This window comes from Natrialba hulunbeirensis JCM 10989, assembly GCF_000337575.1.
Lineage (GTDB): Archaea > Halobacteriota > Halobacteria > Halobacteriales > Natrialbaceae > Natrialba > Natrialba hulunbeirensis.
The window spans coordinates 1-56,591 of record NZ_AOIM01000043.1; the positions used below are offsets into that span (position 1 = coordinate 1).

55 protein-coding genes and 1 pseudogene are annotated in these 56,591 nt (G+C 63.9%); 21 read left to right on the forward strand and 35 right to left on the reverse strand.

Features of this window, described 5'->3' with window-relative positions; all coding sequences use genetic code 11:
* The 4 genes and pseudogenes from C483_RS18530 to C483_RS18545 form a co-directional block, all read right to left on the reverse strand.
* Window positions 1-333: pseudogene (locus C483_RS18530) on the reverse strand (oxidoreductase); the annotation flags it as partial.
* Window positions 334-422: 89 nt separating this feature from the next.
* On the reverse strand, window positions 423-1,244 hold the full coding sequence (locus C483_RS18535) for a CDP-alcohol phosphatidyltransferase family protein (RefSeq protein WP_049912934.1): 822 nt from the start codon (window positions 1,242-1,244) through the stop codon (window positions 423-425).
* Window positions 1,237-1,593, reverse strand: a complete 357-nt coding sequence (locus C483_RS18540; RefSeq protein ID WP_006654899.1) for a DUF7475 family protein — start codon at window positions 1,591-1,593, stop codon at window positions 1,237-1,239. Before C483_RS18540 ends, C483_RS18535 begins: the two co-directional genes overlap by 8 nt.
* Window positions 1,594-1,720: 127 nt before the next feature.
* Window positions 1,721-2,326 (reverse strand): hypothetical protein, encoded by a 606-nt coding sequence (locus tag C483_RS18545; RefSeq protein ID WP_006654900.1) that lies wholly within the window; start codon window positions 2,324-2,326, stop codon window positions 1,721-1,723.
* A gap of 233 nt (window positions 2,327-2,559) precedes the next feature.
* Here C483_RS18545 and C483_RS18550 point away from each other — a divergent pair, with 233 nt between their 5' ends.
* From C483_RS18550 to C483_RS18570, 5 genes are all read left to right on the forward strand, one after another.
* Window positions 2,560-3,192 (forward strand): 50S ribosomal protein L1, encoded by a 633-nt coding sequence (locus C483_RS18550; RefSeq protein WP_006167578.1) that lies wholly within the window; start codon window positions 2,560-2,562, stop codon window positions 3,190-3,192.
* A 1-nt stretch (window position 3,193) separates the two neighbouring features.
* Window positions 3,194-4,237: a 50S ribosomal protein L10 gene (locus C483_RS18555; protein WP_006654901.1), complete on the forward strand. Its 1,044-nt coding sequence runs from the start codon at window positions 3,194-3,196 to the stop codon at window positions 4,235-4,237.
* A gap of 24 nt (window positions 4,238-4,261) precedes the next feature.
* Window positions 4,262-4,603 carry a 50S ribosomal protein P1 gene (gene rpl12p, locus C483_RS18560; RefSeq protein ID WP_006654902.1) on the forward strand — a complete coding sequence of 114 codons (342 nt, stop codon included), beginning with the start codon at window positions 4,262-4,264 and terminating at the stop codon, window positions 4,601-4,603.
* A gap of 130 nt (window positions 4,604-4,733) precedes the next feature.
* Complete coding sequence (locus C483_RS18565; RefSeq protein WP_049912936.1) at window positions 4,734-5,438, forward strand: HAD family hydrolase; 705 nt, start codon at window positions 4,734-4,736, stop codon at window positions 5,436-5,438.
* A gap of 131 nt (window positions 5,439-5,569) precedes the next feature.
* Window positions 5,570-6,811 (forward strand): tripartite tricarboxylate transporter permease, encoded by a 1,242-nt coding sequence (locus C483_RS18570; protein ID WP_006654904.1) that lies wholly within the window; start codon window positions 5,570-5,572, stop codon window positions 6,809-6,811.
* A gap of 341 nt (window positions 6,812-7,152) precedes the next feature.
* Here the strand turns inward: C483_RS18570 and C483_RS18580 are convergent, their stop codons facing one another.
* Window positions 7,153-7,998, reverse strand: coding sequence for a BtpA/SgcQ family protein (locus C483_RS18580; RefSeq protein WP_049912939.1), 846 nt, complete (start codon window positions 7,996-7,998; stop codon window positions 7,153-7,155).
* A gap of 178 nt (window positions 7,999-8,176) precedes the next feature.
* On the opposite strand from C483_RS18580, the gene C483_RS18585 reads away from it, so the two are divergent.
* Window positions 8,177-9,277 carry an NADH:flavin oxidoreductase/NADH oxidase gene (locus tag C483_RS18585; RefSeq protein WP_006654907.1) on the forward strand — a complete coding sequence of 367 codons (1,101 nt, stop codon included), beginning with the start codon at window positions 8,177-8,179 and terminating at the stop codon, window positions 9,275-9,277.
* A 135-nt stretch (window positions 9,278-9,412) separates the two neighbouring features.
* Complete coding sequence (locus tag C483_RS18590; protein ID WP_049912963.1) at window positions 9,413-9,901, forward strand: twin-arginine translocation signal domain-containing protein; 489 nt, start codon at window positions 9,413-9,415, stop codon at window positions 9,899-9,901.
* A 482-nt stretch (window positions 9,902-10,383) separates the two neighbouring features.
* On the opposite strand, the gene C483_RS18595 is transcribed toward C483_RS18590, so the two are convergent.
* The gene (locus C483_RS18595) at window positions 10,384-10,974 is read right to left on the reverse strand and encodes a thioredoxin family protein (protein ID WP_049912942.1); all 591 of its coding nucleotides are present in this window, start codon (window positions 10,972-10,974) and stop codon (window positions 10,384-10,386) included.
* 173 nt (window positions 10,975-11,147) lie between these two features.
* Here C483_RS18595 and C483_RS18600 point away from each other — a divergent pair, with 173 nt between their 5' ends.
* From C483_RS18600 to C483_RS18610, 3 genes are all read left to right on the forward strand, one after another.
* Complete coding sequence (locus tag C483_RS18600; RefSeq protein ID WP_006654910.1) at window positions 11,148-11,777, forward strand: hypothetical protein; 630 nt, start codon at window positions 11,148-11,150, stop codon at window positions 11,775-11,777.
* 82 nt (window positions 11,778-11,859) lie between these two features.
* Entirely contained in the window at window positions 11,860-12,345 is a 486-nt protein-coding gene (locus C483_RS18605; RefSeq protein WP_006654911.1) for an Lrp/AsnC family transcriptional regulator, read from the forward strand.
* A 12-nt stretch (window positions 12,346-12,357) separates the two neighbouring features.
* Window positions 12,358-13,515, forward strand: coding sequence for a pyridoxal phosphate-dependent aminotransferase (locus tag C483_RS18610; protein ID WP_006654912.1), 1,158 nt, complete (start codon window positions 12,358-12,360; stop codon window positions 13,513-13,515).
* Between the two features lie 63 nt (window positions 13,516-13,578).
* Here the strand turns inward: C483_RS18610 and C483_RS18615 are convergent, their stop codons facing one another.
* Window positions 13,579-14,262, reverse strand: coding sequence for an HAD family hydrolase (locus tag C483_RS18615; protein WP_006654913.1), 684 nt, complete (start codon window positions 14,260-14,262; stop codon window positions 13,579-13,581).
* Between the two features lie 97 nt (window positions 14,263-14,359).
* Here C483_RS18615 and C483_RS18620 point away from each other — a divergent pair, with 97 nt between their 5' ends.
* Window positions 14,360-15,649 (forward strand): GNAT family N-acetyltransferase, encoded by a 1,290-nt coding sequence (locus C483_RS18620; protein ID WP_006654914.1) that lies wholly within the window; start codon window positions 14,360-14,362, stop codon window positions 15,647-15,649.
* Window positions 15,650-15,691: 42 nt separating this feature from the next.
* On the opposite strand, the gene C483_RS18625 is transcribed toward C483_RS18620, so the two are convergent.
* The 3 genes from C483_RS18625 to C483_RS18635 all read right to left on the reverse strand — a co-directional run bounded on the left by C483_RS18625 (window position 15,692) and on the right by C483_RS18635 (window position 18,794).
* On the reverse strand, window positions 15,692-16,282 hold the full coding sequence (locus tag C483_RS18625; RefSeq protein ID WP_006654915.1) for a dihydrofolate reductase family protein: 591 nt from the start codon (window positions 16,280-16,282) through the stop codon (window positions 15,692-15,694).
* A 55-nt stretch (window positions 16,283-16,337) separates the two neighbouring features.
* A complete protein-coding gene (locus tag C483_RS18630) occupies window positions 16,338-17,519 on the reverse strand; it encodes an NAD(P)/FAD-dependent oxidoreductase (protein ID WP_006654916.1) in 1,182 nt (393 codons plus the stop codon).
* 81 nt (window positions 17,520-17,600) lie between these two features.
* Window positions 17,601-18,794 carry an NAD(P)/FAD-dependent oxidoreductase gene (locus tag C483_RS18635; RefSeq protein WP_006654917.1) on the reverse strand — a complete coding sequence of 398 codons (1,194 nt, stop codon included), beginning with the start codon at window positions 18,792-18,794 and terminating at the stop codon, window positions 17,601-17,603.
* A 127-nt stretch (window positions 18,795-18,921) separates the two neighbouring features.
* Here C483_RS18635 and C483_RS18640 point away from each other — a divergent pair, with 127 nt between their 5' ends.
* The gene (locus C483_RS18640) at window positions 18,922-19,923 is read left to right on the forward strand and encodes an ornithine cyclodeaminase family protein (RefSeq protein WP_006654918.1); all 1,002 of its coding nucleotides are present in this window, start codon (window positions 18,922-18,924) and stop codon (window positions 19,921-19,923) included.
* Between the two features lie 174 nt (window positions 19,924-20,097).
* A complete protein-coding gene (locus tag C483_RS18645) occupies window positions 20,098-22,152 on the forward strand; it encodes a sensor histidine kinase (RefSeq protein WP_006654919.1) in 2,055 nt (684 codons plus the stop codon).
* Window positions 22,153-22,179: 27 nt separating this feature from the next.
* On the opposite strand, the gene C483_RS18650 is transcribed toward C483_RS18645, so the two are convergent.
* Complete coding sequence (locus C483_RS18650; RefSeq protein WP_006654920.1) at window positions 22,180-22,758, reverse strand: response regulator; 579 nt, start codon at window positions 22,756-22,758, stop codon at window positions 22,180-22,182.
* 152 nt (window positions 22,759-22,910) lie between these two features.
* Window positions 22,911-25,187 carry a phosphoribosylformylglycinamidine synthase subunit PurL gene (gene purL, locus C483_RS18655; protein WP_006654921.1) on the reverse strand — a complete coding sequence of 759 codons (2,277 nt, stop codon included), beginning with the start codon at window positions 25,185-25,187 and terminating at the stop codon, window positions 22,911-22,913.
* A 135-nt stretch (window positions 25,188-25,322) separates the two neighbouring features.
* Between purL and C483_RS18660 the strand changes: the two genes are divergently transcribed.
* Both C483_RS18660 and C483_RS18665 read left to right on the forward strand, forming a co-directional pair.
* Window positions 25,323-26,009 carry a PHP domain-containing protein gene (locus C483_RS18660; protein ID WP_006654922.1) on the forward strand — a complete coding sequence of 229 codons (687 nt, stop codon included), beginning with the start codon at window positions 25,323-25,325 and terminating at the stop codon, window positions 26,007-26,009.
* Window positions 26,006-27,163: an asparagine synthase C-terminal domain-containing protein gene (locus C483_RS18665; protein WP_006654923.1), complete on the forward strand. Its 1,158-nt coding sequence runs from the start codon at window positions 26,006-26,008 to the stop codon at window positions 27,161-27,163. The genes C483_RS18660 and C483_RS18665 overlap by 4 nt, the downstream gene beginning before the upstream one ends.
* An 11-nt stretch (window positions 27,164-27,174) precedes the next feature.
* Here the strand turns inward: C483_RS18665 and C483_RS18670 are convergent, their stop codons facing one another.
* The 9 genes from C483_RS18670 to C483_RS18705 all read right to left on the reverse strand — a co-directional run bounded on the left by C483_RS18670 (window position 27,175) and on the right by C483_RS18705 (window position 36,081).
* Window positions 27,175-27,513: a cupin domain-containing protein gene (locus C483_RS18670; RefSeq protein ID WP_006654924.1), complete on the reverse strand. Its 339-nt coding sequence runs from the start codon at window positions 27,511-27,513 to the stop codon at window positions 27,175-27,177.
* A 117-nt stretch (window positions 27,514-27,630) separates the two neighbouring features.
* The gene (locus tag C483_RS18675) at window positions 27,631-28,722 is read right to left on the reverse strand and encodes an Mrp/NBP35 family ATP-binding protein (protein ID WP_006654925.1); all 1,092 of its coding nucleotides are present in this window, start codon (window positions 28,720-28,722) and stop codon (window positions 27,631-27,633) included.
* Between the two features lie 286 nt (window positions 28,723-29,008).
* Window positions 29,009-29,317, reverse strand: coding sequence for a hypothetical protein (locus C483_RS18680; protein ID WP_006654926.1), 309 nt, complete (start codon window positions 29,315-29,317; stop codon window positions 29,009-29,011).
* Window positions 29,314-30,729 (reverse strand): NrfD/PsrC family molybdoenzyme membrane anchor subunit, encoded by a 1,416-nt coding sequence (gene nrfD, locus C483_RS18685; RefSeq protein ID WP_006654927.1) that lies wholly within the window; start codon window positions 30,727-30,729, stop codon window positions 29,314-29,316. The genes C483_RS18680 and nrfD overlap by 4 nt, the downstream gene beginning before the upstream one ends.
* A complete protein-coding gene (locus C483_RS18690; RefSeq protein ID WP_006654928.1) occupies window positions 30,726-32,381 on the reverse strand; it encodes a 4Fe-4S ferredoxin N-terminal domain-containing protein in 1,656 nt (551 codons plus the stop codon). The genes nrfD and C483_RS18690 overlap by 4 nt, the downstream gene beginning before the upstream one ends.
* A gap of 188 nt (window positions 32,382-32,569) precedes the next feature.
* On the reverse strand, window positions 32,570-33,244 hold the full coding sequence (locus C483_RS18695) for a helix-turn-helix domain-containing protein (RefSeq protein ID WP_006654929.1): 675 nt from the start codon (window positions 33,242-33,244) through the stop codon (window positions 32,570-32,572).
* A gap of 184 nt (window positions 33,245-33,428) precedes the next feature.
* Window positions 33,429-34,358: an alpha/beta fold hydrolase gene (locus tag C483_RS18700; RefSeq protein ID WP_006654930.1), complete on the reverse strand. Its 930-nt coding sequence runs from the start codon at window positions 34,356-34,358 to the stop codon at window positions 33,429-33,431.
* A gap of 360 nt (window positions 34,359-34,718) precedes the next feature.
* Window positions 34,719-34,856 carry a hypothetical protein gene (locus C483_RS20565; protein ID WP_006654931.1) on the reverse strand — a complete coding sequence of 46 codons (138 nt, stop codon included), beginning with the start codon at window positions 34,854-34,856 and terminating at the stop codon, window positions 34,719-34,721.
* A gap of 130 nt (window positions 34,857-34,986) precedes the next feature.
* Window positions 34,987-36,081 (reverse strand): transcription initiation factor IIB, encoded by a 1,095-nt coding sequence (locus C483_RS18705; protein WP_006654932.1) that lies wholly within the window; start codon window positions 36,079-36,081, stop codon window positions 34,987-34,989.
* Between the two features lie 315 nt (window positions 36,082-36,396).
* Here C483_RS18705 and gatC point away from each other — a divergent pair, with 315 nt between their 5' ends.
* The 3 genes from gatC to C483_RS18720 all read left to right on the forward strand — a co-directional run bounded on the left by gatC (window position 36,397) and on the right by C483_RS18720 (window position 38,520).
* Window positions 36,397-36,675 (forward strand): Asp-tRNA(Asn)/Glu-tRNA(Gln) amidotransferase subunit GatC, encoded by a 279-nt coding sequence (gene gatC, locus C483_RS18710; protein ID WP_006167629.1) that lies wholly within the window; start codon window positions 36,397-36,399, stop codon window positions 36,673-36,675.
* A 12-nt stretch (window positions 36,676-36,687) separates the two neighbouring features.
* Window positions 36,688-38,001, forward strand: coding sequence for an Asp-tRNA(Asn)/Glu-tRNA(Gln) amidotransferase subunit GatA (gatA, locus tag C483_RS18715; RefSeq protein WP_006654933.1), 1,314 nt, complete (start codon window positions 36,688-36,690; stop codon window positions 37,999-38,001).
* 168 nt (window positions 38,002-38,169) lie between these two features.
* A complete protein-coding gene (locus C483_RS18720; protein ID WP_006654934.1) occupies window positions 38,170-38,520 on the forward strand; it encodes a hypothetical protein in 351 nt (116 codons plus the stop codon).
* Window positions 38,521-38,577: 57 nt separating this feature from the next.
* Here C483_RS18720 and C483_RS18725 read toward each other — a convergent pair whose 3' ends face one another.
* The 11 genes from C483_RS18725 to C483_RS18770 all read right to left on the reverse strand — a co-directional run bounded on the left by C483_RS18725 (window position 38,578) and on the right by C483_RS18770 (window position 50,218).
* On the reverse strand, window positions 38,578-38,928 hold the full coding sequence (locus C483_RS18725; protein WP_004267708.1) for a helix-turn-helix transcriptional regulator: 351 nt from the start codon (window positions 38,926-38,928) through the stop codon (window positions 38,578-38,580).
* 103 nt (window positions 38,929-39,031) lie between these two features.
* Complete coding sequence (locus tag C483_RS18730) at window positions 39,032-39,970, reverse strand: NRDE family protein (RefSeq protein WP_006654935.1); 939 nt, start codon at window positions 39,968-39,970, stop codon at window positions 39,032-39,034.
* 93 nt (window positions 39,971-40,063) lie between these two features.
* Window positions 40,064-40,219 carry a rubrerythrin-like domain-containing protein gene (locus C483_RS20150; RefSeq protein ID WP_006654936.1) on the reverse strand — a complete coding sequence of 52 codons (156 nt, stop codon included), beginning with the start codon at window positions 40,217-40,219 and terminating at the stop codon, window positions 40,064-40,066.
* A 70-nt stretch (window positions 40,220-40,289) separates the two neighbouring features.
* Window positions 40,290-41,507, reverse strand: a complete 1,218-nt coding sequence (locus C483_RS18735) for an RNA-guided endonuclease InsQ/TnpB family protein (RefSeq protein WP_006654937.1) — start codon at window positions 41,505-41,507, stop codon at window positions 40,290-40,292.
* A gap of 201 nt (window positions 41,508-41,708) precedes the next feature.
* Window positions 41,709-43,400: a class I adenylate-forming enzyme family protein gene (locus tag C483_RS18740; protein ID WP_006654938.1), complete on the reverse strand. Its 1,692-nt coding sequence runs from the start codon at window positions 43,398-43,400 to the stop codon at window positions 41,709-41,711.
* Window positions 43,397-44,488, reverse strand: coding sequence for a mandelate racemase/muconate lactonizing enzyme family protein (locus C483_RS18745; RefSeq protein WP_006654939.1), 1,092 nt, complete (start codon window positions 44,486-44,488; stop codon window positions 43,397-43,399). Before C483_RS18745 ends, C483_RS18740 begins: the two co-directional genes overlap by 4 nt.
* Window positions 44,489-45,427, reverse strand: coding sequence for a 1,4-dihydroxy-2-naphthoate polyprenyltransferase (locus C483_RS18750; RefSeq protein WP_006654940.1), 939 nt, complete (start codon window positions 45,425-45,427; stop codon window positions 44,489-44,491).
* 112 nt (window positions 45,428-45,539) lie between these two features.
* Complete coding sequence (locus C483_RS18755) at window positions 45,540-46,286, reverse strand: cohesin domain-containing protein (protein ID WP_006654941.1); 747 nt, start codon at window positions 46,284-46,286, stop codon at window positions 45,540-45,542.
* Window positions 46,283-47,698, reverse strand: a complete 1,416-nt coding sequence (locus C483_RS18760; protein ID WP_006654942.1) for a DUF7350 domain-containing protein — start codon at window positions 47,696-47,698, stop codon at window positions 46,283-46,285. Before C483_RS18760 ends, C483_RS18755 begins: the two co-directional genes overlap by 4 nt.
* Before the next feature lie 97 nt (window positions 47,699-47,795).
* Window positions 47,796-49,100, reverse strand: coding sequence for a DUF7405 family protein (locus tag C483_RS18765; RefSeq protein WP_006654943.1), 1,305 nt, complete (start codon window positions 49,098-49,100; stop codon window positions 47,796-47,798).
* Between the two features lie 215 nt (window positions 49,101-49,315).
* A complete protein-coding gene (locus C483_RS18770) occupies window positions 49,316-50,218 on the reverse strand; it encodes a 1,4-dihydroxy-2-naphthoyl-CoA synthase (RefSeq protein ID WP_006654944.1) in 903 nt (300 codons plus the stop codon).
* Between the two features lie 182 nt (window positions 50,219-50,400).
* Between C483_RS18770 and C483_RS18775 the strand changes: the two genes are divergently transcribed.
* Window positions 50,401-51,357, forward strand: coding sequence for a DnaJ domain-containing protein (locus C483_RS18775; protein ID WP_006654945.1), 957 nt, complete (start codon window positions 50,401-50,403; stop codon window positions 51,355-51,357).
* 31 nt (window positions 51,358-51,388) lie between these two features.
* Here C483_RS18775 and menD read toward each other — a convergent pair whose 3' ends face one another.
* From menD to C483_RS18790, 3 genes are read right to left on the reverse strand one after another with little or no spacing between them, the layout of a single operon-like run.
* Window positions 51,389-53,257, reverse strand: coding sequence for a 2-succinyl-5-enolpyruvyl-6-hydroxy-3-cyclohexene-1-carboxylic-acid synthase (gene menD / locus C483_RS18780; protein ID WP_006654946.1), 1,869 nt, complete (start codon window positions 53,255-53,257; stop codon window positions 51,389-51,391).
* Complete coding sequence (locus tag C483_RS18785) at window positions 53,254-54,819, reverse strand: isochorismate synthase (RefSeq protein WP_006654947.1); 1,566 nt, start codon at window positions 54,817-54,819, stop codon at window positions 53,254-53,256. Before C483_RS18785 ends, menD begins: the two co-directional genes overlap by 4 nt.
* A 32-nt stretch (window positions 54,820-54,851) precedes the next feature.
* The gene (locus tag C483_RS18790; protein WP_006654948.1) at window positions 54,852-55,490 is read right to left on the reverse strand and encodes a sulfite oxidase-like oxidoreductase; all 639 of its coding nucleotides are present in this window, start codon (window positions 55,488-55,490) and stop codon (window positions 54,852-54,854) included.
* Window positions 55,491-55,772: 282 nt separating this feature from the next.
* Between C483_RS18790 and C483_RS18795 the strand changes: the two genes are divergently transcribed.
* A complete protein-coding gene (locus C483_RS18795) occupies window positions 55,773-56,072 on the forward strand; it encodes a hypothetical protein (protein ID WP_006654949.1) in 300 nt (99 codons plus the stop codon).
* Window positions 56,073-56,300: 228 nt separating this feature from the next.
* The gene (locus C483_RS18800) at window positions 56,301-56,525 is read left to right on the forward strand and encodes a ribbon-helix-helix domain-containing protein (protein ID WP_006654950.1); all 225 of its coding nucleotides are present in this window, start codon (window positions 56,301-56,303) and stop codon (window positions 56,523-56,525) included.
* Window positions 56,526-56,591 lie beyond the last annotated feature (66 nt).

Sequence of the window (56,591 nt, forward strand, 5' to 3'; positions counted from 1 at the left end):
GTTCGCGAGGAAGTGGCTCTCGTGGGCGTTGTACGCGAAGACCTGTCGGCCGAGCCAGTCGTCGTCGACCTCGCTGCCGACCGCGTCCACCTCGCCGACCGCCGCGTAGCCATAGGTGAGCGGGAAAGAGAGGTCACCCTCGAGTGCATCGAGTTTGCTATCGGCGGGGAGGTCGGCGGGTGCCTCGCCGCGGTAAATCAGGCCTTCGGTGCCGGCGCTGACGGCCGAGACACGCGTTCGGACGAGCACGTCTGTCGGACCGGGGTCTGGGATGGGCCGCGAACGGACCTCCACGGTTCGCGGACCGGTGAAGGAGAGGGTGCGAGCGGTCACACTGTGCGGGCGTTCGACGGGGTCCCACTTGGGCGTTTGTACGGAAAGGGGTGCCTACCTGCCGGGGTGGATCGAACTCGAGTACGCCGCTACTCATTACCCTGCAGGTGGCCAGCGGCAACGAGCCAGTCCCGACCGAAGTTCGCGAGGAAGGGGACTGCGACGACCGCCGCGAACGCGCGAGAGGTGGCGGTGTCGACGGTCGGTACGAGCGCGACGAAAATCGCGAGCATCGCCAGGGCACCCAGCACGCGCCGGACGTGACTCGGAGGTAACTCGGTAGTCGGCTGCCCGCACCGGGCACGCCACCAGAGGCCGGCAACGAAGACGTATCGCGCGCCCGCGACCGCGAGAAAGACGAGTGGGAGGACGCCCGCGAGTACACCCACCGTCGCGCCGACGAGGACGACGAGACCGTCCATCTCGAGATCGAGGCGTGCACCGAGGTCGGTGACGCTGTCGGTTCGCCTGGCGAGCCAGCCGTCGACGGCGTCGAGAAGAGCTGCGACGGCGAATAAAATCGCCGGTGCCCACTGAAGACCGGCGCCGGGACCGGTAGCTGTCGTCCAGGAGGTTGCCTCGAGTCCGCCCGCAGCTGCGGCTGCAAATCCAGCGAACCCGCCGAGTCCCGCGACTGCTGCACCGCGTGCCACGGTCACCCACGTCGCGGATGTAAATGGCGGCGCTGACGGCCCAGTGTGCTCCAAAACAACATAATAGATTATCGTAGACGTGAGCGAAAAGACCAGAAACGACCCGGCGAGAAACGCTGCGGGAACGTCTCCCGACCACAGCGCGACGAGCGCGAGGATGAGGGCCCCACTCAGCGCTCCGAGTCCGAGCGTCGCGCGACCCCACTGGCTGTGTGGTCGGGGTGGACTCGAGTACCCTGGGCGATGATCGTCAGTCACGGCGAACGAGGAGGAAGAGAAGGAGTGCGATCAACAGGAACTGTGCGACTTTGTCGACGGCTTCGGCTGCCGAGAGATCGGCGAGTGCAGTGGGTTCGTTGACGACGTACCAGAGGATGATCTGTCCGGCGGTGAACGCAATGCCCAGCAGGTAGACGAGTCGTCGCCGGTAGTTCCGGAGGACGAGCGCGATGCCGAGAAGAAAACCGGCGGTCGCGGCGAGGAACGCGACGCCCATCCAGTGGGGAAGAAACGAAACGCCGAGGACGAGGTGGACGAGCGCGCTGACGGCTGCGAGAGCGATCGCCAGCCAGTGGGTCAGCGAGAGGGAACCGACAGAGCGAGCCACGGTATGGGCCTCTCAACGGGCGGGTAAAAACAGCTTTCGCCGAAACAGGGTGTGGGATGTGGGGTGGGGTGGGGTGGGATTAGGTGGGGTGTGCCGACAAGAAAGGCGAGAGAACCCAGGTCGCAGTTCAAATCTTGTTCGCAGGCGGAACCGTGCGCTCGTCCGGTGCCGTCGTGGTGCCAGCGTGCAACAGCACGCGGACGAACGCACCGATACCGAGCGACGCAGCGAGGGAGGCGACGAGTACGGTAAGCGGGAGGGAAAATCCAACGAGTCCACAGAGAAAACTCCCTGCCAGAATCCCAGAGCCGAGTCCATCGCGCCCCACTCGCGCCGCGAGCGTACGTCCAACGGCGACGAACCCGAGCGCGACGAGCGGGAAGAGAACCGTTATACCGACCATAACGAGCGGGAGGCCGAAGAACGTCCCGACGCCGCGCCCGATCAGCACGTAGCCCGTGCTCGTCAGCCCGCTGACGACCAAGAGCCCCGGGAACCCGATACAGATCGAAATGATCGGGCTTCGGCGTGCGGTCCGCACCGTGCGAGCACTGTATCCCTGAAGCAATCCGAGAACGACGAGGCCGAGCAGCAGCGTCGCCGCGAACTGTACGCCGACGCGTCCGAGCGGTTCAAGTGCGTGGTACGCTTCGATCGCCCCGCTCGAGGCGAGGTTCTCGAGTACCCCGTAACCGGCGGGCCCAGACCCAGTATATAATTCTGCTGGCCGCATAGCGCAATAGACGTGAGGGTGGACACATAGTGTTTCTGATTAGTCACAGGATTCGAACAGAATCGGTGGGGTACCAACGCCGTGTGACTGTGTCACCCGCCATCGCGCTTCGAGACGCGTCCTGCAGTTAGTTCGACGGGTTTAAGTTCGGCATGGCACTTCTCTTAACAGAGACAGGCGTAGCCTGTTTCACTGACCCGTAGGAGCACTCCTGCGTACTACGGAGGTGAACGATGGCAGATTCGGATATCGAAACCGCAGTGGCTCGCGCACTCGAGGACGCACCCGATCGGAACTTCACCGAGACGGTCGACCTTGCGATTAACTTGCGCGACCTTGACCTGAACGAACCGTCGAATCGTGTTGACGAGTCCGTCGTCCTCCCGTCCGGCACCGGACAGGAGACGCGCATCGTCGTCATTGCCGAAGGAGAGACTGGAGTCCGCGCCGAAGAGGCAGCGGACGAGGTCCTTTCGGTTGACGATGTCGCAGATCTGGACGATGACGACGCCAAAGATATGGCGGACGAGACGGACTTCTTCATCGCCGAAGAGGCGATGATGCAAGATATCGCCCGGCACCTGGGTACCATTCTCGGTCCCCGCGGAAAAATGCCGGACCCGCTCTCGCCCGACGACGACGTCGTCGAGACCGTCAACAGACTCAAGAATACCGTGCAGCTTCGCTCCGGTGACCGCCGAACGTTCCACACGCTCGTCGGCTCCGAAGCAATGGACGCAGAAGACGTCGCCGACAACATCGACGTCATCCTGCGACGCCTGCACGCTGACCTCGAGAAGGGGCCCCAGAACATCGACGCCGTCTTCGTAAAGACGACGATGGGCCCATCCGTGGAGGTGGCCTAAGATGAGCGCACAGGCAGACCGCAAGACCGAGAACCTTCCACAGTGGAAGCAAGAGGAAGTCGACGAACTCGAAGAGCTCATCGAGAGCTACGAGAGCGTCGGCATCGTCGGCATCGCCGGCATTCCCTCGAAACAGCTGCAGGACATGCGGCGTGACCTGCACGGCACCGCCGAACTGCGTGTCAGCCGCAACACACTGCAGGTTCGTGCGCTCGAGTCCGCCGGCCTCGATGATCTCGTCGACGAGATCGGTGGCCAGGTTGGGCTAATTGGCACGAACGACAACCCGTTCGCACTCTACAAGGAGCTCGAGGCCTCGAAGACGCCCGCCCCGATCAACGAGGGCGAGGTTGCCCCGAACGACATCGTCATCCCAGAGGGAGACACCGGTGTCGACCCGGGTCCGTTCGTCGGCGAACTCCAGAGTATCGGCGCGAACGCACGCATCGAGGACGGTTCGATCCAGGTTATGGAGGACTCGACGGTCCTTTCGGCCGGCGAGGAAGTCTCTGCGGACCTGGCGAACGTGCTCAACGAACTCGGCATCGAGCCCAAGGAAGTCGGGCTCGACCTTCGCGCAGTCGTCGCCGAGGGCGTCCTCTTCGACCCAGAGGACCTCGATATCGACATCGAGGCCTACGAGAGCGACGTGCAGACGGCCGCCGCTCGCGCTCGGAACCTCTCGCTCAACGCACCGTTCCCGACCGCGACGACGGCACCGACGCTCATCGCCAAGGCCACGGGCGAGGCCAAGAGCCTCGGCCTGCAGGCCGCCATCGAGGACGAAGAACTCATGCCCGACCTCGTCTCCAAGGCCGACGCACAGCTGCGTGCGCTCGCGGCCCAGATCGACGACGAGGAAGCCCTGCCCGAGGAACTGCAGGGCGTCGAGGCACCCGCTGCTGATGCGGGCGCTGCAGACGAGGGCGACGACGAATCGGCAGCCGACCAGGACGCGGAGTCCGACGCTGACGACGACACCGACGACGATGACGATGACGACGACGGTGACGGCGCAGAAGGACTCGGCGCAATGTTCGGCTAACTAACACTACTGGAGGATACAACAATGGAATACGTTTACGCTGCACTCATCCTGAACGAATCGGACGAAGAGATCAACGAAGACAACCTCACCGACGTGCTCGACGCCGCTGGCGTCGACGTCGAAGAGTCCCGTGTCAAGGCGCTCGTCGCCGCACTCGAGGACGTCGACATCGACGACGCCGTCTCCGAGGCCGCAGCCGTCCCAGCCGCCGGAGCCGCCGCAGGCGGCGCCGCCGCAGCTGACGAGGCTGCTGACGAGGGTGGCGACGACGAAGAGACCAGCGACGTCCCGGACACGACGGACGAGGACGACGACGAGGACGACGAGGCAGACGGCGAAGGCCTCGGCGAACTCTTCGGCTAAGTCCTGAGTCGGTTCGCAACTCGCACTTGCGCACTCACACGCGAGTGCGACCACGACGACACAGTCACTTTTGCTTTCTTTGACGCTCACCACCGACAGTTACTTCTCCGTTGTCCGTACCAACTCATTCGTGACAACCGCCGTGTACTTCGACCTCGACGGAACGCTCTGTACGTACGACGAGTCGTTCGAATCGCTGTTTCGGCAGACTGTCTCACCCTACGACATACCGACTGCCACGGCATACGACGCCTACGTCGAGCACCTGTTAGACGCACTCGATCGCTGCGAGCCCGACCCGTACCGCCGTGCGTTTGAAACCATCGTGACGAAACACGATCTCGAGGCCGACGTGACGCCGGCCACACTCGCCGCCGACCACTGCGAACGCGAAGTCGACGCGACAGTTACCACGCCCGGCGCGACGCAGGTACTCGAGTCCGTCGCCGCCACGAACCCGACTGGCATCATCACCAACGGCGACGGGGAACAGCAGCGCGCGAAACTCGAGCGCCACGGGCTCGATGACCGGGTCGATGAGGTGCTCGTCTCGAACGAAGTGGGAGTTCGAAAGCCCGACCGGGAACTGTTCGCGACCGCGAAAGCACGCCTCCCGGCGGACGACTACGTTTACGTCGGCGACAGCTACGATGAGGACATCATCGGGGCGCGCGACGCCGGCTTCCGGACGGTGTACGTCACCGGTGCCGGCGAATCCGACGTCGAAGAGTCCGCTGCTGCGGACGCCGTCGTCGAGGAAGTCGGCGAGTTACGTGACCCCGGTTTAGTTCCGGGCTCGCTTCCGGGGGTACTCGAGGACGTGTTCGTATCGTAATCAGATCGGAATCGAATCGTAGTGGGTACCGGTCGACCCAAGAGTCTTGCCGGACCTCGTCGCCAGAGCCGACGAGCGGAGTCCACCTCGCGGGCACGAGTTTAAATCCGAAGCCGCGGCCAGATGGAGCGATGGCCGTTGCCCCGGTCGAGTTCGTTGCCGATCCAACGCTGACACTCCAGCTCCTCGCCTGGACGTTGGCTGGCGCGTCCCTTGGAAGTCTGAGCGGGCTCGTGCCCGGCCTCCACGCGAATAACTTCGCGCTCTTGCTCGCCGGCATCGCGGCGTCGGTTCCCGGGCCGCCGCTGTTCGTCGGCTGTGCAATGCTCGCGGCGGGCGTCGTCCACACCTTTCTCAACGCCGTGCCGGCGATGGCACTCGGCGTTCCTGACGCCGAGATGGCGGTGACGGCGCTGCCGGGCCACCGACTGGTGCTCGACGGCCGAGGCTACGAGGCGATCCGGCTCTCTGCGCTGGGTAGCATCCTCGCCGTGCTCGTCGCTGTTCCGCTCGCGATACCCGTAACCAGCGCCGTGACGGCGGTGTACCCAACGCTTCGGTCGAATCTGACACTCGTACTGGCGATGGTCGTCGTCGCGCTCGTCGCCTCCGAGTACACATGGCGCGCCCGATTCGGTGGGCTGCTCTCCTTCTCGCTCGCCGCCGCGCTCGGTGTGCTGACGCTCGACCTCTCGCCGGACGCGCCACTCGAGGCCGGCGGAATGCTCGCGCCGCTGTTCGCCGGCCTGTTCGGCGCACCCGTGTTGATCGACGCGGTTTTCGGGTCGGGAATCCCGCCACAGCGCGATGGGACGATCGAACTCCCGCGCTGGCTCGTGGGTGCAACGGCACTCGCCGGCGCGCTTGCGGGCGCGGTCGTCGGCTACATTCCGGGAATTTCGGCCGCGATTGCAGCCGTCGCGGTGCTCGTGCTGGTTCCCGGGAACGCGGGCGACCGCGGCTACATCGTCGCGACGAGCGGCGTCGATACAGCGAACACCATCTTTGCACTGTTCGCACTCGTCGCGATCGGTCAACCAAGAACCGGCGTGATGGTCGCCTTCGAGAACGTGAACGCGCCGCTCGAACTCCCGATCCTGCTCGGTGCCGTGCTCCTCGCGGGTGTCTGTGGCTTCGTCCTCGTGATCGTTGTCGGCGAGCGCTACCTCGAACTCGTCGGCCGCATGGCGTACTGGAAGATTTCGACCGCCGTCCTTGGACTGTTGCTCGTCCTCTCGTACCTGTTCACCGGTCCGCTCGGTATCGTCGTCTTCGGCGTCGCTGCCGCAATCGGCATGGTGCCGGTCCGATTGCGGGCACGGCGAGTCCACCTGATGGGCGTGCTGATCGGCCCGCTCATTCTCAGTGGGTGACGCAGAGTGGTGAGGAATCGACACCACAACGTGAGCCACGAATACGATTCGTAGCCGGTGTTGAAGAACAGACATAAAATCAATTAATTTAATTGGCGAACGCCAGAGCGTACACTATGATCAACATCCACCTCTGTCTCGTCGGCATACACATCTCTCTGGTCGGCAGCGCTCTGCTCATCGAATCACAGATAGCTGGGCATAGTCCTGGCCCGATCTCCTGGCTAATGCTTATCGGTGGGTTGATTCTTACACTCTTCTCAGTCCTCAACCAGTTGTTCCCCGTCCCAACTGGCAGCGACACATAGCTACTCGTCGCAGTTGCTCAGGTCGCGCAGTGCTCAGGTGTCACTCGAGTACGCACGCTGCGCTGCCGTCACAACGGACTCCACTCGATCCAAGTCGACCGGGTTCGTGGTTGTACCATCTTCCTTGAGTGCTGTCCCGACGATAGCGCCGTCAGCACCGGCAGCGAAGCAGTCACCGACCGTGTCTGCAGTGACGCCACTGCCGACGAACACCGGTGTCTGAAGATCATGAGCGGAACGCTCAGCGGCGACGCGCTCAACGTCCTCGAGTGCAGTCTCGCTCCCGGTTCCACTCCCGGTGACGATCACGCCGTCCGCCTTCCCGCGCTCGACCGTCTCGAGTGCGGCCTGCTCGATGGACGCCTCGCCGACTGGCGTGGCGTGCTTGACGTGTACGTCCGCGAGAATCGCCACGTCGGGTGCGATCCGCTCTCGGAGGCGGACCGTCTCGTGGGCCCGGCCCTCGAGTACCCCCTGGTCCGTCGCGGCCGTACCGACGTGGACGTTGGTGCGGATGAAGTCGGCGTCGACGGCGGCCGCAATCGAGAGCGCTGCCTCGGCGTCGTTTCTGAGGACGTTGATCCCGACCGGGACGTCGACGGCGTCTGCGACGGTGTTGGCGATGGCGGTCATGTCGGCGACGACGTGGGGCGGGACGGTCTCGGGATAGAACGGCACGTCGCCGAAGTTTTCGAGCATGATCGCGTCGATGCCACCGGACTCGAGTTGGGTTGCATCCGTGCGTGCTCGCTCGTGGAGCGCGTCGCGGTCGCCGCCGAACTCGGGTGCGCCGGGGAGCGCAGGGAGGTGAACCATGCCGATGAGCGGCCGCTCGCGGTCGAACCGATCGAGGAGTGAGTCCTGCTGTGCTGTGGGCATAGGTGGTGTGACGGCGAGCGACGGTAAGTGCGGTTCCATCGATTGGTCTCCCGTGTCTGTGTCGTTGGCAGTGCCCGTGTCAGCAGCACCCCACCGTGCGCCATGCCGACGTACTCGCAAGTCGGCAAGTGCGTCGCCGTCCACGGGCGTTTTTGCCTCGCCGTCACTAGTCCGCCCGATGGCAGACACTGACCTGTTCTCGCCGCTCACGCTGCGGGACCTCGAGATTCCAAACCGGATCGCCGTCTCGCCGATGTGCCAGTACTCCTGTGACACCGACGGCCTGCCGACCGAGTGGCACCGCGTCCACCTCGGCAGTCGCGCCGTCGGCGGTGCCGGCATCGTCATGACCGAGGCCACCGCCGTCGAACCGCGCGGGCGGATCACGCCCCACGACCTCGGCATCTGGACCGACGAGCAAGCGAGTGCACTCGAGCCGACCACCGAGTTCATCCGCGACCAGGGCTCGGTACCGGCGATCCAGTTGGCCCACGCTGGTCACAAGGCGAGCAAGCGAAAGCCCTGGGAGGGGAACGACCCGATCGCGCCCGAGGAGGGGGGCTGGGAGGTTCTCTCGCCGTCTCCCGAGGCGTACCCGCCGTTCGGTGGAGAGCGCCCAGAAATGCGAAAGGCGACGGTGGATGACATTCAGGATGTTGTCGACGCCTACCGCGCCGCGGCCGAACGATCGCTTTCGGCCGGCTTCGAAATCGCGGAGGTTCACGCGGCCCACGGCTACCTGCTTCACGAGTTCCTCTCGCCGGTGACGAACCAGCGCGAGGACGACTACGGCGGGAGCTTCGAGAATCGGACGCGGTTCGTCCGCGAAGTAACGGCGGCCGTTCGTGAAGTTTGGCCCGACGACAAGCCAGTCTTCGTTCGCATTTCGGGTACTGATTGGCTGGACGACGAGCCCGAATCGTGGGACGTCGAACAGTCCGCACGGCTTGCAGCCGACCTCGCCGAAATCGGTGCCGATCTAATCGACGTCAGTTCCGGCGGTCTCCACCCCGACCAAGACGCCACTGGCGGCCCGAACTTCCAGGTGCCGCTGGCCGAGCGCGTGGGCGAGGGTGGCGATATCGCTGTGGGAGCCGTTGGCGGCATCACCGAACCCGAGCAGGCGGATGCACTCGTGCGAAACGACCGCGCAGACCTCGTACTGGTCGGCCGTGAGTTCCTGCGCGATCCGTACTTCGGACTGCGCGCTGCGGACGAGTTGGCAGGTGAGGAGGCCCCCGCAGAGTGGCCGATTCAGTACCGGCGAGCGGTTCGATAAGCGACCGGTCCGGCGAGCAGAAATAAATGGAAAAGCGAACTTATTCGTGCGAATATGTTCGCCACACTCCCACCTATTGGGAACAACAACCGCTTTTCAACCCCTATGAGTGCCAAGCGAGGAGTGACGACAACGATGACCGACCAAACCCACACTCGACGAACCGTCCTGCAGGCTGCAGGCGCGACGTCCGTCGTCGCCCTCGCTGCCGGTTGTCTGAGTGACGATGAAGAGGAGAACGGTACCGGAAACGGCGGTGGAAACGGCGAGGACGACGACGACATCGACCCATCGGAGTGGGAAGACGTCGACACGATCGAACTCGACGGCGCAACCGGCGGCTGGGAAGGTGTCGCTCCTGACATGATCGCTGGCGAGCAGAACCCAACGGTCGTCCTCTTCGAGGGCCAGGAGTACGACTTCACCTGGTACAACGCAGACAGCGGCACCCACAACATCGAAATCTGGGACGAGGACGAAGAGATAGTCGACGACTACGCGACCGACCAGGTCAACGACGACGAGCAGACGCTTTCCGGCGTCGTTGCCTCCGAGGAGATGGCCTACTACCGCTGTGAGCCACACGGCCAGATGCAGGCCCCGATTCAGGTCGAAAGCGAGTGAGCGAACGTTTCGCCGGTCGCCCACTCCTGTCGGCCCTATCCGCTTGGGGCATGCTGCGGCACACAGGACAGTAACTGCGGTGTGATAGCGACGAGAGCGCGATTCCAGTAGGCACCCACCACCCACCACCTACATCCACAGCACAAACCCCACCCCACAACCTGCACCCACCAACGCTACCACCCACCTGCGCATCTCGTACCCGCTATCGTATTCCTGTGTGCACACCTGCACCCACAGCACACCCACCCTGCACCTTCTCCCGAATCCCACCGCGTAGACAGTTCTCTCTCCTGTGTAGCCGCCATTCCCAGAAATACCGGGAACGAATACCTCACACTAACCAAACATACTGACTACACCGAACAACCACCACATCAACTCCTGCTATGACACAATAATCACACCAACCCCTGCCATACCACAACCACCACAGCAACTCCTATCCTATCGACAACCACCACACCACCTCTCGAACACCCCTACGACTCCGCCCACTTGATCGAACAACCACGTGACGGCTCCCACTCGAGTGCAACCTCTGCACCCGAAAGCACTGACTCGATGGCCTCCCGGATGTGGAAGCGAGTCGGTTCCTCGTCGGGATTGAGCGCGTCGTCGAGGCGGCCCTGATAGGCGAGGGTGAACTCGTCTGCGCCATCATCATCCGCAGCCGTTCCGTCGCTGTCCCGCCGGAACAGGAACGGATCCGGTGTACAGGCTGCGCCGTAGGCCTCGGCAACGTCCTGTGACTCGTCCCGAAGATAGGCGTCGTACTGGATCGTCCCGTCGTCGACGAGGTCCTGCATTCGCTCGAACGAATCGTCCGGATACTCCTCGGCGTCGTTGGGGTTGATCCCGACGACAGCAACGTCGTCGTATTCGTCCGCGAGATCGTTCAACAGGTCGAACTTCGCCTTCGCGTACGGGCAGTGATTGCAGGTGAAAACCAGCAGCAGTGCCTCGTTGTCGGCGAACGACTCGAGTGTGTAGGTTTCGCCGTCGGTGCCCTCGAGTTCGAACGCCGGTGCCGCGTCGCCTGCCGCAAGCTCGGTCTCGGATTCTTTGGCCATACGAACCGTTTTGTGGAGTGTCATCATATAGCTCTCGCTCCCGGAACCCGTGTTCAGGTATCGAACCCGGCGAGGGAGGTCGATTGATGGACGGCTCGAGCAGCGAGACAGTTCGACGAGCGAGTGTCACACGACGGCCTACATATTTGTACCCGCCGACGCATCGATGTGGTATGAAGACGCTCGAGGTCACTGACGAACAGTACGAGTTCATCCAGCGCCTGCGCGAAGAGATCTCGAAGGACGTTGTCGGCCGCTACGGCTTCGTCCGCGAACAGGATGCCCTCCAGTTCCTGCTCGACAACATCGACGACGAGGTCGCGAACGCGATCGATCTCGAGGCCGAGTTCTCCGCGACCGACGATGTCGCAGCCTCTGTCGGCGCAGCGATCGAGGGTGAGGCAGATCCGCACGCACTCGAGGAGATCACTTACGACGAAACCGGCGATGTGGACGGCGCGACAGACGGGGTGGCGAGCGATTCGGACGCTGAGTCGAGTCTCGAGGAGTCAGCGGGCGACTCGTCCGACGAAGCGGACGATGAGGGAGCAAGTGGTACTGGTGACGAAGCCGGCGACAGCGACGATGACGATACCGACGACGACAACGACACCACTAGCGGCGAGGCCGACGATGACGACATGCTCGACGAGATGATGAGCCTCCTCGAGACCCACGACGACAAGTGGGAGGAATCCTCCTCGGCGGACTACCGCTACACCGTCACTCTCCCCGACGGCTCAACCGAAGACGTTCAGACCAAAGACGACGTTCGCGCGCTGCTGTTCAAAAATTACCGCTAGCGCCCGTCTCTCCCACGTTACGATTTGTCACGAAAGACAACAAAGAACAACGTTTTTACACGCGGTCGCGCTTCGCAGAGATATGAGCGAACGCGAGGTGCTCGAGTTGCTTCGTGAGAACGCGCGCTATTCGACGGCCGATATCGCGCGAATGACCGACCTCGACGAGAGCGAGGTCGCCGCCGCGATCGACGACCTCGAGGCGGCGGGCGTGGTACAGGGCTACCAGGCCGTCGTCGACTGGGACGAACTCGAGGAAGAGCGCGTGCGCGCCGAGGTCGAGTTGAACGTCCGACTCGATCGCGAAACCGGCTACGACGACATCGCAGAGCGCCTCGCTCGGTTCCCGGAGGTCACAGCCCTCCGACTGGTCAGCGGCGACTACGACTTCGATATGGAGGTCGAAGGCGACTCGATCCGCGAGGTCTCGCAGTTCATCAGCGAGAAGGTCGCACCAGTGCCGGAGATCACGCAGACGGTCACTCACTACGTGATGACCTCCTACAAGGAGAACGGCATCGAGTTCGGCGACGGCGAGGAAGACGACCGCCTCTCGTTTTCGCCCTAGGTGATCTGATCGATGCCACTCGACCTCTCAGACCGCGTGCAGACGGTTCCGCCGTCCGGTATCAGACGCTTCTTCGAAATCGCAGAGGAGCGCGACGACGTCATCTCGCTTGGCGTTGGCGAACCCGACTTCGCGACGCCGTGGGCCGCCCGCGACGCCGCCATCGCCTCTCTCGAGGCCGGGAAGACCGCCTACACCGCGAACCGAGGGAAGCGCGAACTCCGCGAGCGGATTGCGGACTACGTCGCAGACGGCTTCGGCCTGGAGTACGATCCAGCGGACGAGATTATCGTCACCGCGGGCGCGAGCGAGGCCGTCGATCTGGCCTTCCGCGCGCTCGTCGATCCCGGCGACACCGTCGCGATCGCCCAACCGTCGTACATCTCCTACGAACCGGGCGTGATCTTCGCCGGCGGCGAGGTTCTCTCCGTTCCGACCAGCAAGGCGGACGAATTTACACTCACCGTCGAGGCACTCGAGTCGGCCGGCGCGGACGAAGCCGATTTGCTCGTCCTCTGTTATCCTAACAACCCGACGGGTGCGGTGATGAGCGAGGCCGAACTCGAGCCGATCGCCGACTTTGCCCGCGAGCACGACCTGACGGTGCTCTCGGACGAGATTTATGCCGAACTGACCTATAATGGGTCTCATACCTCGATCGCGACACTCGATGGCATGCGCGAGCGTACTATCGTCTTCAACGGCTTTTCGAAGGCCCACGCGATGACTGGGCTCCGACTCGGCTACGCGCTCGGCCCTGCGAAGGCGATCAACGCGATGAACAAGATTCACCAGTACACGATGCTTTCAGCGCCGACGACGGCCCAGCACGCGGCAATCGAGGCGCTCAACTCGTGTGACGAAGAAGTACGCGAAATGGTCGCCCAGTACGACCGCCGGCGGCAGTTCGTCCTCTCGCGATTCCGCGAGATCGGGTTGGATGTCTTCGAGGCCAAGGGAGCGTTCTACTGCTTCCCCGAGGTCCCCAACGGCTGGACCGCAGAGGAGTTCGCGGAGGGCGTGCTGCGCGAGGAAGGCGTTGCAGTCGTCCCCGGCGATGTCTTTGGCGCGGGCGGCGAGGGCCACCTTCGGGTGTCCTACGCGACTGGACTGAACGACCTCCGTGAGGCACTCGATCGGATCGAGGCGTTCGTCGAAGAGCACGTCTGAGTCGAGAAAGTCCATTGTGCTGAGACCAGCCCACGACAAACGACACGTTGTCGTGTTCCCGATCTACGCAAGCACTGCTGGAAGATCGGCCATCGATGCAAGCTGAGCGGTCGGTTCGGGCTGTGGCTCAGCGGGAGTCTCGACTCCCGGTTCGGGAACCCAGACCGACTGCCAAGATGCTGCACATGCACCACCAACGTCTTTTTGCAGATCGTTCCCGACGTAGACGGTCTCGGCCGGACGCGTTCCGAGAACCTCTAGCGCTCGCTCGAACGGCTCGGGGGAAGGCTTTCCCGGAATAGTCGTTGCTGATCCACAAAAGACGGTCGCGTCGAACGTGTCGGTGAGTCCCAGAACCTCAAGCTTCGCCGTCTGCATCTCTACGCTTCCCTGTGTAATCAGCCCGATCGGACCTCGTTCGCGAGCGACCCGAAGTGCTTCCTGTGCACCGGTTCTGAAGCGTACTGGCGGCTCGGTTTCGAGTACTGAGACGGTTGCTTCTGCGAGTTGCGGCGCGTGTGCAGGATCACCGCCAGCAGTGGTTGCGGCCGCACGGTAGATGTATTCCCAGAACTCCGTGATCGACTCAGCAGGTGGGAGGTCGGCGGGGTCGACAGCGTTCACTGCCTGAGGTCCGAAGAACGGGTCGATGTCCACGCGGTCGAAGACGGCTTCGTGGAACAGTTCATCATCGCGAAAGCAGAGCGTCCCATCCAGATCGAAACAGACGGCTTCGATAAAGGCCATACTAGTTCTTGTCTGCGTCAGTGAAATATTCTTCCGTTATCAATTACTCGCGGACCGAACCACGAACGTTCATCTCGGTCGCTCGACTTCCCTCCGTATGGTCCACTATCGCCCGCTTCGCGACGGCGAAGCCTTTCACGAGTTCCGGCAGTACGCGTTCGGGCCTTCCTCAGGCATCGAACCGTACGACCCGGACGAACACGAGACGCCGCGGGATCGTCGCGGTGGCCGCCGCGCCATCTACGAGCACGACCCAGACGAACGCGAGGACGACATCGGGGCCGAGGACGGCAACAACACAGACACAAACCCGCGGAGCATCTGCCGCCACTACTGGCTCGAAACACACGTCCGCGGGGACACCCATCCGACCGCCGGCCTCGCCTCCGTCGCGACGCCGCCCGAATTCCGCCGGCAGGGCTACGTCAGCGACCTCCTCGCTCACTCGCTCGAAGAATACCGCGAGCGCGGCTGTCGGTTCTCCGTCCTGTGGCCCTTCTCCTACGGCTTCTACAACACCTACGGCTGGGACACGAGCAACCAACTCGCCCGCCACGCGTTCGACCCTGACCTGCTCTCGTTCGCGAGCGCGGCCGTCGACGCGAGCAGCGCCGACTACTCGTACCAGCCACTCGAGTCCGACGCGTTCGCGCGACTCCAGTCGGTCTACGAAACCCACGCCGAGCGGTACGCGCTCGCAATCGAGCGCGGCGAGTGGTGGTGGCGTCATCGGGTTTTCGAAGGCCACGATGTGGACCCGTACGTCTACGCCGCAGAGCGCGACGGCGACACGGTTGGCTATCTCGTCTACGGCTTCGACAGCCACGGCGACAGCGAACTCGGCGAGCGGACGATGGTCGTCTCCGAACTGGTGGGCGAGGATCACGACGCCTTCCTCGCACTGCTCGCGTTCTGTCACCGCCACGCCTCGCAGGTCGAGGAGGTGGTACTCGAGTTACCCCCCGAAGCGCCGTTCCGGGAGACGGTTCACGCGCCGGACGACGTCGAGACGACGATCGAGAACGGACCGATGGTTCGGGTGGTCGATATTGCGGAGACGCTCTCGGCGCTCTCCTATCCGAAGGGTGTGGAGACGACGCGCTCGCTGGCGGTGACGGATCCGCTCGCCGACTGGAACGAAGGGACGTTCGAACTCTCGGTTCGGGACGGAAGCGCTGCGTGTGAGCGTGTTCGGGACGCAGGCGGTACGCGCGATTCTACCGCCGACGTTCGCCTCGACATTGCCGCACTCTCCCAGCTCGTCGTCGGTGCTCGTAGTGCCCCCACACTTGCGCGGACGAATCGACTCGAGGCGGCAGACGAGATCGTTTCGGAAGTCGACCAACTCTTTCCAGAGACCGACGTATACTTCGGCGACCACTTCTGAGAGCGGCAAACGCCGAGTCCCTACCCCAGCGATACCGATGACTCACCGCTCGCCGGTCGCGCCGATTCGATACCGAAGTTCGACCAGCCCGGTTTCGCGCGGCGTCGTCTCGAGTAACTCGAGTGCGTGACGAGTCCCGGCCTCACTGTCTCCGAATAGAGAGATGCCGCTCCCGAGTAGTATTGGAGCCAGCGTCAGCCGGAGTTCGTCGACGGCGTTCGCGCGCAACAGTGACTGTGCGATGGTCGCACCGCCGACGAGCCAGATGCGGTCGTGGTGCCGCTTCAGTCGTTCGACAAGTGCGGCTGGGTCGTCGTCCACCAGTTCCACGGCGTCAGTCGCGAGCGGCAACTCGCGGCTGGTGAGGACGTACGTCAGCCGATCTTCGTAGGGCCACGCGCCGAAATCGAGTACCTGCTCGTACGTCGTCGAGCCCATCACGAGGCAGTCGACGCTTGCGAAGAACGCATCGTAGCCGCCGTTTGTGGGTTCGGTATTTTCTGTGGCCGTGGGGTCATCTGTAGACCCATCGGCTCCCGCGTCCGCGATCTCCTCGAGCCACGAGACGCTACCGTCGTCGGTCGCGATGTAGCCGTCAACGCTGGTGGCAATGTAGAGGATGCAGTCGGTCATGTATCATCTGTTGTGTCGGATTGCTAGCTGAACGCCCCCGTGAGGAGACGCCCGCTCAGACCACGTTCCGTTCCGTTCGCTCGGCGGCCGCTCCACCATCGTCGTCATCGGAATCGAAGCGGGTACTCGAGAGCGCCTCGATCTCGAGCAGCGAGGGCTCGCCGTCGAGGGTCAGTTCGGCGACCAGCTGGCCGAGTGCGGGCGCGTGCTGGAAGCCGTGCCCCGAGAAGCCAGCGGCTGTAATGAAGCCCGGAATCGTCTCCTCGACGATCGCGTTGTCGTCGGGCGTAACGGCGTACAGGCCGGCCCAGCCGCGCTTGATCGCGGATTCTGGGCCGAAGTAGCTGGTCCAGTCTGCCGCGGCCTCGAGGGCGTCGATCGCCCACTCGAAGTCCATCGAGCGGGTGTAGCCGTCGGGGTCGCGGGCAGGGTCCGTCTCGGCGAAGTGACCGCCGACGAGCGCGTCGCCGTTGCGCTCGGGACGGAAGTACGAGCCACGGTCAAGGTCGATGGTGAGTGGGTCCGTTTCTGGAACTGGTGTCTCCGGTTCGGCGATGGCGATCTGGCGACGTTTCGGCGTAATTGGCAAGACGACGTTCGCCATCGCAGCGGCCTCCCGCGCCCACGGGCCAGCGGCGTTGACGACGGTATCAGCCTCAAGCCGTTCGTCGGGCGTTTCGACGCCCGTTACGCGCGGTTCGCCGCCCGAATTGTCACGGAGCACGTCGACGACGGGCGTCTTCGTTCGCACGTCAGCGCCCGCCTCTGCAGCGGCCTGCGAGTATGCCTGCAGCGCGAGATGCGGGTCGGCGAACCCATCGGTTGACGAGTAGGTCGCGGCAACGAATTTGTCGGCGTCGATACCCGGGCAGTGCTCCCGTGCCTCCTCAGGGTCCAGAATCTCGCTCGGCACGCCGCAGTCGTTTTGCATCGCAACGGTGTCCTCGAAGGCGGCTGCGGTCTCCTCGTTGCGTGCGAGAAAGAGGTAGCCGTTCTTCCGGTAGTCGATATCCGTCCCGAAGCGCTCGTCGAACTCGTCCCAGACACGCATGCTCTCGCGTGAGAGTTCGACGTTGATCGGTGTCGAGAACTGCGCGCGGATACCCCCCGCGGCGCGCTCCGTGCTCCCGGAGCCGATCGATCCCTTCTCGCAAACAGTCACGTCAGCGCCGCGTTCCGCCAGTTCGTAGGCGCTCGCGAGGCCGACGATCCCACCGCCGATGACGACGACATTCATGTGGTGTCCAAACACACCACGACGAATAAGGATTCGCTCGGGTGGCTGGCACTACAGCGAGTGGGTCGCCAGCGAGTCCGATCAGAACCGTTCTGGCCCCACCCGCTCTCGATGCTCGCTATCCAACCCGCCCGCAACCGCGTCGGCGACGAGGTCGGCCACCGCCGGTGCGAGCGTAATCCCGAGTCCCGTCAGGCCGCAGGCAACGACGAACCCCGACACGTCCGTCTCGCCGACGATCGGTCGGCCGTCCGGCGTCACCGTCCGGTAGCCGACCCACTCCTCGGTGATCGTCGCATTGTCGAACCCCGACACGAGGCTGGCGACACTCGGTGCGTCGCTCCGGAACGAACCAGGGAGGTCGCGCTCGTCTAACTCGAGTACAGTCCCCTCAGTGTACCCGGTGTTGAACTCGCCAACGACGGCGCGGCGCGGTGCTTTCGAGCCGTTTGCAGCGCCGGGTCTAACGTAGCGCTTTGACTCGAGGATGGTGAACGGGGTGGCTGCGGAGGTAGAGTTTGTTCGGTCGTCTGCGTGGTGGGACGCGGCGGCGCGGGATTCGAGTTCGGCCATCGGGCCGACGGTGTGAGCGAGTGGGAGGGAGACGCCGACTGTGTTGTTCAGCTGTGGTGCCCAGGGGCCGGCGGCGTTGATGACGGTGTCGGCCTCGATCCGGCCGGTGTGGGTCTCGACAGCACGAACAGCCCCGTTTCGTGTTCGAATAGCAGTGACCTCGACACCGGTTCGAACGTCGACGCCAGAATCTCGGGCACAGTCTGCGAACCAGGAGGACACGGCGGCCGGGTTGCACCGCAGGTCCGCGGTGGTGTGCAGTCCACCGACGAACCTGCCTGGGTCTCGGCCGTCGTCGAAAGCCGTCGCGCCGTCGAACTCCGTGGGGTCGATACCGTACTCGGCGAGTTCGTCGGGCGCTCGAAACGTAGCATCGACACCGTGTTCGGCGAGCGTCGCCGCGGAGCGCTCGAGGCGCTCGGCGTAGGCTGGCGTTTCGGCGAGGTAGAGCGTTCCAATCCGTTCAGCCTCGAGGGCACTCTCTTCGAAGAGTCGCTGGTAGGCCTCCCAGGCGCGGTTCCGAAGCCGCACGTCGAACGGCGTCGGCTCGACCGCCGCGCGCATGACCATTCCCGCTGAGGCAGCCGTCGTTTCGGTACCGATCTCGCCGCGCTCGATGAGCGTGACATCGTGGTCCGACCGGCCGAGTCGCGCGGCGGTCGCGGTGCCGATAATGCCACCGCCGACGATGACGATTTTCATGCGTGAATGTACCACGGCATTGGTGAAACGCGCTTCTATTCCGGATGACCCGGCGAACGCGTGGAGCGACGGGGTAAGTCCGTCCGACATACACTGAAGTAGTCACCGAACAATGCACCGGTATACCATGGTTCGCGTTCTCTCTGCCGACGACGTGGCGTCGGTCCTCGAGATCGACGACCTCCTGCCGGTCGTCGCCGAAGCGTTCGAAAAGCAACACGCCGGCGCGGTCGAACGACCCGACCGCCCGCACTACCCGATCGGCACCGGCCTCGACTCCGACGCACCCGAGGAGCCGACTGGAACGGGACTCTGCATGCCCGCCTACATCCACGGCGCGAACTACGCCGCGACGAAACTCGTCGCCGTCTGCGAGGACAACGCCGAGCGCGACCTGCCGACGGTCACCGCACAGCTCTCGCTGACCGATGCCGAAACCGGCCAACCCGTGGGCTACCTCTCCGCCAACCGAATCACCAGCGCCCGCACCGGCTGCATTGGCGGTCTCGCCGCCCGTGAACTCGCTGCTGACGGCCCTATCGACCTTGGCGTCATCGGTGCCGGCACGCAGGCCCGCTGGCAGACCCGTGCCATTGCTGCCGCGACGGGCGACGCACTCGAGTCCATCCGCGTCTACTCGCCGAGCGAGTCGCGGGTCGCCTGTGCGAACGACCTCGAGGAAGAGTTGGGCGTTCCCGCGGAGCCGGGTTCGACCCCGCGCGAGGCGGTGTCGGACGCGTCGGTGGTCGTGACGGGGACGACGAGCACGGAGCCGGTGTTCCCGGGCGAGGAACTCGGGTCGGGGACGCTCGTGATCGCCGTCGGAGCGTACACACCGGAGATGCGGGAGTTGGACGACGAGACGGTCGAGAGTGCGGATCGGATCATCGGCGACGTACCGGAGGAAGCGGCGGAGACGGGCGATTTGCGTGACCACTCGGACCGGGAGATCGAGCCGTTTGGAGCCGTCCTTGCAGGCGAGACTGGTCGACAGCACGACGACGAGCGCATCGTTATGAAAAGTGTGGGTTCGGCAGTACTCGATGCTGCGAGTGCAGAGACGATCTTCGACCGAGCGGTTTCGGACGGAGTCGGAACAACCGTCTCACTGTCCGTTGATCGTCAGTAGCATGATCCAACACGTATTGGCCTCGGCCGCGACACTGAAATATGGGCTTCGATAAGTACCCCTAGAGTAGTTGGGAATGGGTCGCACGAGTGTCGATTCTCCGGGAAGGGAATCATGGTGGTGGTGGAACTGGACAGCTGGCTCGGGCTGGCTGAACGGATCGGGTGAGCGGTCGTGACGCTTCGCTCCGTTCCGGTCGTCGACCGGATCACGGACGCCTTTTTCGCGCTCGATACGGACTTTCGGTTTACGTACCTCAACGACCGTGCAGAGACGTTGCTCGAACGCTCTCGGGCCGACCTTATCGGCCGTGTCATGTGGGACGAGTTTCCACAAACCGTCGAAACGCAGTTTCCCGACGGCTTTCACCGGGCAATGGAGAAGCAGGTTTCCGTTTCGTTCGACATCTACCACGCGCGCCTCGAAACGTGGTTCGAGGCGACGGCCTACCCCTCCGAAACCGGCCTCTCGGTGTACATGCGCGACGTCACCGAGCGCAAGCAACAGGAACGCGTGCTCGCACAGCACGCCGCCGTCGTCGAGGCGATCTCCGATGCTGTCATCACGCTCAACCGAAACCGCGAAATCGTCTCGGTCAACGAAGCCATGGAGTCGTTCCTCGGTGTCAATCGCGAGGAACTAATCGACGAACACGTCGAAATCGTCACCGAACTGGCTGCGATCGACGACGAAGACACCGTCGAGATCGGCCGCGCGATCACCGACGTCGACATCGGCACCGCCGACACGCGCCACGTTGAGGTCCCGTTCACCGACGCCCGCGGAACGGACCGGATGGGCGAGTTCCGTTTCGTCCCCATCGAGGACAACAACGCAACCGTCGCCGGCATCGTCCGTGACGTCACCGACCAGTACGAGTACGAACGCGTCGCCGCCTCGCTCCACGAGGTCACGCGCTGGCTACTCGAGTCCGACGATCCCGAGGAGGTCTGTTCGATTGCGGTCCACGCCGGCAGCGACCTGCTCGATCTTCCAATCAGTGGGATCTGGCTGCTCGATGAGGAACAGGGGTATCTCGATCCCGTTGCGGGGACGGCAGGCGCCTACGAGGAGTTCGGCGGGCTGCCGCGGTTCAACCCGCCGGAGGGGCTCGTCTGGGACGTATTCGAATCTGGTGAGGTCGAGCGCTTCGACGATCTCAGCGATGTCGACGGGCTGTACAACGACGAGACGCCGCTGCAGTCCGAAATCATTGCGCCGATCGGTACCCACGGCGTCCTGATGACAGGCTCGCTACAACCGAACCAGTTCGACGAAACCGATGTCGAACTGCTCTCGACACTGGTCGAGAACACTCGTGCGGCGCTCGACCGCGCCGACCGCGAGCAACTCCTGCGTGAGCGAACAACCGATCTCGAACGCCAAACCGAGCGTCTCGAGGGCATTGCAGACGTGCTTTCGAGAGATCTGAAGCGCCAACTCGACGCCGTCTCCGAGGCGCTCGAGGACGAGCGCGCGGGGGCTGGTGTCGGAAGCGGAACCCAACACAACACGGGCGGCGCCAGCACTGACGACGCCTGGCAGTTCCCACTCGCCGAGGACTCCGTCGAAACGATGCTCGACCGTACGGAACGACTCGTCGACGACGTGAGAGAGTTCGCCCGGAACGCCACAGCCGTCGGCACGCGAAACCGTATCCTCCTCGAACAGGCGATCCACACGGCAGCAACCGCGTCGCGACTCGACGCGGATGCAGTGACACTCGAGGAGTCGGCCGTCCTCCGGGCGGACGCCGAGCGCTTCACCCGACTGCTGGAGACGGCGTTCGACGATATTGCTGCCCGACTCGATGAGGAGAGAGCAGTTGCTGGTGACAGTGGTGACAGTGGTGGTGATGGTAGTGGTGGGACTGGTGGCGGCAGTGATGGTAGTGGCGGTGATCACACCACCGTTCGCATCGAACTCCTCGGCGTTTCAGCGGACGATCAACCGACACCGGAACAGCCACAGGCTGTGATTGGAAGCGACTCCAACGAGCGCCCGCGCGGGTTTGCCCTCGTAGACACTGCGGCGTCAGCACCGGTCGAGCCAGCGGATCGCGTGTTCGACGCTGACGCCGACGGCGACGACTCCGAGACGGTCGACGGACTCGGTCTCGCACTCGTTCGCGCGATTGCTGATGCACACGACTGGACGCTGTCGGTCGAGTCAGCGGCGAACGGAACCCGGATCGAGGTTCGAGATGTGACGACACTCGAGCCGTTGTAGGTGAGCGAACACGGGGAGAAGGAGGAGTTATTTGCTCTTGTCGCTGTTCGGTGTGTTCGTCTCGTCCGCCTTGTTCGCCTCAATCGCATCCGCAACCACCGTCGACAGCTCCACCCGTGACCCCGCCAGTTGTGCTTCGAGTCGCTCGTACGCCTCGCTATCAGCGAGCTGTTTCGGCGTCTTCTCGGTATCGAGCAGCGCCTTCTTCTCCGCAAGTGTAAACAACTCCTGGAGCTCCTCGTCGTACGTCGCACGCACCTCGAGTCGCTCGACCGCCTGCAGTAACTCGTCCTTTGACACCGGCTTAACAAGATAATCGTCGAACCCCATGCTGACGATGTCGAAATCCGGCTCGACCGCAGTCACCATCGCGACACGACACTCTACTTCGCGCTCACCGATCGTCTCGAGTACGGTGTCACCCGAGAGTTCGGGCATCCGCCGATCGAGCAGGACGACATCGACCGAGTCATCGATCAGTTCGAGTGCTTCAGAGCCGTTCGAGGCCGTTCGAGTGTCGTACTCGTCGCCGAGCCAGACGGTGTAGAGATTCGCAAGATCGGGTTCATCCTCAACGATCAGGACGGTCGGGGTGTCAGTAGCCATGAAGCGAGATCCTCCGGTGTGTCGTTGGGGAACGACAGGGTTGTCATGGCAGTTGAACTGAGAATATATCAACATACCGGGACCAGATTCAGAGCAGGGCGGTCCTCGGCGATCCTGTCCGATAGAAATAATCCACTGCGCTACGTGTCGACTTACTCGAGTTCGTCCTCGATCGTCGAACGCAGATCGCGAATCTCGGTTGCGTCGGCGGTGATCGTCTCGTCGTCGACGGTCAGCGAGAGGGTGCCGTTGGCAGTCGCCGCGCCGAGGGAGACGACCGGCGCAACGGTGTCGAACGCGTCGCGGACAGCCGCAGGCGATTCGGTCTGAATCACTGCGCGGCCGGGCTGTTCGTGGAACAGCGCACCCGCGGGATCGCTCACGTCGGGAAGCGAGATGTCGAGACCCGCATCGTCGGTGATCATCTCTGCGAGTGCGACCACGAGTCCGCCGTGGCTCACGTCGTGCACCGCGAGCGTCGCCTCGTCGTCTGCGACAGACGCGAGCGTGCCAACCAGATCAGCTGCCTGCTCGTCCGACGGGAGCGCAGGGAACTGGTCGCTGCCGTCGAATTGCGCGAGGTACTCCGACCCGCCGAGCGAGAACGCGTCGGACTCGAGTGCGAGGTCGCCGACGAGGAGGAGTTCGCTTTCGCCCTCCGCTGTTGGCTGGACCTCGAGCGGCGGCGCGTCGTATCCGTCTTTCGTGCCGACCATCGCGAGCGTCGGCGTCGGCGGGATCGGGCCGGCAACGGAGTCGTTGTACAGCGAGACGTTGCCGCCGACGACGGGCGTCGAGAGCGTCTCGCACATGTCTGCGAGGCCGTCGACGATTCCAGTGAAGCCGCCGTAGACGTCCGGTTTCTCCGGGTTGCCGCCGTTGAGGCAGTCGACCGCGGCGAGGGGCGTCGCGCCCTTGGCCGCGATATTCGTCGCGTTCTCGAGTGCAATCGCGCGCGCACCGTCGTACGGTGCGGTGGTCGTCCAGTGTGGGGCTGCGCCGGAGGAGATGGCGAGTCCGGTGTTGGCTTCTCGAACAGCAATGATAGCTGCGTCGTCGCCCGGCCCGACGCTCGTCCGCACGCCGACTTCGTGGTCGTACTGGCGGTAGACCCAGCGTTTGGAGGCCGTGTTCGGACTGGAGACGACGGCGTCGAAGGCCTCGGTGAGATCGGCGTCCGGCAGGTCCGTGTCAGGTTCTGCAGGCTCTTCGCTCGGGAGATCGTTCATCGGCGCACCCTCACCCAGGAAGTATGCGTCGACGTCAACGACGGTCTCGCGCTCTCGCGGCTCCCCATCGTCGCCGCTCGAGTCATCCGAGGCGCTCCGCGCCTCGCTCCCCTCGAAGGTGCAGACGTAGTTCCCCTCCGTCACCTCGCCGATGACCGAACAGCCGAGGTCGAAGCGGGCTGCGATTTCCGCGACGCGGTCGACGTTTTCGGGGTCGACCTCGTAACACATCCGCTCCTGGGATTCAGCGAGCAGGATCTCGAGTGCCGACATATTCGGCTCGCGTTGGTGGACACGTTCGAGTTCGATGTGTGCGCCGAGGCCGCCCTTGGCGACGAGTTCGCTGGAGGCACCGCCGAGGCCGGCCGCCCCGAGGTCACGCGCGGACTCGATCAGGCCGTCGTCGACGAGTTGCTCGTTGGCCTCGATGAGGAGTTTCTCGGCGTAGGGGTCGCCAACCTGGACGGCGGGTCGGTCTTCGGTTTCGGCGTCCTCGGCCAGGTCCTCGCTGGCGAAGCTTGCGCCACCGAGACCGTCGCGGCCGGTCGCGTTGCCGACGAGCACGAGTTTGTTGCCGGGCTCCTGGGCTTCGGCGGTGACGAGTCGCTCCTCGTTCGTCAGGCCGACGCAGGCGACGTTCACCAGCGGGTTGCCCTCGTAGTCGGCGTGGAAGTCGACGCTGCCAGCGACCGTCGGGACGCCGATACAGTTGCCGTAGTGACTGATTCCTTCGACGACGCCCTCGAAGAGGTACTTCGAGTGTTCGCGGTCGAACTCGCCGAAGTACAGCGAGTCCGCGAGCGCGATGGGGTAGGCACCCATCGAGAGGGTGTCCCGGACGATGCCGCCGACGCCGGTCGCAGCGCCGTCGAACGGGTCGACGTAGGAGGGATGGTTGTGACTCTCGATGCCCATCGTGATGTACGTCTGTGTGTCGTCTCCCTCCGTGTCAGCGCCCTCGTTCCCGCCCTCATCTTCGTCTTCATCTTCGCTCTCGGGCAACGCGACGACCGCCGCGTCGTCGCCCGGACCGATGACGACCTGGTCACCTTCGCTCTCGAACGCCGACAGCAACGGTCTCGAGGAGCGGTACGCACAGTGTTCGCTCCAGAGGTTCTCGAACAGCGCCGCCTCCGCCGGGGTCGGCTCTCGACCCAGTTCCTCGACGACGAGTTCGTGATCCGAATCGGCAAGGCTCATTCACCTAGGTGATGAAAGTGCGGTGGTAAATGGGTTTCTATATCCACGTTCATGCACATTATCAGCAACTGTCGTCGTAACCGTGACAGCCCGCGGACCGAGGCGCTTTTGATCAATCGCCGTGAACACAGAGGCGTGCTGTCGGTCGAACTCCACGCCCACTCGGCGCTGTCGTACGACGGCCGTGACCCGGTCGAACTCATCTTAGAGCAGGCCGACGCCGTCGGACTCGACGCAATCGCCGTGACAGACCACGACGAGATCGACGCGAGTCTCGAGGCCGCCGAGCGTGCGCCCGACTACGGACTGGTCGGCATCCCCGCCATGGAAATCTCGAGCAAAGCCGGCCACATCCTCGGCTTCGGACTCGAGGAAGCCGTCCCGCCGGGCCTTTCCTACGAAACCACACTCGAGGAGATCCGCTCACAGGGCGGTCTCGCCGTAATCCCCCACCCCTTCCAGGAGTCTCGACACGGCGTTATGGCCCGCATTACGCGCGAACAGTTGGCGATGGGCGACGCCATCGAGGTCTACAATTCACGGCTGCTGACCGGCCGCGCCAACCGCCAGGCCGAACGGTACGCCGAATCTCGAAATCTCCCGATGACCGCGGGCAGCGACGCCCACATCAGCGAGATGGTCGGCCAGGCCGTCACCCGTGTCGACGCCGACGAACGCTCCGCCGACGCCATCCTGCAGGCGATTCGAGAGGGTCGAACTACTGTCGAAGGCAAACGAACACCCTGGCACATCAGCTTCCGCCAGGCCGCCGGCGGCGTCTCGCGGCGGGTCCGAAACGGCGTTCTGGGGCTGTTTCAATGACTCCCACACCGTCGTCTGCCTCATCTTCGCCTTCGCGTCGAACGCCCCCACTCCGCGGAACTACCCCCGACACAGTCCGCACCGCACTCGAGTCCGGCGAGCCACTGCCCGGCACGACCGGCTTCGCTGGCGTCGTCGACATCGACGGCCGGGACCACCTCGTTCGCGACGTACTGGGTCGCGTGCCGCTGTTCGTCGAGCGTGATCAGCACCCGACCGACGCGTGGGCGTACACTCCCGAGGAACTCGCCGACCCTGTTGCGTTTCCTGCGGGTGCCGTCGCCACCCCTGATGACAGTGCACCGCAACAGCACTGGACCGTTCCCGACCCCGAGCCGATCGAGGACGCTGATGCAGCGCGAGCCGTACTCGAGTCCGCCATCGACACGGCGACAACTGAAGCCGCTGCAACGGACGCGGATATCGCGGTCGCCTTTTCGGGCGGCGTCGACTCCGCGCTCGTCGCCGAACTGCTCGACGCACCGCTGTACGTCGTCGGCTTCCCGGATAGCCACGATGTCGAGGCAGCCCGCAGCGCCGCAGCCGCGATGGGGCGCGAGCTAACTGTCGTCGAACTCGAGCCGGCCGATCTCGAGCGCGCCGTTCCCGAAATCGCGCGCGCGACCGGGCGCACGAACGCGATGGATATTCAGATCGCGCTGCCGCTGTATCTGGTCGGCGAACGCGTTGCCGCCGACGGGTTCGACGCGCTCGCCGTAGGACAGGGGGCGGACGAACTGTTCGGCGGCTACGAGAAAGTAGTCCGACTCGACCACCGCGTCGAGGCCGAGACGACCCGTGGAGCCGTCCGCGAGCAGATTCGAAGCCTCTCCGAACAGCTCCCACGGGACGTGCGTGCTATCGAAGCTGCCGGCCTTGAGCCGGTCGCGCCGCTGTTACACGACGACGTTGTCAGCGCGGCGCTTCGGCTACCCGACGACCTGCTCGCCGACGAGGAGACGCGAAAGCGCGGCTTCCGGCAGGTGGCAGCCGAGCACCTGCCGGAGGAAGTCGCGATGCGAGACAAAAAAGCAGTGCAGTACGGCAGTCTCGTCGCGCGCGAACTCGACCGGCTGGCCCGCCAGGCGGGCTACAAGCGCCGGATAGACGATCACGTGACGAAGTACGTGGACTCGCTGCTCGAAGACGAGTAGCCACTGCCCACTCAGGACGGCAGCGGACACAAACTCGCCGTAAAGACCACCGTCTCGTCGGTCTCGTTTTTCGCTCCGTGAGCGACACCGCGCTCGTGGAGCACAGTACCGGGCGCGTCGATCTGTTCGTGCTCGTCGTCCTGAATCACCGTTACCGTCCCCTCGAGAACGTGGAAGACGTTCGTACTATCACCGTGTTCGTGCGCCTCGAGTTCTGCACTGGGGCCGAGCGCGAAGGCCTTCACCAGCACGTCGTCGGTGACGACGAGTTCGGTGGACTCGAGTTCCCCCTCGTCTGGATCGAGCGCTGCCAGTGCGTCGTCGTAGCGATCGAGTGATGTCGGAGCCATTGCTGTCCGGTGGCGAATTTGTACTGCGAGTAGATAAAACGAGACGGCAACTGTACGCTGCTGGCGGCGGTAGCGTGTCAGTGTGCGAGTGCGCCAGTGTGCCAGTGCACCGGTGCGTCAGTCCTCGAGTTCCGTCGGCAGCTTGTCGGCCGGATCATCCGACGTGTTCGCGTCGACAGTTCGGCGGTTCGTTTCGCCGATCCGGTCTGCGATGTTGGCGACGACCTCCTCGACGGCCTCCTGTACCGGGCTGTCGTCGTCCTTGACGAGTGCACCCTCACTTCCCTCTGCACCGAAGTCAGGGTGGATTGGGATCTGGCCAATCATCGGCACGTCGTACTTGTCGACGATGGATTCTGCGCCATCGGTGCCGAACAGGCCGTGCTGGTCGCCACAGCTTGGACAGACGAACGAACTCATGTTCTCGACGACGCCCAGCACCGGCGTGTCGTGCTTGTTGAACATCTGGATGCCCTTCCGGGTGTCCTCGAGTGCCATCTCCTGTGGCGTCGTAACGACGACAGAGCCCGTCACCGGCATCGACTGCAGCAGATTCAGCGTCGCGTCACCGGTGCCTGGCGGCAGGTCGACGATGAGGTAGTCCAGCCGTCCCCACTCGACGCCCTCTAAGAATTTCAGCATGAACTTGTTGACCATCGGGCCGCGGAGAATCGCCGGGTCGTCCTCCTCTTCCATCATGAAGCCCATACTGATGACGCGGACACCGTCGGATCGCGGCGGAACGATGTCCTCGCTCGGCGTCACGCCGGGTTCGCTCTCGACCGGCAGAATCTTCGGGATGTTCGGCCCGTGAATGTCGGCGTCGAGCAGCCCGACCATCGCGCCTCGTTTTTCGAGTCCAGCCGCGAGGTTCGCTGCGACCGTGGTCTTCCCGACACCACCTTTCCCGGAGGCGACGGCGATGACGTTACGAACGCGGGGCAGGACCTCGTCGTCGAAGCCGTGTTCCGCGCCGGCGTGGGCGCGCAGGTCGGCCTCGAGTCCTACGTCGTCACAGACCTCTCGAATCCGGTTGCCAAGCTCCATTTCGGAGGGTGCGTATGGCGTGTTGAACGCGAGTGAGATACGAGCGGTTTCGTCCTCGATGGTGACGTCGTTGACGAGTCCGAGCGAGATGATGTCCTCGCCGATGTCCGGGTCCTCGATCCCTTCGAGCTTAATCTTGAGTTCGTGTTCTGTGATGCTCATACTGAGTCTGTGTGTTACCTAGTCGTAGGGTTGCGAAGCGGGATACGTGTGATGGTTCACCCCTGACGGTAACTCGCAGTAAGACATGTGAGGTTGCGTTAACAGGGCATCCGTATCGACCAGTCGGTCAGAAGCTGTGTGGAACCGCAAGCGCGAAACGCCAGAGAGACGGCGTTTCCGCTCTGTGTTGCGTGTCGGTGTGTCGCTCGATGGTGTCAAGAAAGTGCCGCGGACGGATCGCCGGTCAGTGAGTGACCAGCGGTGATCGGGTTCTCGGACCGTACCGTTACGGACCGGGTGCCGCGAGTGGTTCCGGCAGGCCGCCGTAGAAGACGACGCCGATGATGACGGTCAGGATGAACATCCCGATCCACATCTGGGCCGTAATCCCGACGAGGTAGGAGACGCCGAGCAGGCCGGTCTTGCTATCGCGGGGCTGTCCGAGGAACCAGGCAGCGACCATCACGTAGACGGGAACGAGGATGACCCCGAAGATGAGGTAGGTCCCGATGTTCGGGAAGCCCGTCACACCCTCGGTGCCGTCGTAGCCGTGATAGAGGATGAACGAGAGCGCGGTGGTAAGCGCTGGGATCATGCTTCAACCTCCGGCTGCTCTGCACTTTCGTCTACCGATTCGTGGTCGTGTTCGTGGCCGTGACCGTGGTCACCACGAAGGTGTTCGACCGCGTGGAGCTCGACCACGGGAACGAGCTTCGACAGCACGAGGAAGAACAGTACCACCATGCCGACCGTTCCGACGAGTGACAGCAGTTCGATCGCGCTCGGGAAGTACTCTCCTGGAGAACCATCGTAGATGCTGAACGACGGGTACCAGAAGCCAGAGAGGACGAAGTACGTCTTCTCGACCAGCGTCGCGGTCAGCACGAGCAGGCCAGCAGCGATCGCACGGCCCTTGCTGAACAGCGATGGACGGATCGTCTGTGCGAAGATGTACACCAGCACGCCGAGCACCATCAGCATCGGGCCGACGTACATTGGGTGCGAGAACTTCGACGCAGTTGCGTCTGCGTGGTCCGTCGTTGGGTGGAAACTGCCCGTGGCGAGCTGCTGGAGCTGCAGCCAGAGGAACAGCAGGCAGAAGAATCCGAGCCACAGGAGCAACCCACGGAAGATGTCGTCAGTGATGATGTGGTCCCAGTCGTACGCGCGGCGGAACGCGTAGGACAGGAGGATCACGCCACTGATTGCCGACGTGAGTGCGATCGTCAGGAACTGTGGTCCCTGAATGCCACCGAACCAGCCAGGGTAGTTTGGCAGGACGGCGAACAGCCATGGAATGACACCGCCGTGAAGCAGCAGTGGTGCCATGATAATGATCGCGAGTGCGACCCACCAGACCATCCGGTCGATGACCTTGTCTTCGGCCTTGGTGTAGCCGAGGGTCAGCACGTTGTAGACCGGTGCGAGAAGGTCAGGCAGCTGTTTTCCACCCACGTTGGGCGCGAACGACGGCAGGTCATCGCGTAGGCGTGCGATGTCGTATCGGAGCGTGAGCCCGAGATACGTCGCCGTCAGCACGAAGTAGGCCGTAATGACAGTAACGTCCCACACCAGTGGCGAGTTGTTGACCGTGATGTGGTAGTGACCGATGATGCTCGTGACCATGCGGTCCGGACGGCCCATGTGCACCATGATGTAAAACCCTGCTGCAGAGAGGCCAGCGAGCGTCAACATCTCTGCGAGGCGGGCAACCGGCATGTATCGATCCATGCCGAGCAGTCGGACCGCAGCGGAGAGGATAATCCCGCCGTGAGCGATCCCGACCCACCAGATGAACGCGCCGATGTACAGTCCCCAGGTGACACCGCCACCGCTACCCCAGTCGGAGAGGCCGGTAACGGCCATCCCCTGCTGCAGCTGGTACATCCAGCCGACGAGGAAGGCACCGAGTGCCAGCGCCGCGATGGCGAACAGGAGGACGTACTTCTTCGTGAACGTGTGCATCGGCCGCAGGATGTCGTCCTCAGACGGCGTCTTGGTGCTCATAAGGACACCCCAGCGTCACCGACCGTCATCTCGTCGAGGACCTCCTTGCGGTTGTCTGCGAGCGGCACGGAGCTACCGTCTGCGAGGTCAGCTTCCACGTCTTCGTAGGCAACTGGCCCATCAACCTGCTCTGCCTGCGGACCTGGCTCGTTGCCCAGGTAGATGATGTTCGGGTTGGTACCCATGTCCTGGAGCAGTTGGAAGTTCGACGACGGCTCGCCGGCTTCGTTCACGAGAACGGTCTGTGCCGCGCTCTCGTCTGGACCGTCGAACTCCTCGTCCTCGTCCGGTTCGTCGGCGAGGTCGAGTCCAACGAGGACTTCCTCGCTGTCGAGGTCGAGGCCGTGTGCTTCGAGCGCATCGAAGGCCTCGACGATGTTCTGCTCGTATTCGGTGTGGCTGTCGTCGCCCTCACCGAAGTCGTCGGTGACGATCTCGATCGCCTTCATGATCCGGAGGTCCTCCTCGTCGAGGTCTTCGGACGCCTCCAGAACGGACTCGAGGTCGTCGTCCGCGCCGTCGAGGTCGTCCTCGAGTGCGTCCGCCGAGGGGACGCTCATGTCGATGTCGGAGAGTGCGCGACCACGGGCCGGGTTGTCGGCGTAGGTCTGTGGGTCGCTGTTGTCGTCGAACATGTTGCCGAACTGGATCGCGTCCGGCGGACAGGCGTCCTCACAGGCGGTCGTTCCGACAGCGTCCTCGCCCATGCCGCCATCCTGACGGGTTGGGCACATCGTACACTTGCTCATGACGCCACGCGGTGCGCGACTGTCGACCCAGCGACCACGTTCGTCGGACATGTGGTCGTGTGGGACATCGCTATCGTGATCGTGGTCGCCCATTTCTTCCTGTGCCTGTGCCTCGATGTCTTCCGTGGTGATGTCGGGTTCGTCCCACTGGAAGTAGTTGACACCGTACGGACAGGCAACCTGGCAGTATCGGCAGCCGATACAGACGTCGTAGTCGGTCAGGACGAGGCCGTCGTTGTCACGCGTGTGACGCGCGGTCGTCGGACAGACCTTCTCACACGGTGCGTCGGTACAGTGCTGGCACGGTCGAACGAGTCGGTTGCGACTCGTGTCGACGCCGTTGTCCTCGTAGTCGAGGACATACATCCAGTTGACACCGCGGTCCAGATTGTTCTCCTCTGCACAGGCCTCGACACAGGAGAGACAGCCGTCACAGCGCTCGAGGTCGATCGCCATACCCCACTGAACGTCCTGCTCAGTGTCGTCGCCCTCCTGGGCGGCGGCGACGTTCGGCTCGCTCTCGCTGCCACCTTCCGAGGCACCGAAGGCACCGAGACCGACGAAGGCTGCACCGGCACCCATCTTCTTCATCATGCCGCGGCGACTCTCTTCGCCGTCGCTGTCGACACTCTTTAGCATCTCGGCGAAGCCGCCAGCGTTCTTTTGGGCCTCTTCGTAGGCCTCCTCGGTCGGGCGGTCGTCGACGCCGAACTCCTCCATCACGTCGTCGTGATACTTCTCGTGGAAGTCGGCTTCGGAGAGTTCGCCCTTCGTGACGCGCATGGCGTCTTCGGCCATCTGCATCCCGAGGTCGCTGTCGTACTCGGTATCGTCGAGCATCGTCTCGAGTTCATTCTCCCACTCTTGGCCGAGTGGATGGAACGATTCGTCTTCCGTACTCATCGCGTTAGAACACCTCTTGACATGCGGTTCCAGTCACAACGTGAGTACGCAACGGCACCCACTTGAATACGTTCATTTGCGGTTCCTCTAGAGCGCACTCACCGCTACCAATCGAAGAAAGACACAGTCGATTTCCACACCGTGGGAATGGGTGCGAACAAGTTCGCTAGTATAAGTAGGTTGCTAGCTCAGCTCTGAACGAGTTGGTCCTCGAGTGGAGACTCGGGATCGGTATCAGGCACGCGGTCGAGGAATTGCTTGATAATCGCCTCCTCCGCACGGTGAAGCGTTTCGCTGCACGTCGATTTTGCAATTCCCAGATGCTCGGCGAGTTCGGTCAGCGAACTTCGGCGCGGCGTATCGTAGTATCCCTGCTCGACGGCAGCAGTGAGCACCTCGAACTGGCGATCCGAGAGGAGTTGGCTGTCGTGAAGCTGCTCGGTGACAGTCTCGATGCGATACTGCAGTCCAAGCCGTTCGAACTGCGCTGCGAGTTCACCCAGTCGCTCGCGCGAACCAGTTACCTCGACCGTCGCGCGTCCGTCCTGAATCGTCACCGGCAACTCGATCGGCATACCGGAATTCCGCGAGGAGAACAGCAATAGCGGTTTCGTCGTCTCGAAATGCACCGTCGCTTCCCCGTCGCTTCGCTGTGTGAGCGTCACCTCCGTGAGCTGGGGGTGGTCGGTCATCGTCTCGAGTACCTGCTCGACGTTCGACCCGGTGATCTGGACGAGCGCGAAGCCGGTGTCTGCTCCGGGAACCGCGGCGAGCACCCGAAAGGTCGCGTCCGGGTTCGCCGTCGATACCTGCTGAATCCAGACGTGGTCGGGCAGCGTGATAGTGAGGGTCGCCTGCGCCATGGCAATCGTTCACTCGAGTGTTGGGGCTGGACAACCAATAGGCACCGTCACATTCCTACCACGTGGGAATGACTGAGCTGGCCGGTCGAGACGGCGAAGTTCACCGGAGAGGGCACCAGACCCAAGACGGTCGCAGCCACCAGCCACCGTGCAGATTGCACTCCCGAGAACCGCAAACACCGCCTCACGACGAACAGTGCGCTACCAACTCCTCGGCAACCAGCGCTGGCCGCTCGTGTTGCACCCAGTGGCTCGCTCCCGAGACCTGCACGAACCGGCTTCGGGCACACTGTGTGATGCTTCTGTGGGCAAGGTCAGTCGTCAGCGCAACATCCTCGTCGCCCCAGATGAGAAGCGTGGGCGTCTCGAGTTGGTCGTCGTCGGCTGCGGGGATCGAGGATCCGAGCCTGACCGGCGGGTACCGGCCGCTCGCCCGGTACCAGTTGAGCATTCCGGTGAGGACACCTGGCTGTCGCCAGGCGCGACGGTACAGCGCCCGCTCGGACGCTGAAAACGTCCCAGCCGGCGCAGTCTCCGTCAGCGCGCGCTCGAGACGCTCGTACCCGTTCGCCCCGAGCAGTCGTTCGGGAAGCCAGGGGAGTTGGAACAGGGAAGCGTACCAGCTACGCGCCTGTTGTTCGAGCGAGGACCGCAACACCCGCTGAAACACCGCCGGATGCGGTGCGTTGATGACCGCCAGCCGGTCGACCACCTCGGGATAGCGGGTGGCGAGATCCCACGCGACGATGCCGCCCCAGTCGTGGCCGACGACGTGTGCGCGCTCGCGGCCTGCCGCGTCGATCAGGTCGACGATATCCCGCGCCAGGTATCGGAGTCGGTACGCGCCGACACCCTCGGGCGTCTCGCTGCGGTTGTAGCCGCGCTGGTCCGGCACCACGACGCGGTAGCCGGCCTCGATCAGCGGCTCGAGCTGGTGTCGCCAGCCGTACCAGAACTCGGGAAAACCGTGAAGCAAGACGACCAGCGGTCCCGACTCGTCACCACCGGTAACCACGTGGAGACGAACTGTTGAGAGCTCGCGGGTACTCGAGTCCACTGCGATAGCTGGGAGAGCCGATGCATCGGGGCCGGACATCATCTCGGCGGCTGTCATTGAGTGATCTTCCAGACGGACAGGTGTAAACGCGATCCCGTGCGGTATGGGAACATGTTCGTCGTATTTTATACAGTCAGGAATTGTCGCCAGGGATGAACGGGAGCGATCGCGTAGTCGTGAATAACGAGGAGACGGACAAAAACGACGCCCCCACCAGGAGAACTGCCCCGTCGATCTCATTGCGGCCCACTGGAGCGAACGTCGGACACACGAGGGTAAGCGGGGTCAGGGGCGATCCCAACTGACGAATTCCGACCGGTCCGACAGCCTACCCGACCGGACCGCCAGCCTACCCGACCGGTCCGCCAGCCGACGATCAGTGCTGACGGTCAGCATCGTCGGCACAACCGCCCGTAGCTACGTCCACACCCGCAAACACTCGCTCGAGCAGAAGTGCAAATCGATCTCCGTCCCGTCGCTCCCCGCGTCGTGCGTCGTCAGCGTGTACGCAACGTCCGGCGCTCGACAGTTGTCACACTCGAGTACAGCAGCCATAGTCAGGTCGACCGGACAAACGGGCTTGAGTATGCACTCGTTAGCAATGCAGTCCGTCGAACAGCACACGCTGGCACAGCGACGAACGGCAGTAAATCGCTCATTGAACGCGCTGCGATCGCGACTCGATCTACGCCGGTGCGCCGCCCTCGGCTTCGAGCAGTTCGTGATACCGGTTACGGATCGTCACCTCGGAAATACTCGCGACCTCGCTGACGTCGTTCTGAGTCACTTTCTCGTTCGTGAGGAGTGCGCCGGCGTACACCGCCGCCGCTGCGAGCCCCACCGGCGACTTGCCGCTGTGGATGCCCGATTCCTTGGCCGTCTCGAGTAACTGTCGGGCGCGGCGTTCGGTCTCGTCGGAGAGATCGAGATCGCTCGCGAAGCGCGGGACGTAGCTCACCGGGTCCGCCGGCTTGACTTCGAGGCCGAGTTCCCGAATCACGTACCGGTAGGTCCGTGCGATTTCGTCCTTTTCGACGCGGCTGACGCCCTCGATTTCGTCGAGACTGCGCGGCGTGCCGGCCTGCCGAGCCGACGCGTACAGCGAGGCGGTCGAAACGCCCTCGATGGACCGGCCCGGAAGCAGGTCCTCCTCGAGTGCCCGCCGATAGATGACGCTCGCGGTCTCGCGGACGTTGTCGGGGAGGCCGAGCGCGCTCGCCATGCGGTCGATTTCGCCGAGCGCCTGCTTCAGGTTGCGCTCTTTCGAGTCGCGGGTGCGAAAGCGCTCGTTCCAGGTGCGAAGCCGCTGCATCTTCTGGCGCTGGCGACTCGAGAGCGACCGGCCGTAGGCGTCTTTGTCCTGCCAGCCGATGTTCGTCGAGAGCCCCTGGTCGTGCATCATGTTGGTCGTCGGAGCACCAACGCGGCTCTTTTCGTCCTTTTCTGCGGCATCGAACGCGCGCCACTCGGGGCCGCGGTCGATCTCACCTTCCTGGACGACGAGGCCGCAGTCCGCACAGACGGTTTCGGCGTGTTCTGCGTCGGACATGAGGCGGCCGTCACACTCGGGACACTGTTCTTGTTCTGATTCCTGCGCTTGTTCTTGTTCCTGGTCCTGCTGTCGCCCCCGTGGTCGTCCGTGCTCGCGTTCGCGGTCGCGCTTCCGTTCAGTCTCGCCCTCGTTCGTCTGCTCGTCGCGCTCGTCCGTCCGCTCGCTGGACTCCGCCCGCTCAGTCGTGCGTCGCTCGTCACTGTGCGTTCGAATACTGGAGTCAGTCATTGGTAGTGGAGCCAATCGAATCGTCGCTGAAAACGCCCTGTCAGTCACAGTATAACGCCCTGCCGCGACTTAAACACTGTGATCGTACGGATATTTGAACGCGTGCCTGCGAGCGTAATCACAGCTTCAGCCCACCGTTTCAGACGGATCGTTGCGGCGTTTTGCCAGCCCTCACTCCGGCCGGGCGGCAATCACCGCTCCCGAACGACACCCGACCGTCTCAGTCGGGTCGCCCCACACGCAGCGCCGCCAGTACGCACCCACAGCTGTCGCCGTATCGAAACGCTTACTCCCGACAGGGCGATTCGAACACGTATGAGCGACGACGCCGTCAATCCCGAGGCAGTCCGCCACGTTGCGGAACTGGCCCGCGTCGACCTCGACGACGAGGAGGTCGAGGCGTTCACCGGCCAGTTCGCGGACATACTCGAGTACTTCGAAACCCTAGACGAGGTGCCGGAGGTCGAGCGCGAGGCTGCCCTGACGAACGTGATGCGCCCGGACGAAGAGCGCGACTCGCTGGACCGCGAGGAGGCGCTTCGGAACGCGCCAGAGACCGAGGACGGCTTCTTCAAGGGACCGAACGTCTCCTGAGTCTGATTTCACATGGCTGCTAATATCTTCATCACGGACGAACGAATCGAAGGCGACGATACCGAGAACGAGGACGCGGACGCAGACGGCCCGCTCGCGGGTCGCACGGTCGCCGTCAAGGACAACATCTCGACGAAGGGCGTCGCAACAACCTGTGGCTCGGCGATGCTCGAAGAGTACGTGCCGCCGTACGACGCGACGGTGATCTCGCGACTCAAGGAGGCCGGCGCGACCATCGTCGGCAAGGCAAACATGGACGAGTTCGGCATGGGTTCGACCACCGAAACCTCGGCGTTCGGCCCGACGGACAATCCCGCTGCACCGGGCCACGTCCCGGGTGGCTCCTCCGGTGGCTCCGCGGCTGCCGTCGCCGCCGGCGAGGCCGACCTCGCGCTCGGCTCGGATACGGGCGGCTCGATCCGCTGTCCGGCCGCCTTCTGTGGCGTCGTCGGCATCAAGCCGACGTACGGCCTCGTCTCGCGCTACGGCCTGGTTGCCTACGGCAACAGTCTCGAACAGATCGGCCCGTTCGGCGAGACCGTCGAGGACGCGGCCGCGCTGCTCGATGTCATCGCGGGGCCGGATGAGCGGGACGCAACGACGCGTGACGCTGCTCCCGACGGTGAGAGCTACGCCGCTGCCGCAACCGGCGATGTGGACGGCCTCACGATCGGCGTCCCAACCGAGCTCCTCGAGGGGGCTGACGAAGACGTCGTCGACACCTTCTGGGATGCCATCGCCGACCTCGAAGCCCAGGGTGCGGAGTACCACGAGGTCTCCCTGCCGTCCGTCGAGCACGCCGTCGAGGCCTACTACGTGATCGCGATGTCCGAAGCCTCCTCGAACCTCGCCCGATTCGACGGCGTCCGCTACGGCCCCGAGACCGAGACCGAAACCGAGGGCAACTGGAACGAGACCTTCTCCCAGGTCCGCAAGGACGGCTTCGGCGACGAGGTCAAGCGCCGCATCCTCCTCGGCACCTACGCGCTTTCGGCGGGCTACCACGACAAGTACTACAAGAAGGCTCAGGACGCCCGCGCCTGGGTCAAGCAGGACTTCGACGAGGCGCTCTCGGAGGCCGATGTGCTCGCCTCGCCGACGATGCCCGTCACCCCGTTCGAGCAGGGCGAGAGTCTCGACGACCCACTCCAGATGTACCTCGCCGACGCAAACACCGTCCCCGTGAACCTCGCGGACCTGCCCGCAATCTCGGTTCCAGCCGGCGAGAGCGACGCCGACGGCCTCCCCGTCGGCCTCCAGCTTGTCGGCCCCGCATTCGGTGAAGAGCGGTTGATTCGCGCGGCAAGTGCACTCGAGTTCGAGTAACGGTCCGACTGGAACCCGTTTTCGTCGACTCGTGGTGTGTCTGAGAGCGTCGATTGCTGGGAGCGATGGCGCTGGGACTGGTCACAGATCACGTCTCTACCTCGAAACCGGTCGTTGAACCGATCATTGGACTGTATACTTAAGCTCGTACCTGCTGACGGACGTGCTATGATCGATGTCGGATCGACGCAGATCGTCGTCGCGTGTTTTGCGGGGACGATGATCGTCGTGAGTGCGATCGGGTTGTTAGAGCGGGTGTTTTCACTGGATACAGTTGCCGAGCGTTACGGTCCGGCGATCGTCGTCGCCGGCTGGGTGCTGCTCGGGACGCTTGGAGTGGCGATGGCCGGGCAGTTACTGACCGGCGAGGCTGTCTCCGTCACCGTGGCATTTACCGGGTTCGTGGCGACGCTCGCCTGGATATTCGTCGAACAGAGCGTGATGCAATCGCCTGACAATCCGGCGACACCGCTCGGGCGCTGGCTACTGACACGCCGCTCTTCGAGTTCGAACGAGTGAGAAATCGGGCGGCTGCTTGCTGTTTTCGTCAGCGGTTCGGTTGCTGCTCCTCGCTCGCTACTCCTCGTAGGCGAGGTTCATAATCCACTGCGAGAAGGCGTCACTGTTCGGATCCACCTCTTCCTCACCGATGAACGGCGAGAGCATGTCGCCGGCCATCAGCAGCGTAAAGTCGAGATCGCGCGCGGTCGGCGTGATGTAGTAGGTGTTGTGTCCGTTGTACACCGTATCCTCGCGGTTGACGAGGTCGTATTCGACGAGCGACTCGACGATCCGACTTCCCTTCCGAGAGGAGACATCGAGTTCCTTCCAGAAGTCGCTCTGGTGGATGCCGCCGGTCTCTCGAACGAGTTCGAGACCGGCACGTTCGTCCTCCGTGAGTTCCGATTCGGCCGCAGAGACGCTCACGGCGACCACCCCTCCGTGCTCGTCCTCGTCGCGACAGCCAGGTGTGCGTCCATGTGCGTATGAGAGGCAGGGAGCCGCTTAAATGTGCCCTTCGACGCCAGTGTCATTCGTTTCGACGAGTCCATTCTTCGAACGTGAACTCGGCACCCGTCACGGATTCGGTCGGTCCTGTAGCGTCCGACGCAGACCCGAACACAAACTCGGATGCAGGTTCGGAGTCAGAGTTAGATTCAGACTCGGGGCCGGGAACGGGCTCGGACTCGGACTCGGACTCGGACTGCGGTGCAAGCGTAACCGGCTGATACGCCGTCTCGCAGGGAGAACCGGGCGCGAACCAATAGGTCGCGCCGACGAGTCCGCTCGCCTCGTCCGAATCCGAGGCGAGCGCGAGCAGCGAGGATGACCGCGTCCCGTACCCGTCTCCGTGAATACAGACGCCGAACTCGTGGTCACCGAGGACGGAGCCAGCGCGTGCGAGCCAATCGGGGGCGGCGTCGTCCGCCTCGGCTGCGAGTTCGGCGCGAACCTCTCGTGCGTTCTCGGCCTGTGCGCTCGCAACCTCGGTCCGGAACGACGGCAGATCCACATCGTCGTCGATCGCGACGTTGACCACGACGTGGACGCCGGGGTCGAACTCCGTCACCGAAAGCTCGCCGTCCCACTGGTAGCAGGCCGCGCGATCCGCGTCCGCGACCACGAGCGAGAAGCCGTCGTACTCGTCAGCAGCCGTCGCGTCCTCGACGACCGCGGCGGCCTCGTCGACCGAGGGGGACTCGAGTACGTCCGCGACGAGCAACCCCCGCGAACGATCGCCGGCGAGGTCGGCGTCGGTCCACTTGTTCGTGATGCCGGCAAAGAGGCCGTGTTCGTTGAAGCCGATCCAGGTGCCGCCAGCCGCCGCATCTCGCGGAGCGACGACGAGTGGATCCTCACTGTAGATGGCGGGTGGCTGCGAATCGCGGTCGACGGCTTCGTCCCGGTTCGCGGCGACAGCAACGGGCACGTCCTCGAAGACCTGCCAGGCGAGCGTCAGTGTGCACACGACTCATGATAGGAGTCTAATCGTATTAAGTGGCAGTCCACCGCTGGCGCGCAGCGGTCACGGACGGACAACAAACACAGCCGCGTACCCCCGCTACTCGACCGACTTCGCCCGATTCTGGAAGTCGCCGCCGCACTTCGCACACGTTCCCGGACTCGTCTCAGCTTCGACGATTCGGCCGCACTGGAGACACTCGTATTCCGATGTCAATTCCGAGGTATCGTCTTCGACATCTTGCCCGTGTGGCATACAGTAGCATGTCAACTGCCCCGCGCACGGTGGCGCGGGGCTTGTCAGTGAACTCGACCTCTGCCGACGGTTAGTCGGACGGGACAAATCCCCGGTTCGGCGTCACCGTTCCTGACTTCAGGGCGAGTTGACTGTCGCCCGTCCGCCGCGACGACTGTAGGCCGCGACGGACGTACCGCCACCCAACATTCTTCGCACCCACGTAATCCGCATTCTGAGTTACATCGCACGACTCACACTCGAATTCCGCCTGTCGCACCCGATTCCCTTCGCTCGTATGCCCACACTCGGGACACCGGCGACTCGTGTTCTTCGGACTTACAAACTCGACACTAATCCCGTGGGCTTCAGCCTTGTACTCCACAAGGTCAACGAGTTGCCGGTGTGCCCACTGGTGGAACTCTTTCACGGGCGGCGCACGCTCTCGGATGTGCTTTAGATTCTCGAACGCGATGTATTCGCAGTCGTGTGTGCGTGCTTCTTCGAGAATCTGGTTAGCAACTTGATGAAGTTTGTCACGGAGATACCGTGACTCGCGCCCACTCATCTGCTGAATCGTCCGATGGGCGGATTGTGTGCCAGTCTGCTGAAGATTACCGCGAATCCGCTCTAACTCTCGATGCTGGTGTCGAAGCTCTCTGCCGGATGCGAAGTACGCCGTGCTGGTGGTGGCGATGTTTACGATGCCGAGGTCAACGCCGAGAACTGTCCTGTCCTCGTCGTCATCCTGCCTTTCGACCTGCTTCCCGGGCTTGTCTTTTCGAAACCCGAGGTGGAGGTAGTATTCGCCATCACGCTTTGACAGCGTGGACTCCGTTACTTCCCACTCGTCATCGGTGAGGTATTCGTGTTGATACCCGTCTTCTTCGTCGGGAAGGTTCAGGTCACACCGAATCCGACCCTCGGCGGTGGAAAGCGAAACAGACCCGTCATCGAACAGCGTCATCGTCCGGGTGTCGTATTTCACCGTATTACTGGTGAACTCTGGTCGGGACGTTTTGTAGTGTTCATCGAGGTCTTCGATTGCTTCGACACCATCGAGGGCGGCTGCGGCCTGATGGGTAGCAAGAATCGCGTGTTGACTCCCGAGACGTATTTCCTCCAACACCGTGTCGTAGGCGAGGTCTTGGAGGTAGGTTTTCCGCGTTTCACCGTGTTCCCATCCGATGCGGCTACTGATGTTGCAGGCAGTTTTCCACTCGTTGATGGTGGTATCGAGCAAATCCTGTTGCTCGTCAGTGAGGATGGGGCGGGTGATTGCGGTGCGTCTCAGGTAGCCGTCTGTCACGAGTTTCAATAGTTCGTATTGGTACTTAATAGTTCGTGGTTAGTGGCAGCGGATGTCGGCTTCAACCCCGGGCACGGTGGCCCGGGGAATCCGCCTTGGTTTTCCTATAAATATCGTCTGTGAGATGTTCCAACAGACATGTTTCGGCGACGGTCCACGCTACCGCTGCGCGTCCATCAAAAATCACTGGGATCGCGTCAATCACTGGGATCGCGTCATGTCGATGCCGACCTCGAGCAACCGCTCGCGAGCCGCCGCTCGGTCGACCGTTCCCGAGTGCGTCCGCGAGAGTGAATCGACCACGCCGATCGTCTTCGGACACTTGAATCCCGCCAGGTTGTCGTCGCAGTGAGCGCGGACGGACTCGAGTAGGCCCGAAGCCGAGTCTGCATCCGCGTCGACACCCGAAGCCGAGTTCGATTCCGACCCGTTCGTCTCGACGGGAACGACCAGCGCGCTCACGCGCTCGCCCCATTCTGGATCCTCGAGGCCGACGACGGCTGCTGCCTCGATGGCCGGGTGAGTGCACAATACGTCGATCACCTCGCCGGGGTCGACGTTCTCGCCGCCGGTGACGATGCGGTCGCTCCGTCGGTTGAGGATCCACAGCCGACCGTCTTCGTCCCGGTAACCCACGTCGCCGGTCCGGAGTCCCCGCTTGCAGAACGCCCCCGTCGTGCGGTCCTCGTCGAGGTAGCCCGGCGTCACCGTCGGCCCGGCGACGACGATTTCGCCCGCCTCACCTGCCGGAACCGGTTCGCCGTCGTCACCCAGAATCGACACGTCGGTGACGACGAGCGGCTGGCCAACCGTCCCCTCGTGTCGCGCCGCCTCCGCCGGCGTCGCGGTCGTGATCTGGGAAGCCGTCTCCGTCATGCCGTAGGTCGGGTAAGCGGGCACATCCGCTTCACGACAGCGTTCCAGAAACTCTGTCGAGGCGGGCGCACCGCCGAGGAGAACGAACCGGAGCGCGTCGGCTGGCTCCCAGCCGGCGTCGAGCAGGCGCTTGCACATCGTGGGAACCAGCGAGACCCCCGAAATATCGTACTCGTCCAGCACGCGGGCCGTCTCGCGCTCGTCGAACGTCCGCTGGATCACCGCGGTCGTCCCGTACAGCGTCGACCGGATGACCGGCGCGATGCCGCCCATGTGATACATCGGGAGACAGCAGAGCCATCGATCGGACCGTTCTACGCCCAGTCGAAACGCAGAGGCCGTCGCGCTCGCGACCAGGTTACCGACCGTCACCCGGACGATTTTCGGCTCGCCAGAGGTCCCCGACGTGAACATGAGCAGTTGCACGTGGCCGGACTCGAGTGCGACTGGGTCGACGGACGGGGTGGTGTCGGTTGCTGCGCTCGGTGTGCCGGTTGTATTGGTTGTGCCAGTCGTGTTGGTTGTTAAATCTGGTCCGTCACTCTCGTAGTCGACAGCCGCCGACAGCGCTGACACGCCGGCCCCCTCCGTCGTCGACTCGTCGACGGAGTAGGTGGGCAAGCGTTTGGAGTCAGCATCGGTCCCGAGTTCCACCGCGGTTGATTCGGTATCTGCCTCACAGACCAACGCGTCAAGGTCGAGTCGATCGACCTTTGCAGCTAACTCGTCGGTCGTCTCCCGAACGTTAAGCGGCGCGACGGTCACGCCGAGGCGCATCGCCGCGAAAAAGAGCATCGCGAAGGCGGGACGGGTGTCCATCATGATCCCGAGACGGCCGCCACGGTCGACGTCGGAGTCGGACTCGAGTACCCCCGCGAGCCGATCCACCCGGCGATCGAACTCGGCGTAGGTCCACTCGGTGCCGGTGTCGACGTCGATCAGGGCCGACCGCTGGGGCGTCGCGGCCGCACGATGGGAGAGCAGATCCCGCGTCGGCCACTCGTGCGTACCGATCATTCGTGCCACACCCCCTCGATGCCGAGCCCCTTCGCTTGCGGGACGACGGCAGCGCCGTTCTCGAGGAGGACGGGATCGCGTCCCAAATCATCGGCGAGCAGGTCGCCCGTCGCGAGACCGCATGCGGGGAGGTTCGGGATGGCTGCCGCGAGGTGGACGGCACCGGTCCGGGCGACGACGCCGTCGATAGTCGTCGTCACGAGCGGTCTGACCCCGAGTTCCGTCACCCAGGCGGCGATCTTGCGCGCGATGTCGATCCCGCCGAGCGCCATCGGCTTCAGGACGAGGATGTCAGCAGCCTGTGCCTCACAGACCGCGTCGACGCCGTGCTCGAGTAGCCCTTCGTCGAGCGCGATAGAAAGCTCGCCTGCTGCGCGCTCGCGAAGCTCAGCGTGGCCCTTGAGTGCCCCCGCCGGAAGCGGTTGTTCGACGATCGACACGCCGAGGCCGTCGTCGACGAACGTGTCGATCGCCTGCGCGGCCTCGTCGAACGTCCAGGCCTCGTTGGCGTCGACACGTAACTCGACGTCGGGACCGACGACTTCGCGAGTTCGCCGAATCCGTTCGATGTCCGCCGAGACGGGGCGGCGGCCGACTTTGAGTTTGCAGCAGTCGAACCCGCGCTGGACGGCGTTTGCAGTCCGGTGTGCCGTCTCTTTCGGACTCCCGTCACCGATCGTCGCGTTCACCGGGACGCGGCCGACCATCGGCCCCTGTCCGACGTACCGATACAGCGGGGTCGCCTCGCCCGTCGCCCGGCAGTCCGTGATCGCCAGCGAGACGCCGTGTCTGGCCGCCGAAGCGCCCGCAGCCGCCTCGAGTGCGTCCTCCAGAGTTCCGCGATCACGGAGTGCGCGACTGGCGCGCTCGAGTGCGTCCTCACAGTCCGCAAGCGGCTCCGTCCAGCCGGAAAGTGGCGTCGCCTCGCCATAGCCAACCGTTGTGTCGTCGCCTGTTCGGTCCGCAAGTCGGAGCAGAAAGCCCTCGCGCGCATCGATCGACCCCGACGCCGTCTCGAGTGGCTCTCTGAGCGGAAGCGAAAATCGTCGGTACTCGAGTTCGAACCGTGGGGCGTCGTCACCGGACACTTAGATCACCATCCCGGCGGCGAACAGCGCCGCGTACAGTGCGAGCAGTTTGCCGGTCGCCTCGAGCGCCGGGTTGAGCGCCTCGCCGTCGGTTCTGGCCCAGATCGTCTGTGCGATCATGGCCGCGTAGGGGAGCGAGACGAGCGGGAGCAGCACACTCACGGGGAAGCCCTCGCCGAGCCAGAGCCAGACAGGGACGAGATACGCGAGCGCAAGCATGGCAGTGTACTCGATGCGACTCCCACGATACCCGAGGCGGACCGCGAGCGTTCGTTTGCCGGTCTCGGCGTCAGTCTCGAGGTCGCGGACGTTGTTGACGATGATGATCGCCGTCGAGAGTGCAGCGATCGGGAGACTAACGAAAAACGCGTCCCAGGTAATCGTACCGGTAGGAATCGTCGTGATGAACGGCTCGATTGCGGCAGCGGCCTGCACGTAATAGGTGCCGACGACGGCGACGATGCCGAAGAAGACGAACACGAAGAGATCACCGAGGCCGTGGTAGCCGAGGGGGTAGGGGCCGCCGGTGTAGGCCCAGCCACAGAAGACGCTCACCAGGCCGATGACGAGAATCGGGAGGCCGCCGATGTAGACGAGGTAGGTGCCAGAGAGAATTGCCAGGGCGAACGTGACGGCGGTCGCGAGTTTGACCTGTTCGGCGGGGATGATTCCCGCCTGCGTAACGCGGGTGAACCCCTCGCGATCGTCGGTGTCTGCACCCTTGATCGCGTCGTAGTAGTCGTTCGCGAAGTTCGTCCCGATCTGAATTAACGCAGCGCCGATGAACGCCATCAGCGCCGGTCCGGGTGCAAAAACGCCGTCGTAGATCGCAAGCCCCACGGCGACGATGATCGGGGCTGCGGCCGCGGGCAAGGTCTGGGGGCGGGCGGCCAGCAGCCACGCCTTCGTCCGCGACATATCGACCTCAGCCGTACTCATGCGTCGAGTGTCCGACTCGAAAGAGTGTCAACGTTGGCATTGCAGCCGACCGCGTGGGAGCGCCGCACACCGCGCTTATCGGCCGCGACACTGCTCAACACGTCAGCTACCGTCAGTCGCGTCGTCTCGCAACCGCCGCGAGCGCAAGCGCAGCCAGCACACCACCGAGTGCAATCGCACCCGTGAAGCCGGGAACGCCGTCTGCCAGACTCTCATCCGAGTTCGCGTCCGCGTCCGCGTCCGCGTCCGCGTCCGACGCAGTTGCCGACCCGTCAATCTGGACGTGCGCGTCACGGTCGAACGTCGTCTGCGGGTAGTCACTGACGAGAATCGCCGCCGAATCAGTGATCTCGATCGTCTCGTTGCCACTCGGCGCGTCCGACGCAACCTCGAACGTAATCGTCGCCATCGGCTCCGTCGTTTTCGCACCGTCACCCGACGGCTCGCGCTCCTGTTCGAGCGTCAGCGTCCCCGCATCCTCGTCAATCTCCTCGGACTCGTGTATCTCGGCATCCGAGTCGCCGTCTGCCAGCATCCGCTCGTGCTCGATGTCTGTGACTGTAAAGATTGCAGCGTCGTACTCGAGTGTCACTGCCAGCTCGTCGACGCCGTCACCCACCAGATCACCGTGGCTACTCGCGACGAGCTCGAGTTCGAACGTCTCGCCGGCAGCTGCGTCGGTATCCTCTGGGTCGAACCAGAAGCTCGCTACGTTGTCGCCGGCACCGACGGGGGCGGGGACGAACGCGACAGCGACGAGCGCGAGACAGCACGCGACGATGAGGGTGGCGAGGCGGAGCCCACGCCGTCCGCCGTCACCCTCGTTGCCAGTCGCCGAGTCTGGGCGTGATGTCGTCATTGCTCGGGAACGGTGAACTCGATTGGGGGCATCTCGAGGAAGGCTGTGTCGTACCCCTGATGGCGCGCGATCTGCGGTGGTGAGTCGATCGTAACCGTCACCGAATCGCCGGTTTCGATCTGTGCATCGTCGACCACCAGGCCGTAGTGGATGCCGTACTCGCTATCGAGGGTTTCTGCGAGCGCCGTGTCGGGACCGACGATCGTGTCGCCGTCGCGCTCGACGGTGACACTGAGCGCGGCGTCAGCGAGCGGAACGCGGTTGTACGGCGTTCGTGGGGAGACGAGGAGGTACTGGCCGGCACTACTACTGCCATCGTCTCCGTCTCCGTCGTCAGAGAGCCGTTCCGCGTCCGCGGATCCGTCCTCGAACAGCGCTACGAGGATCGCCGCGTCGTCGCTTCGTGGGAGCGAGTCGTGGGCGGTCGGAACGCCCTCGACACCGGACTCGTCGCCGGCGGTAGCAAGGATCGTGCCGCCGTACTCCTCGATCCGGGGGAGAGCGGAGTAAGGGACGTGTGCGTGGTCGTCGTGCTCGTCGTGGCCGTCGTGGTCGCCGTTGTGATCGTGTTCCTCCTCGTGATCGTGATCTTCGTCGTCGTGGCCATCGTGGTCTCCGTGCTCACCGTGATCACCGTGATCCATCGGTTCCAGCGCGTCACGGTCCCCCCACTGCTCTTCGTCGAGATACTGGACGCCGCCGATCACCTCGTGGCGGAACTCGTCGTCGTACTCGAACTCGAAGGTCGCGCTCACGCGCTCGTCGAGTCGGCCCGCGAGGTCGCCGGTCGTTCGCACCGAGAGCGGCGGAATCGTCACCTCGACAGTGTACGTGCCGTCTTCGGGAAGAGTGACGTTATCGCCGAAGTGAAAGCCCATCTCCTGGGAGATCATCGACCACGGCGAGACCGGTGACCCAACCTGCTCGTCGCCGTCGTAGACGCGAATCTGGACGCCGTCGTCGACTGGCAACACGGTCCCCGTCTGCTGATCCCAGAGCGTGAACATCATGTGGACGCCACGGCCGTCGTCTGGACTCTCGCGTTCGACGGCGTCCTCGCCGCTGCCAGCGATGGTCCAGAAATCGTGCGGGTACGAGAGCATCGGCCCGAGCATCATGTCGCCGGCTTCGACCGGATCGAGCATCCGCATGGCCTCGCGGTGAGTCGGGAGGTAGACCGCGTTCGGCGGGTCTTCCACCTCGATCGTCGGCCGGCCGTCGCCGTAGTCCTCGTCGGCACCGTTCTCGTCGCCGTTTTCGGCGTCCGGATCGTCTTCGTCCTCGTCTTCCTCATCGTCGTCACCGTCGAGACAGCCCGCGAGTGCGAGCACACCCGTTGCTGCGCCCGTTTGTGCGATGAGCGTCCTGCGGTCGATCTCCATCTCGTCTGTGGTCGGCGTGATGTCCTGCATGGTGTCTCTGTCGTGTTTGCTGGTTCGTGTCTCGTGTCCCGGTTCTCGGTTCTCGGTTCTCGGTTCTCGGTTCGCGTCTGTCGAAAGACTGTACTGATCAGGCGTCCGGATTCGCCGCCGGCAGCGCGCGAAACCCCCGCGGCGGGAGCAGGTAGTTCCCGCGCCGGTTGACGAAGATGTAGTGGAGGATCCCGTTGTTCGCCGAGGCAACGTCGAGATCAGCACCAGTCATCGCCTCGCGTACCCGGACGAAGTCCGCAATCTCGTGCTGGAGCGAGACGAAGTGCAGTCCCGGCCGGTCGCCATCGATTGTGTTGAAATCGCGGCGCAAGAGCGGCGGGTCGCCGTCCTCGCGCCCGCGTGCCGCCTTCTGGGCGTGTCCAACGACCCCTTCCTGTCTGGCGTCGGTCGTCGTCGCCTCGATCCGCTCGTCGGTCAGCCCGCTGTCGCTTCCCAGTTCCTCGCCGACGTCACCGACGAGTTCCTCCGCGGCGTGTTCCGGGCTGAACATCTTCGAGACGCGCTGGTAGTGGTTCTCCTGCTCGAACCAGACCTCGAGTTGAATGTCCATCGAGGAGACGTGCTGCGTCGTCCCATCGGCGAACGGCCCGTCATCGATAGTCACGCGGTCTTCACTGGCCTGCGTGCGGTCGAAGCCCGAGCGAAAGCCCATGAAAAACGGCGCGTCCTCGGGGACCGCGTCGGGAACGCTTGAGACCTCCGTGTGCTCTGCGGGGAGTCCCGCACCCACGAACCCGGTCCGCCGGTTCTCGTCGACGCGTTCGAAGACCGCAGAGAGGTCGGACTCGAGTACAACACCGTTGCGTTCCGGCTCCTCCTGGTCGCCGAACAGTCCCTCCTCGACTTCGAGGACGACCTCGGGGTGGTTGCTCGCGAGGTGGAGCAGGGCGTCGAATTCGTCGAATGCGGGGTCTTCGCGGGACGTGAGCGCCGCTGGTTCGGGAAGGTCGACCCCTTCGGGGAGGTCCTCGTCGAACCGCTCGAAGTACGACGGCGTGTAGCCGAGCGTGAACAGCAGTCCGTCGGTGCTCCACTCGTAGGCACGCTCGAGCGTTCGGAGGGTAGACTCGGTAGTCTCGCGGGCGTCAGCAGTCGGTTCTCCGTCGGCGGTCGCACGTTCAGTCAGCGCCAGCGGGAGCAAGACGTGGTGTGCTGGCGGCTCGACGTTCCCGTCGTCGTCGCGTGTCGCGAACTCGTTCCAAGCATGTTGGCGAGCGGGTAGCGAGTCGGGGTCGTCGGTTCCCGAGGGAACGTTGTTCTCCTCGCCGTTCTCGTCACTACTCATGTCGAGACACGCACTGAGTGCAGTCGCGCCGCCGACGGCGACGAGGGCGCGGGCGTACTCCCGGCGGGAGAGCGTGGACCGATCGGGGAGCGTCACTAGTATCACCACGGGACCGGATGGTCCAAAGCGTTACTCTTCGCGACGAGTCTACCGTTGTCGTCGACAGAACGTGTTCGGCTCCCAACCGGATTTATCCCACGAGTTCGACGCCACAGCCACATTTCGGTGGCGGACTCGAGTACCCACGGCTCGTAGGTTGCGGCAAGTATTACGGTGAGCCGTCGAAAAGTCACCAGCGTCAGGTTACCTGATCAGTAGTGCCACGGATAGTCGTCGAACTCAGGATCGCGCCCTTCGACGAACGCGTCGCGACCCTCCTTCGCCTCGTCGGTCATGTACCCAAGTCGGGTCGCCTCCCCGGCGAACACCTGCTGGCCGACCATGCCGTCGTCGGTCATGTTGAACGCGTACTTCAGCATCCGCATCGCCGTCGGACTCTTCGCATTGATGCGCTCGCCCCACTCGAGTGCGGTCTCCTCTAACTCCTCGTGTGGCACCGCCTCGTTGACCATCCCCATCTCGGCGGCTTCCTCGGCGCTGTAGGTCTTTCCGAGGAAGAACACCTCGCGGGCCTTCTTCTGGCCGATCTGCTTCGCGAGGTAGGCCGAGCCGAAGCCAGCGTCGTAGCTGGCCACGTCGGGATCGGTCTGGAGGAACTTCGCGTGCTCCTCGCTGGCGAGGGTCATGTCACAGACGACGTGCAGCGAGTGGCCCCCGCCGACGGCCCAGCCGGGAACGACGCAGACGACGACCTTCGGAATGTGTCGGATAAGGCGCTGGACTTCGAGAATGTGGAGGCGACCTTGCTCGGATGCGCGGGCCGTCTCGCTCTCCTCGTCCTCGCCGGTGTACTGGTAGCCATCGTCGCCGCGGACTGTCTGGTCGCCGCCAGAACAGAACGCCCAGCCGCCGTCCTTCGAGGAGGGGCCGTTACCGGTCAGCAGGATACAGCCCACGTCGGTCTGGCGTTTGGCGTGATCCAGCGCGTCGTACAGTTCGTCGACCGTCCCCGGACGGAAGGCGTTGCGAACGTCGGGGCGGTCGAACGCGATGCGAACCGTCCCAGAGTCGACTGCGCGGTGATAGGTGAGATCGCGAAAGTCGAACTCGTCGACCGGCTCCCACCGGTCTGCGTCGAAGCATTCCGAAACCATTGGCCGACTGTCGGGGGCGAATCCTGATATAGGTTCTCGTCGCCAGTAGCTCGAATTCCATATATCACTATTTGGTTCATTAGGTCGAAATCGGACAGCGCTGGACAGCTACCGAACAGCAGACAATTCAGATCAATAATACTTACCCGTCAGTATACTGTGTCCGATAACGACTGGACCCGATGGGTGAGACGTACTACGACGTGCTCGGTGTCGAGCCAACCGCCACGCAGGACGAACTCGAGTCCGCCTACCGCGAGCGCGTCCTCGAGACCCATCCGGATCACAACGACGCCCCCAACGCGACCGAGCAGTTCCAGCGCGTCTCGACCGCCCGCGAAGTATTGGCCGACGAGACCGAACGAGCGAGGTACGACCGCATCGGGCACGAGGCTTACGTTCAGGCACAGAGTGGCGAGCCAACGGCGCAGGCAGGGTACTCGAGTACCAATGCTACTGCAACCACAGAGCAGAAAACGCGACGGGAGACGAATCGCGGCCGCCGAGCGGGGCAGCGGCGGACTCGTGACTGGTCGTTCGAGGAAATTCGTCAGGAGGCAGAACGGGAACGGGCGCGGTCTGGCTCCCGCTCCCGGGCCCGTTCTCGGTCCCAGACCCAGCGGACGAAACACACCAAGCGCACCAGGCAGTCACACGAACACACCCGGACCAGCACAGACACGACGTACACTGAATCCGCAGATCAGACAGACAGCACAACCGACACCGACACCGACACCACGACCAGCGACGACTTCCAGTACGCCGTCCACGACTGGAACGACGACGTGGAACTCGAGTGGCAGGGACGAGCGCTCGACCACCAGACTATCGTCGGACTCGCCTGCATCTGGCTGCTCTACCCGGTATTCATCTACGCGAGTCTGACACCGACGTTTCCAACGAGCGCCAATGTGATCGTCGCCGTCTGCACCCTCGGACTCGTCGCCTACCTGCTGACACTGCCCCGAATCGCTGCCGGCATCTTCGGCTCCTGGAGTCTGCTCGTTCCAGTTGCACTTCTCACGATCGAGGCGATTCCGATATCCGTGCTGTCGATCTACGGCTTTCTCACGCTCGCCGGCGTCTGGGTGCCGTTCGGCTACGCACTCGCCGTCTGGTGGGTGCTACGGCCCTGACCCTGCTCGCCAGAAATTCCAAAAATCACCGCTAATCGTCATCTGCGCCGACCGCATCCCGAACCGCCTCATCTAGCTCCTCGCGCCGCCGGTGGCTCGTCTCCGAGTCGAACTCGACGGAGAGCACCTGCGTGCCGTCACTCGCGAGCGACTGCCGGTATGTGTCCTCGAACTCTGTCGGTGTCACGCGCTCGAACTCGAGTTCGTACAGTTCTGCGAGCGCGTCGAACTCGAGTCCGTGGGGCGTCTTGAACTGCGACGTAAACGGCGGGTCGAACTCCTCGACGGGGAGTTTGTGGAAGATGCCGCCGCCGTCGTTGTCCAGCAGGACGATGGTCGCGTCGACCCCGCAGCGCTCGAGCGCCAGCAGGCCGTTCGAATCGTGATAGAACGCGAGGTCGCCGGTGACGAGCACGAGCGGCTCGTCGGTCGCACTGCCGGCTCCGAGCGCCGAACTCGTGATGCCGTCGATACCGCTCGCGCCGCGGTTCGCGAGCACCGTGAGGTCGGCCTCGCGTGGGCGACCGAACCGGTCGCCGTCCCGGATCGGCATGCTGTTCGAGACGAAAATCGTCGCCGGGTCCGGAGCCCCTTCGAAGACGGAGGCGAGAATCGCGCCCTCGAACGGAGTGGACTCGAGTGCTTCCTCTGTGCGCGCGTCGGCGCAGTGAGTCCAGTGGGTGTGTTCGGCCTCGGCGAAGCGGGTTCGCCAGCCGCCCTTGCTGGCGGTTGTGCTGGTGGTACTGGTGCTGGTACTGGTACTGGTACTGGTACTGGTGTTGGTGTCCGCGAACTCGTCGGCCAATGTCTCGAAGACCGCACCGGGTTCGGCAGCGACCAGATCGGTCGCGGTGTACGTCGCCTCGCGCCACGCGCCGACGGGATCGAGCAGGAACTGCCGCGCGTCGGCGTCCCGGAGAGCGTGCCGGAGCCGTTTCGAGGTGGGTGAAGCACCGCATCTGACGACGGCGTCGGGAGTTGGCAATTCGTCGATGTAGCCGTCGTAGCCGCCGTAGATGGTCTGTGCGTCCGAAGTGGACCGGTTGGCAGCGACGTGCGGACCAAACCGGAGATTCGAGAGTGGATCCGCGAGCACCGGCGCACCGATCGCATCCGCGACGGCGACGACGTCGGCGGGGTCCAACTGGGATGGCGACAGCGTGGCCGGATCCGCAGGGCCAGCGACGATGAGCGGGCGCGCAGCCGACTCGAGTACCGACCGAATCGAGTCGATATCGGCGGTGTCGACCGCCTCCCGTTCCGGTTTTCGCGTCTCGACGAACGCACCGTCGCGGCCGCGTCCGGCAGGCGTCTCGGAGAACTCGTCGGGAACGGACTCGAGTCCGTCCGTTTCGATCGGCTCGAGTGGCTTCCGGAACGGGCAGTTGAGGTGGACGGGGCCGGGCTCGGAGACGGTCGTCTCCAGAAGCGCGCGTGCGGCGCTCGTCCGGAGGCTGCGAACGGTTCGCTCGCTCGCTTCGGGAACTGGGAGTTCGGCGTGCCAGCGGACGGCGTCGCCGTAGAGGTCGAGTTGGTCCACGGTCTGATTCGCGCCGCTGTCGCGCAGTTCCGGCGGGCGGTCCGCCGTGAGCACGAGCATCGGGACGCGGGCCTGATCGGCCTCGATGACGGCGGGATGGAAGTTCGCCGCCGCCGTGCCCGAGGTGCAGACGAGCGCCGTCGGCTCGCCGGTTCGGCGCGCGCGTCCGAGCGCGAAGAAGGCTGCCGACCGCTCGTCCAGATGCGAGAAGACCTCGATCTCCGGATGCTCGGCGAACGCGATGGTCAGCGGCGTCGACCGGCTCCCTGGTGCGAGACAGACTGCCTCGAGTCCGCCCGCTGCGAGTTCGTCTACGAGGATGCGACCCCACAGCGTCGCGCGATTCGGTGCGCTCGTCATCGTGGCTGTGGCTGCTCGCCATCGGTTTCGGTCGCGGATTGGTCCGACCCTCTTTCGGACCGTGCCGTACCGGCTTCCTCGGGGCGCAACTCGTCCAGAATCGGCCGGAACTTGAGCTGTACTTCCTCCCACTCGTCGTGTGGATCGCTGTCGGCGACGAGGCCGCTCCCGGCGAACAGCGTCACACGGTCGTCCGTCGCGACGCCGGATCTGAGCGCGACGGCGAACTCACCGTCGCCGTTGCCGTCGAACCAGCCGATCGGCGCGGCGTACCAACCGCGGTCGAACGGCTCGGTCTCGTGGATCGTCTTCCAGGCCTCGTCAGGAGGCATGCCGCCAACTGCGGGCGTTGGGTGTAGCGCTTCGACGAGTTCGAGCACGTGGGTCACCTCGTCGTCGAGCGTCGCCTCGATCGGCGTCCGGACGTGCTGGATGGTCGCCAGCCGGCGAATCTGCTGGTCGTCGATCGTCAGGCTGCTGGTCACCGGGGTCAACTGGTCGCGGATCGCCTCCGCGACGAGGACGTGTTCGTGTTGAACCTTCTCGCTGTCACGGAGCTGATCGGCGAACTCCTCGTCCGCTTCGGGCGTCTCACCGCGCGGTGCGGAACCCGCGAGCGCCTCGGTTTCCACGCGTTCGCCGCGTTTCGAGACCAGTCGCTCCGGCGGCGCGCCGAAGAACGTTCCGCCGGCGTCGCCGGAGCGAGCGTGGCTGTGGTCGATCAAGAACCGATAGCAGTTCGGATACCGCCGGCGCAGCCGTTCGAGCGTCGCCGGCACGTCGATCTCGTCGGCAAGCCCGACCGACAGTGACTGGGCGAGCACGACCTTCCGAAGCGCCGTCGTCTCGATGCGCTCGATCGCGTCCTCGACCTGCTCAACCCATGCCGCGCGCGAGGTCGTCCGTTCGGTGTCGGTGACCCCCGGCGGCGAGCCACTCGAGCGCATCGCGGGAAAACTCGCGTCCGCCAGTCGGTCGTGCCACTCGTCCAGTCGGTCGGTCGCGGTGTCGGCATCCGGGCCGACTGCCGTGAGCCACGTCGTCTCGTCGCTCCGGACGACGAGCACCTGGGGGACGACGAACGAGGCGGCGGTGAAGCCGCGCCACGGCGCAGTAGCGGCGGCAGCTGTGTCCGTGTTCGTATCATCAGCACGCTCGAAGGCGTCCTCGAACGAGTCGTGAAACGACAGCCCGCCGAACGCTCGCGGTCGGGCCACTGCCGGCCCGTCGTACTCGAGTGCTCCGAACGTTCGGGCAGCCTGTTCGCGAACGTCGTCGAATCGGGTTGGACCGGTTGCGGTGAACCGGGCGGCGACGCCGCGGCCAACGATCTCGAGGCCGCCGGGGGTGGCCCACTGGATGCGGGCCGCGTGGTGGGTGTGGGTGGTAGTGTCGGTGTCCAGCAGTGCCCCGAAAGAGATGTCCGCAGCCGCGTCGGTGAGTTCGCGACTCCGACTGCAGAGGGACGATGGGGATGAGGTGCGGTCGTGGTCGTGGTTGCGATCACGATCGTGAGACGGTGCAGTTCCCGCCAGTTCCCCCTCGCCCGACGTACGATTCATCGAGCACAGTTCGGGACCGACGCGCCTTCAGCCTAACTATATCGCTCCTCTTGCCACGGGTTCGCCGTCTCGGAGTAGCCGCGTCGTTCCCAGTATCCGAGTTCGGGCTCGGTGAGGAACTCGACCCCATCGACCCATTTCGCCCCCTTGTAGGCGTACTTGTGCGGGGTGACGACCCGGAGGGGGCCGCCGTGGTCTGCGGGGAGGGCCTCCCCATCGTACGCCCACGCGAAGAGGACCTCCTCGCGCATGCAGTCCTCGAGTGGCAGGTCCGTCGTGTAGTTGTCGAGTGCGGAGAACATGACGTGGACGGCGTCGTCCTCGACACCGGCCAGATCGGCGAGGGCGGGGAACGGAACGCCGGTGAACTCGCAATCGAACTTGCTCCAGCCGGTGACGCAGTGGAAGTCCTGGCGCTGGGTTTCACTCGGCAGGTCGCGGAACTCGTCCCAGGACAGCGAGAGTTCGGTCTCGACGGCACCGGTGACGGTGAACTCCCAGGTATCGGGGTCCCAGTCGGGCGTGCCGCTCTTCGAAAGGACGGGGAAGGCAGTCGTTTCGCGCTGGCCGGCAGGAAGTCGGTCGTCGCCAAACTCGTGGTAGAGGTCAGTTACGTCCCGGACGGACGTGCCGGCGTCGCCGTCTGTCGTCTCGGTCGACTCCGTGGTCATGGCAGATTCTTCGTGGCGAGCTACGTAGGTGTGACGCCACGCGGACAGGGACCGACAGGGAAGATCGAATCAACTCGCGCTGGTGGAACTCAGACGGAGGGCAACACTATGAGTGGAGGAGACATGACAGCAGGCCACACGAGCAGCCGAACGAAAACAGAGATTTCCAGGCAGGGAGCGCAGTCGAAACGGTCTGAAACGACGAGCGTCACAGGCAAGTCGGAGCCTTCCGTTCGAAACCCTCGCCAGCACTTAGTACAGTCTCGTCGAGACCACATCCGTATGGCGAGCAAACAGCAGATGACAGAACGGGACGTCTCCAAAGAGTCAGCAGAGGCAGTCGGCGAACAGGCTATGGGCCCCGCGTTCCTCGCGGCAGCAGCGTCCGTCGGCCTCTCGTGGTACTACTTCTTCCTGCGCGGGGACCGCCAGCGAGGGCTGTTTATCGGCCTCTGGCCGCCGACAATCCTCGCGTTCGCGAGTTACTTCAACCAGCGGAAGATGCGCCAGCAACTCGACACCATCACACAGCCAGGTGCCACGATCAAGAACGCCCTCGATTCGATGATGGGCAACCGATAACCCGGGAGCGCCCATCTCGACGACCCCGGCCGACCGTCGACTTCCCGACTTCCACACACTCGAACGCCGTTCGACCACCCGCTGACACGCTTCTTTCGACGCTCGACAGTTTTCCCAACTGAATCGGCGCGTACCCGCACCGTCAAAAATAGTCGAAAACTATTGTTGTTTCGGTCGTTGCAGAGTCCCCGTCAAACCTAAATACCCCCTCACCGAAAGCCGAATCAGATGCCGAAAGTAGAGATCACAATCCCCGAACACCTCGAGATGCAGATCGCCCAGATGGTCGAGCGCGGCGAGTTCGTCAACCGTGAGGAGGCAATCGAGGACCTCCTCTCGACGGGCATCAAAGCCTACAAGACCAGCGGGCCAATGGACGAAGAGGAAACAGCCGGTGGAACCGGCCTGGAAGACGACGGAATGATGGGACACGACGACGAGTACGTCTTCTAACTGCAGTTCGATCGTCAACGGAGTGTTAGACGGCTAGGAGTTCGAGCGGTTCGGTCAGCGGCTTGC

Bases quoted from the DNA above. Each gene is read 5' to 3' on its own strand.
- C483_RS18545 (WP_006654900.1), bottom strand. From the start codon at position 2,326: ATGCGGCCAGCAGAATTATATACTGGGTCTGGGCCCGCCGGTTACGGG.
- C483_RS18550 (WP_006167578.1), top strand. From the start codon at position 2,560: ATGGCAGATTCGGATATCGAAACCGCAGTGGCTCGCGCACTCGAGGAC.
- C483_RS18555 (WP_006654901.1), top strand. From the start codon at position 3,194: ATGAGCGCACAGGCAGACCGCAAGACCGAGAACCTTCCACAGTGGAAG.
- rpl12p (WP_006654902.1), top strand. From the start codon at position 4,262: ATGGAATACGTTTACGCTGCACTCATCCTGAACGAATCGGACGAAGAG.
- C483_RS18570 (WP_006654904.1), top strand. From the start codon at position 5,570: ATGGCCGTTGCCCCGGTCGAGTTCGTTGCCGATCCAACGCTGACACTC.
- C483_RS18580 (WP_049912939.1), bottom strand. From the start codon at position 7,998: ATGCCCACAGCACAGCAGGACTCACTCCTCGATCGGTTCGACCGCGAG.
- C483_RS18585 (WP_006654907.1), top strand. From the start codon at position 8,177: ATGGCAGACACTGACCTGTTCTCGCCGCTCACGCTGCGGGACCTCGAG.
- C483_RS18590 (WP_049912963.1), top strand. From the start codon at position 9,413: ATGACCGACCAAACCCACACTCGACGAACCGTCCTGCAGGCTGCAGGC.
- C483_RS18595 (WP_049912942.1), bottom strand. From the start codon at position 10,974: ATGGCCAAAGAATCCGAGACCGAGCTTGCGGCAGGCGACGCGGCACCG.
- C483_RS18600 (WP_006654910.1), top strand. From the start codon at position 11,148: ATGAAGACGCTCGAGGTCACTGACGAACAGTACGAGTTCATCCAGCGC.
- C483_RS18605 (WP_006654911.1), top strand. From the start codon at position 11,860: ATGAGCGAACGCGAGGTGCTCGAGTTGCTTCGTGAGAACGCGCGCTAT.
- C483_RS18610 (WP_006654912.1), top strand. From the start codon at position 12,358: ATGCCACTCGACCTCTCAGACCGCGTGCAGACGGTTCCGCCGTCCGGT.
- C483_RS18615 (WP_006654913.1), bottom strand. From the start codon at position 14,262: ATGGCCTTTATCGAAGCCGTCTGTTTCGATCTGGATGGGACGCTCTGC.
- C483_RS18620 (WP_006654914.1), top strand. From the start codon at position 14,360: ATGGTCCACTATCGCCCGCTTCGCGACGGCGAAGCCTTTCACGAGTTC.
- C483_RS18625 (WP_006654915.1), bottom strand. From the start codon at position 16,282: ATGACCGACTGCATCCTCTACATTGCCACCAGCGTTGACGGCTACATC.
- C483_RS18630 (WP_006654916.1), bottom strand. From the start codon at position 17,519: ATGAATGTCGTCGTCATCGGCGGTGGGATCGTCGGCCTCGCGAGCGCC.
- C483_RS18635 (WP_006654917.1), bottom strand. From the start codon at position 18,794: ATGAAAATCGTCATCGTCGGCGGTGGCATTATCGGCACCGCGACCGCC.
- C483_RS18640 (WP_006654918.1), top strand. From the start codon at position 18,922: ATGGTTCGCGTTCTCTCTGCCGACGACGTGGCGTCGGTCCTCGAGATC.
- C483_RS18650 (WP_006654920.1), bottom strand. From the start codon at position 22,758: ATGGCTACTGACACCCCGACCGTCCTGATCGTTGAGGATGAACCCGAT.
- purL (WP_006654921.1), bottom strand. From the start codon at position 25,187: ATGAGCCTTGCCGATTCGGATCACGAACTCGTCGTCGAGGAACTGGGT.
- C483_RS18665 (WP_006654923.1), top strand. From the start codon at position 26,006: ATGACTCCCACACCGTCGTCTGCCTCATCTTCGCCTTCGCGTCGAACG.
- C483_RS18670 (WP_006654924.1), bottom strand. From the start codon at position 27,513: ATGGCTCCGACATCACTCGATCGCTACGACGACGCACTGGCAGCGCTC.
- C483_RS18675 (WP_006654925.1), bottom strand. From the start codon at position 28,722: ATGAGCATCACAGAACACGAACTCAAGATTAAGCTCGAAGGGATCGAG.
- C483_RS18680 (WP_006654926.1), bottom strand. From the start codon at position 29,317: ATGATCCCAGCGCTTACCACCGCGCTCTCGTTCATCCTCTATCACGGC.
- nrfD (WP_006654927.1), bottom strand. From the start codon at position 30,729: ATGAGCACCAAGACGCCGTCTGAGGACGACATCCTGCGGCCGATGCAC.
- C483_RS18690 (WP_006654928.1), bottom strand. From the start codon at position 32,381: ATGAGTACGGAAGACGAATCGTTCCATCCACTCGGCCAAGAGTGGGAG.
- C483_RS18695 (WP_006654929.1), bottom strand. From the start codon at position 33,244: ATGGCGCAGGCGACCCTCACTATCACGCTGCCCGACCACGTCTGGATT.
- C483_RS18700 (WP_006654930.1), bottom strand. From the start codon at position 34,358: ATGACAGCCGCCGAGATGATGTCCGGCCCCGATGCATCGGCTCTCCCA.
- C483_RS20565 (WP_006654931.1), bottom strand. From the start codon at position 34,856: ATGGCTGCTGTACTCGAGTGTGACAACTGTCGAGCGCCGGACGTTGCG.
- C483_RS18705 (WP_006654932.1), bottom strand. From the start codon at position 36,081: ATGACTGACTCCAGTATTCGAACGCACAGTGACGAGCGACGCACGACT.
- gatC (WP_006167629.1), top strand. From the start codon at position 36,397: ATGAGCGACGACGCCGTCAATCCCGAGGCAGTCCGCCACGTTGCGGAA.
- gatA (WP_006654933.1), top strand. From the start codon at position 36,688: ATGGCTGCTAATATCTTCATCACGGACGAACGAATCGAAGGCGACGAT.
- C483_RS18720 (WP_006654934.1), top strand. From the start codon at position 38,170: ATGATCGATGTCGGATCGACGCAGATCGTCGTCGCGTGTTTTGCGGGG.
- C483_RS20150 (WP_006654936.1), bottom strand. From the start codon at position 40,219: ATGCCACACGGGCAAGATGTCGAAGACGATACCTCGGAATTGACATCG.
- C483_RS18740 (WP_006654938.1), bottom strand. From the start codon at position 43,400: ATGATCGGTACGCACGAGTGGCCGACGCGGGATCTGCTCTCCCATCGT.
- C483_RS18750 (WP_006654940.1), bottom strand. From the start codon at position 45,427: ATGAGTACGGCTGAGGTCGATATGTCGCGGACGAAGGCGTGGCTGCTG.
- C483_RS18755 (WP_006654941.1), bottom strand. From the start codon at position 46,286: ATGACGACATCACGCCCAGACTCGGCGACTGGCAACGAGGGTGACGGC.
- C483_RS18760 (WP_006654942.1), bottom strand. From the start codon at position 47,698: ATGCAGGACATCACGCCGACCACAGACGAGATGGAGATCGACCGCAGG.
- C483_RS18770 (WP_006654944.1), bottom strand. From the start codon at position 50,218: ATGGTTTCGGAATGCTTCGACGCAGACCGGTGGGAGCCGGTCGACGAG.
- C483_RS18775 (WP_006654945.1), top strand. From the start codon at position 50,401: ATGGGTGAGACGTACTACGACGTGCTCGGTGTCGAGCCAACCGCCACG.
- menD (WP_006654946.1), bottom strand. From the start codon at position 53,257: ATGACGAGCGCACCGAATCGCGCGACGCTGTGGGGTCGCATCCTCGTA.
- C483_RS18785 (WP_006654947.1), bottom strand. From the start codon at position 54,819: ATGAATCGTACGTCGGGCGAGGGGGAACTGGCGGGAACTGCACCGTCT.
- C483_RS18790 (WP_006654948.1), bottom strand. From the start codon at position 55,490: ATGACCACGGAGTCGACCGAGACGACAGACGGCGACGCCGGCACGTCC.
- C483_RS18795 (WP_006654949.1), top strand. From the start codon at position 55,773: ATGGCGAGCAAACAGCAGATGACAGAACGGGACGTCTCCAAAGAGTCA.
- C483_RS18800 (WP_006654950.1), top strand. From the start codon at position 56,301: ATGCCGAAAGTAGAGATCACAATCCCCGAACACCTCGAGATGCAGATC.